Raw genomic sequence first — 55175 nt, 5'->3', positions numbered from 1 at the left:
AAGACAACCTCCACCAGGAAAAGGAATCCACAGTGGAGAACATCTTCTTGGACACACCATGACGGAAGTAGTTCGCCCACCCCCGAACCATCGTGTCCACCTCCGCGATCTTGCGTTCGGTGGCCGTGTTCCGGGTGGGTCTGTTCGTTGCCCGCCGCACCCCGTCCTTGATCGCCTGAACGGATTTCTTAGACGGGATGGTGTAGACGTACCGACGTCGGGTCCCTCTCTTCACCCTGCGGCGAATATGAAACCCGAGGAAATCGAACCCCTGGTCGATATGGACAACCCCGGTTTTCTCCTCGGCCAAGCGCAGCCCTAACGGGGTCAGTACCTGGCTCACCTCTTCTTTCAAGACCTCGGCCCGGTCACGGCTCCCTTGCACCATGATGACGAAGTCATCAGCGTAACGAACCAGTTTCCAGTTACCGATTCCCTTCTGGCGACGAACACGTCTACGGTATGCACTGGTTTCCCATTGCGCTGCGATGTATTCGTCCAGTGCTGACAACGCGATGTTGGCCAGCAACGGTGACAGGATTCCGCCTTGCGGCGTCCCGGTGATGGTCTCCTCTCGATTCCCGGACTGTGTCATCACGCCGGATTTCAAGAACGATTTCACCAGCGCGTTGGTCCGCTTGTCCTTGACCCGTCCTCTCACCCTATCCATCAAAGAGGTGTGATCGATCTCGTCGAAGCACGCTTTGATGTCGGCTTCCAGAACCCAGTGGTGGTTCTTCACCGGTGAGGCGAGGCTGTGGATCTCGGCGATCGCGTCCTGAGCGCGCCGGTTGGGCCGAAAACCATAGGAGCAGGGAAGGAAGTCCGCCTCGAAGACCGGTTCCAGCACCGCTTTCAGTGATGCCTGAACCACTCTGTCGATCACGGTGGGGATCCCCAGCTTGCGCAGCTTCCCGCCCGCTTTGGGGATCGCCACCCGACGTACTTCACTGGGTCGGAATTCCCCGCTTTTGAGCAGGTCGCGCACCTGTTGGAGGAACGCATCCCTTCCGATACGGGATCGGACCATGTGCACGGTGACCCCGTCGACTCCTGCTGTCCTGGCACCTTTGTTCCGGGCGGTGCGTTCGAACGCATCGACCAGGAACGCCGGATCATAGACCAGGTTGAATACGTCATCGAACCTGCGTGAAGAATCCTCCTTCGCCCATTGATGGAGTTTGGTCTGCATCTTCCGTACCCGAAAGTAGGCGGTATCGGAATCCGGCCATACGATCGAAGCTCCGGTGTTCACCGGTGCGTCTTCGGATCTTGCATTCACCTGTGTTCTCCTTGGAATCGCTGCCGCCCTTCGCCATGTGACCGGCTTTCCCGGTCTCGGACTACTACGGCGTCTCCGCCCCACTGGCCTTCTTCGGTGAGCATCGCACCTATCCTTTCCTTTCTCGATGGCATCGAGAAGGGAAGGGAGTGAGGACCGGTGGTTCCCACGTTCGCTGTTCTCCGATCGACGGGCGAGGTACCCGGCTTTACCCCCGCAGTATCGCCCTGGTTACGCCGTAGACCTTCACCAGGGCCTCCCTGCCAGATCTCACATACCGGCTCGGGAGTTTTCCACCACGAGAGAGAACTATGGTCCTCTCCGTTGGTGGATGCGCACTGCTTTCCAGCCCGGATCCACCGGGTTAGAGCTGGCGAAAAATTAGGGGGTTTTATGGCACCGGTTCCTTTCGTATACCGTCCCATCTCGCTAACCGCGGCATGACCCATCCGGTAGTACTGGGCCATCCAGGCATTGTCAGGGCTGCTTCCCGTCCTTGGCGGCGATCTCCGCTTCAGACTGCCCCTTGCTTCACCTTCTCGCTACGACGAGAAGGCGGCGGAGTTGCTTTCACCTCCACTCGGATATGTGTTTGAACAGCGCCTCGTGGCGCACGTGAGCCGTTTTCATCTTGAAGGTGCAGTTCACAGCCCCTTACTGGTCTCTCCAGGCCTCTTCTGAACAGCAAGAAGCCCCTGGTAGAGGAGCTAACGACCAAGAAAACCAGCACCAGAGGCTTCTTGCTGTCCTACCCTGCCACGCTGGCGTTGTCACGCCGCACCCTCAACCTCGCCACCCGCACCATCCGTGCCCACCGCAAGCAGACCCACTCCCGGTGGTGACGCCTGACCCCGGCGCAACAAGCCCTGCTCGTGCTGGTCCATCTGTACAAAGGCGAACCGTTCATCCACCTCGCAGCCGGATTCGGCCCGGTGCTGGGCACGACCCCAGCTTGGGCCCTACCGGTCGGCGACCGTGTCACCGTGCTGACCCACGGCAGCGCCGGGTGGGCGTCGCTGCACCGCCCGGTCACCGAGCCCTTCCCCAGGTGTCCTCGACCGCTATCACCCTCCCCCGACGTGGTCGGCGAACACGCTGACGGGTTGGTGGTGCTACCCGGGTTGGACTTCGACGTGGGGAGGGCAGTGACGTAGGTACGCCCTAGCTGTATTGACCTGACAAGACACCGGCGCCGAGGTGGCGTTGACCGTGTACGAGCACGGCGCCCCCGGACAACACCAGATCGCCCGCACTCTGCTGCGCTGGGCCGGGGGTTCACCGGGCTGAGTTCGGTTCCACCACGGCTTGGGCCACCGCGTTCGGCGGGGGAGCGGATCCGTCGCGGATGTCGCTCACCTCGAGCATCAGGTCGCCCTGGTCCCAGACCAGCACGGCCAGGCCCCGGTTGCGGTGGGCTCGATGTGGCCGGTGCGCCCACTGGGGTGTGGTCTCCACCAGCAGATGCGCCAGCTCCGCTGCTGTGCCGGGCCACCACTGCCGGATGCTCCCGCCCAGGTCGCGCAGGTAACGGGCACCGTCAACCGTGAACCCGCCCAGTAGCCCGTGCTGCCCCTCGTCGCCCTGATGTAGGCGGGCGTGGCACCAGGTGTAGGCCCGCCAGGGCTGTGGCACGCCCACCGTGGTGGCCAGGCCCTGCTCCCAGGCTGCGCTCTGGGCGTGGGCCAGCTCGGCCAGGGCGGCGGTGGCCTGCGGGGTGAACCCGTCCACGAGCCGCTGTAGGGGCTGGTCGGCGTGCGGGTTGATCGGCCCGGCCCAGAAGGTGCCGGTGCGGATCGTGTCCGCCAGGGGAGCGAGCACCCCCGTCAGCCACGCCTCCACAGCATCGGCGGGAGCGGGCGGCAGGGCCAGCGCGAAGTCCCGGGAGAGCGGTTTTCCCGGGCGCGGCGGGGGGACTGGGGCGAGCCCGTGGGCGTGGTGACCGGTCAGGTTCTCAGGAAAGGCGAGCTGGGCGCTGATGCGCTCACGGGCCAGGTCCACACGGACGAGGTGCCCCAGCGTCGGGGGCTCATGTAGCGGGGTCGGGGAGTCGGCGAAGGCGTACCGGACCAGGGCGGTGTCGACGGTGAAGGGCATCGTGGTCTCCATTCGAGGGCGCGGCAAGGCTCTGCCCGGGTGCGGGCTGAGCAGGCGGACCCCTCGAAGGGCCGATGATGAGCGCCAGCGTTGGCGCTGGAGCGGTGCGACAACGCAGTCGGTGCCGCAGGCCTTGAGCTTATCCCCGGCCGGGGACAGAACGGCCGACCAACGCCTGGACCGCCGTCCTCCCAGTGCCTGCGAACTCGAGCGCGGGGCGGTCCTAGGGTGGGTTCCATGGTCTACCCCCTGGCGATCTCCTGCCCCGTGTGCGGCGCAGGTGTGCAACACCTGTGCCTGACCCCCTCCCACGCGGTGCGCCGCATCGCGCACCCGCGCCGGACGCTGGCCGCGGCCGCCGTCGACATCATCACGGCCCTGGCCCCCAGAATCCCGGCCGTTGAGCGGTGGCCGCTGGCCCAACACCTGGTCACCGCCCCCGACCACACCACCACCCCGGTCGAGCCTTCCACCGGCGCGCACCTGGACCTGGAGGCGGCCCGCGCCGAGCTGGAGACCACCGCACAGATGCTGGAGCAGCTGCGCGCCCGCGCGGCCGCGGACCCCGGGGGTGTGAGCGTGCCTGGTCTGGTGGAGCAGGTGGAACAGGCCCGCAGCAGGGCCCAGCACCTGGTCGCGGTCCTCACCGAGGCCTGCCGGGAACAGTGTGTGCGCGAGCTGGTGGGGGCGGGGGCCTCGGCGGCCGAGATCGACCGCGCGCTGCGGGTGCTGCGCGCCGAGCGGGTGGACGCCGCAGTACAGGCCACCACACCGCCGATGCCGGCCGCGGCTGGGGCACCGGTGTGGCGCCTGGACTACCGCACCGATGGCCTGTTCTGGCTACGCCCCCCGGAGGGCGAGGGGCGCGCGGGGGTGGTCCGGGCCCGAGGGCAGGCCCCCACCCTGGCGGCCGCGGTGCGCTCGGCGGCCCTGTTCGCCGGGCCAGGCAACCGGGTGGTGCCGGACCGGCCCGCCGCCGCACGGCCAGTGGCCGAGGCCGCCGAAAAGGAGCCCCTCATCGACCCCGCCCTGGTCGAAAACCTGCTTGATGAGTCCGAGCCCGCCTACACAAAGTTCCTGGCCGCCTGCGACCGCCTGCGCGCCCGCGTGGCCGGCGTCCAGGACCTGGGGGCCTGGTGGGGCGAGCAGGCCGCGGCGCTCCAGGCCTCGCATCCCCAGTGCCGCCTGCCCCTGAGGCTCTCCTCCGAGTTGCCGCCGGGATACCACGATCACGCCGAGACCAGGGTGGAGGCCACCGCGTGGGTGCCCTCCCGCCTGATCGTCGGCACGCACTACCCCGTTTGGGGGCGCCTTGGCGCCCGTCCCGAAGTGCCCGAGCGGGTGCTGAAGGACCTGGCCACGCGGGAGGACCTGGGAGCCTTCACCAAGCGGTTGTTCGCCGAGCCGATGCAGCTGGAGCGCGTCACCGGCTGGGCCGGACCCCTCTACCAGGTCAGCGAGGGCAACCACCGCACCCACCTGTTGCGCGCGGCCGGGGTGCCGTGGGTGGCCGCGCACCTGGCCCAGAGTGCCCCGTCGCCGGTCGTGGACCTGTACCTGTTGGTCAAGGACGACGAGGACCAGCCGGGGCGCGGGGAGGAGGGCCGCTACCCGGCCGAGCGGGCCCGCCACCGCCGGGCCCTGATCGAGGGGCTCATCGCCCGCGGCGTCATCGACGCCCACTGGGACCAGGACCGCCCCGACCTGTTGTGGTGCCGCCGCCTGCCCGCCCCATGGCTGCTGCGCTCGGCCCAGCACGCCAGTGCCGTCAACGCCGCCTACGAGGCCGCCTACCCCGGGGCGCTGGCCCAGCTCGGCATCCCCGAAGGCGTGGGCACCGACCCGGGAGCGTGGCGGACCTGGCTCACCCACCACGAACAGGACCAGCGAACTACTGTTGCGCCCACCGCCTGAGGTCCTGCTGCCGTCGGCGCTCCAGGCCGCCACCAGCTCAGGATGCTCTCGGTCGAACTCGGCCAGGGCCTGGACGGCGTCGGTGACCGCCTGCTCGTGGCGGCCAGATGCGCCCCGGGGTGAGAGATAGGGGTCCAGCTCTCCGGCGTCGTGGGCGCACTCGACGGCCGCCGCTGCGGTATCGCGTGCGGCGCTGACCGCGTCCACCAGCCGGGCCCGGGCCCGCACCGGGTCCGGGGGCAGGCTGGAGCGCACCGCACGCAGCACGGACTCGATCTGCCCGGCCTCAACCGCGCTGAACGCAGCCCTGCCCAGCGAAGCCGTCGCCCCCGCAGGCAGGTTCTTGGGGTGGGAGAGCCCATAGAAGCTTCCCAACTTGTCTCCGTCCAGGTAGGCGACGAGGAACGCCTCATCCTGGCGGCTCAGGTCGCTGTGGCGGACGGTGTGGACGACGTCCACCCGCACGGTGCGCCCGTCCCCGGCGCGTTTGGTCAACGCGGTTCGGACGTGCTGTTCTTCTGCTGGTGCCATGGGCGTTCCCTTTCGGCCGAGGAGTCCGTTGCCGGGCGGCGGGCACACCGGCCCGCCGCCCCTGGTGCGCAGGGTGCGTTGCAATCCTCGGCCCCGGAGGCGGGGCCGCCACGACACCTCCCGGAAGGGGCCCGGGGTGTCCTTCACCGGCGCCGATGCGCCGGTGGTGCTGCTCTGTTCCCGCAGGCACGCCACACGGGGAGGCCAGGGGGCTGGCCGTTGCCCGCGAGTCTAGCCCGCCAGCCCTGCGGGCGAGGGAAGTTTCGTCGGCGGGTTCTTCCCGCCGGGCGGTCGTCATCAGCACCGTTCTGTGGCCATCGACTGCGGTGGCCGCTGACGAGTTGGCCGTGTCGGTGGGCGCGTGCTGCGCGGTGCACCACCCCAGCATGTCCACCGCCGTGGTCATCACCCGCGCCGAGAAACACCGCACCCACCTGTGAGCGGCTACCAGCCGCCGTAGGCCAGGTCGCAGCCCGACACACGCCTGCGACCTGGCCTCAGCCGGTATCGGCGTTCTCGCTCAGGCGAGCAATCAGCTTGTCCAGCACTGAGGCCAGAGCGACCATAGAAGCGGTACTAATTCACCGAGCGCTGCCGTGTCGCCTCAGCGGGTTTCCGCCCCCGAACCTTTCCGCGGACATGCGGGTGTCGTTGACCTCCACGATCGGGCCGTGCGCCGACCGTGTAGTGCGCACGAACCGCAGTATCGGTACGCCGCCGCGCACGGGCAGGGCTTCGCGCTCGGCCGGAACCGCGCCGCTCACGCGGTGATCGTCTTCGCCCACACCGACGGTCCGTGCCCGTCTTCCTCCAAGCACAGGTGGGTGTACCTGCCCAGCTCCCGATTGAGTGGTTATCCACAGGGCCTCTCAGCCGGGCTGTGGTCACACCACCTCGGAGGCTCTCACCGCGTGGAAGTCACCCGCCCACTTCACCATCACATCCCGCCTCGGCGGATGAACATCATCTTCCGCCTGCGGAGTGTAGATCCGGCACAGGTCCTCGGCCAGTCTGAGCGGGCCCGGGCGACAATCCGAAGCGCACAGCGGGGGAGTGGCGTGCCGGACCAGCTGGATGATGGTCGCCTCGTACCCGGGCAGCGACTGGTCTGTGGACATCATGGCCCGAAACCGGTCCCCGGCGGGCTCCTGGTCGCTGAAGGCGGGTTTGCCGTCCTCTTCCCGCCGAGTGCACAAGCAGCGCGTCCACGCCCCGATTGATACTCCGCCGGCTGGCTTGCCAAACACCGGGTTCGGCAGGGAAGCCAAGGCCAGTACCAGCCACACCGCTCGGTGTGTGGGGGACAGGGGGTCGGTGTCGGTGACACGGGCCGCGGCCAAGGCTCCAGGGGTGGGAGTGAACGGGCTGGGGTTGGGCCCGAAGTGGGCTAGGTCGCGAAACCAGGCAGCCCTTTCCTGGGTGGTTTCGGAGTCTGTGCGGGACAGCTCGGAGAGCAACCGGTCCCGGATTTGCGCGGTGATCACACGGCCTCCTTGCGGCGCGTGGGCTGGTGAGCGTGGTAGTCCTGCGCGATGTTCAAGGCTGCCTGGTACCGGACTCGGTCTGAGGGGTTGAGGAGATCCACCAGTAGGGGAGCTGAGTCGGCCAGGTGCACCGGTTGCCGAAGGCGCCAGCAGTGGCGTACAGCTCGGTTGACCACATTCAGGACATCCTCGGCCCGGGGGCGGCGCTCGACCAGTTGGTACACGTACTGTTCCGCCAGAGGGCGGCGGCCCTTCCCTGAGGACTTGGTCTGGGCGGTGTTGGCCAAGGCATGGCCGATAGTCGGCCCCCAGATCGGGTTCTGCCGCCCGGCCAAGGGCCAGGAGGCCAACGCCAGCAGGTGTGCGGCTACCAGGTAGGTGGGGGTGTCGACCTCGCCCGCTATCTGTTCGGCGCTCGCGTGCAGCTGCCCGACCGGGAAGAACTCCTCTTGGGGCAGGGTACGGATCTGGTGCCACCACCCCTGGTTGCGGGTCGAGGAAGTCCACCCCCGCCACAGGGCCTTCCTCAGGGCAATGACCTGTTCCTCCCTCACGCGCTTTCCGCCTTCAGCGTCGTGTGCCATGCCTGGTTGCGGTAGTGCTCGCCGATCCCGAACCGGGTGAAGTCCGTGCGGACCTGTCGGGCGGGGTGAACGGCGGCGTAGGTGTCGCGCACGAGCCGATCAGCTGAGATCAGCAGCGCGCCGCCCCGGGAGCGTGGGGTGAGTCGGCGCGCCTCGATGAGGCGTTTGCGGATGTGGGACAGTACCCGCTCGCGGCGCCCTGTGGCCACGTCTCGCCGGAACGACTCCAACAGCACCTCGTCATCACGGTCGGTCCCGGACCGGTCGTGCTGGACCCGCATCATGGCGGGTATCAGCGCGAGCCCGTTCTCGGAGACAGCGAACCCCGTCTGGGAGGCGCGCGCGGCCAACAGCATCCACAGCGCGTCAAAACCCGCCGGGTCGGTGTCTTTACCCACCACCTGAGTGAGGGCGCGCAGGGTGGCGGGGGAGGGGTCTAGGCGCACCATGTCCATGTACCACTGAGGATCAGCGGGCAGGTCCAGGGCGGCCTGGAGTCGACCGGGGCCGATCCCGGGAACCTGCGCGATGGGGTGCTCAAGCGTGTGCATCGGCCATCTCCTCTTCCTCTTCGCCTTGGTCAGAGTCGAGCTGTTTGTTGATGTCCATGGAGTACTCCACCGTCCACCGGCGGCAGACCGTTGCGACCTTGTCGGGGTCCCCGGACAGGGCGTTCGCGGTGTCCTCAACCCAGTTCTTCATGCCCAACCGGACAGCTCCCGCGTGCGGGCGGGTGGTCTTAGCGATCTCCACCAGGGTGTTCAGCAACGTCTCACGCCTGCCCTGGCGGGCCGCGGTCACGATCTTCTGCACCCGGTGTTCGTTCGCGGACTGGGCGGCGGCCGCACCGATGCCCACCTTGCCCCGGTAGGCGAACCGGCCCGGCAGGGCGGCCTGCAACGCCAGCACCATCCACACCGCGTCGAACGCCGGACCGTGGTAGACGCCGGGGATCACACGGTGGATGGCCTTGAGGGTGACCGGGCCGGGGAGCCCTGCCTGCCAGTCCCGCCAGATCCGTCCGTCCCCGACCGGGGCCTGAGCCCGCTCCAGTTCCTGGTACAGGATCACGCGCTCTCCCCCTTCTCGTGGGTCTGGTGGTGCTCGACCATCAGGCGGCGCAGTTCGGCGGTGTCGAGGTTGCCGTGTTCGTCGGTGGCCCGCTGGGTCAATTCCCAGGTGAGGCGTTCCTGGTCGGTGGGGGTGTGCTCCACGTGCTCGTGGTCGACGTCGGGGGCGCCGGTGCTGGTCGGGTCGGCCCACACCTCCAGCCGCCACACCCGGCCCGGGGTGGACTCGCCGCCGCGTTCGGTGAGGCTTGTGATGATCCACCCGGCGTCCTCGGCCACCTCCTCCACCGCGAGAAGGTTGGAGGCCTCCCACTCCCGGTCGCTGTGCTCGACCCACCCGCCCGTCTCATCCTTCTTGTAGGAGACCAGCAGCCGGTAGGTGTGCTCCTGGTGCGGTGCGTTGCCCTCCTCGATGTCGTGGGCCTCCCCCAAACGCTCCTGGTCAGCCTCGCCTTGGAGGATGCGCAGCGTGTCCGCGGCGGTGGAGGAGATCATCCGCACCCCCGCCGAGGCAGCCTCGAAGTCGTCGGCCTCGGCACTGGCCACCGCGTGCGACAGGAACATGTCGATCACGGATTCGAGGCTGTGCACGGCGCGCAGCCGGGCCTGTGGGGCGCCGGTGATGTCCTCGACCTCCTCACGGTCCAGGCGTGCGCGGGTTTTCTCGTAGGTTTCGCGGTCGCGGTCGGCTTCGGCGACGAGCTGGCCCACGAACGTCCCGGACTTACCGATGATGCGGCCCACGGCCGCGTTCGCTCCGTGCACCCTGCCGTGCTCCTCGACCAGCTCCAGGACGGCCTGGGCGCGGATGTCGTCCACCTGGTCAGCGGTGGAGGGGGTACGGATCTGCTGGCAGGCGCGGAACCGTTCAGCGGCGGGCAGTTTCATCAGCCCGGCACGGTCCACTCTCACCGTGAGGTACTGCTGTGCGTCGGCCTGATCTGGGGTCATGGGTTGCTCCCTGGGGTCGCTGGTGTGGGATGCTGGCGGGCGGGCGCCCGCCCCGGGTAACGGCCGGGGCGGTTGCCTTTCTACTTCTGGAACCGGGCTGCGGTGAGCGCGCGGAGCGCCTTCTCCCGGCGGGCCGGGGTGTCCTTGATGCCGTGCTCGTCCATGTGCGCGGTGACCTGCTCGGCGCTGATCAGGAAGGCCGCGAGGATACCTTCCAACGCCTCCCGGGCATCCCCTGCGAACGCGGCGGGGGCGGTGGGGTTGGCGAGGGCCAGGGCGCGGGCACCGATTCGGCGCATGAGCCGGTTGGCCTGGCGGTAGTTGAGCGGGCTGACCTGCCACACCTGCACGTTCTCGTCCGCCTTCGTCAGGGGCTGGGTGTGCGCGGACAGGTGGCCGGCGTCCAGGTCCAGGCGGATAGCGGTGTAGCGGTTGCCCGGCTTGGCCGGGGTGTAGGAGGCGTCACCGGACACGATCAGGGATCGGATGCGGTCGGTGAAGATCCGGCGGACGCGGGCCTGGACCTCGTCGTCGCTGGGCTTGCTCCCGTGGGTGGCACGCAGTTCGTCTGCGGCTTCGGATTGGTGTGCCCACCTGCTGGCATCGTCGCCGCCGTACACGTGGTCCAAGAGGCTGTTCAGCGCGTCCATGTACGGCTTGTAGCCGCCGGTGTAGGTGATCTCGTAGCGGTCTCCGGTGTCGTAGAAGTCGGAGGGGACGTGCTCCATGCTCGCGTGGTCGGCGAGCTGGTTGGTGAGGTCCTGGATGGCGTCGATGTAGCGGTTGGCGGCCCAGGCGGGGAGCCCTTCGGGGAGGCCGAGGTAGCGGTCCACGCCCCAGGAGACGCGGAAGGTGCGGCTTTCGTGGGAAGCGGGGCGCTGGGTGGCGGACAGGGTGCCGCTCTCCTGATCCCACAGCAGGGCGTCTTCGGTGTAGCCGGGGGTGACGTGGGTGCTCATCGGGGTCCTTCCGAGGCGTGGTGTTGTTCCGACACCTCAAACTCTAAAGCTCAAACTTAGAGTTGTAAAGTAGAACTTTAGAGTTTGGTTGTGGTTCCCACCGGAAAGATTCCTGACATGCAAAAACCTCGCCTGCAATGCAGGTGAGGGCAGCCCAGACAGCCGCAGTGGTCTCCCGCCTCCCGCGTACCTAACCTCTGTGGTCAGTACACCTAGGCCCGTGCCTGGTCATCCACACCGTGCTGATCAAGTGGTCGCAGGGCTCGGCGCCGGCCACGCCGGTACATCTGCCGGGCGCAGCGAAGATGTCCGCTCCCCGGGAAAGCTCCAGTCCGCAAGAGGAGTCGTCTCCCGCGCGGTCTGAGACAACTGCGGCGGCAAGAGCTGGCCGCGCACCCGCTGGCGAATGGAACTGTCGGCGCTGGTGCGTAGTGTCGTGATCTCCACAGCCCTGTGGCTGTCCACGTTGTACCGCTGGGACCATCCCGGCGGTCTTCGACCATGGGAGCAACGCATGGACTTTGTGGACGACCCTCAGGTGTGGGTGGAACAGGTGCGGCCAACGCTGCCCGCTCACGTCAACATTGAGGCCCTCACCGCCACCAGCGCCTACATGGCGCTGCCACTGGCAGCGGTGGTGTTGTGGACCGACCGCCCCTACGGCGAGTGCCCCCGCTGTCGGCAGCCGGTGGCGCGCACCGGGCCCTGCCCGCTGCACCTGGACGGGGGCAACCCCGACAACCCCCTGGAAACAGTGGACCTCGCCCACAGGTGCGGTGCGTGGCTGGACACCCCCGATGAGGCCATCGACGCTGAGGACCTCACTCCCGCGCGCGTGCGCCGGGCAGCCCAGGGCCTCGCGCACATCTGGCAGGAACAGGTGGAGGAGCGCCGCCAACGGCGCCGGGCGCGACTGCGCAGGGAGATCGCCGAGCTGGCCAGGACGCACCCGCGGTGGGAGGACGAGACTGTCCAGGAGTACCGGGAGCGCCTGGCCGGGGAGGGGTTCACTGAGCCCGGCCCCTACTGGGATCGCGAACAGCACACGTGGGCGGCCTGGGACTGCGATCCCGCCGACGACACCGAGGTCCTGGTCGAGTGCCAAGAACCCGAAGACGGGTGATCAAGGAAAGCCCCCGGTGATGGGGGCTTTCCGCGTTCCTGGTCGGCTCAGCTCGGTCAGATCCAGGCCCTCGGCCCCAAGAGCTGGACCGCCGGATAACAGGTGGATGTGTCAGTGTGGGGCCAGGCAGTTCGGGTCGTTGCACTCCTCCAGTGCCATCGACCGATCCCGGGGCGGACCATCCTGCCACTCAGCACGGATCGCCTGGAGGCGGTCCACATCCGAGGCCAGGTCGGGCAACTGCGCGCGGAGCCGGTCCGCCCACGTCGCGGACAGGGCGCGCCCGTTGGCGTACAGCTCTCCGTTGCGTCCGCCCACGGCCATCAGGACCCCGTGTTCGGACGGTGTCACTATCATCCCGGCCCCCTCTTTGACCAGGCCCTGGGCGACGAGTTCCTCGGTGGCTGCTTGTACCCGGCGCAGGGCCCGCTCGTCCATCGCGGGCACAGGCCCAGCAGACCGGGGCACGGGAAGAGCGGACAGGCCGTCCTGGGGCGCCCCACCCAGCCCCAGATTGTCGATCTGGTTGCGCTCGTAGAACGTGACCACCTCGGCCAGCAGCGGCATCTGGGCGCGTAGCCGCTCGGCCACCGCCGGGGTGAGCCGCTCCCCGTTGGCCAGCACCTGTCCGCTCTTTCCCTCGGCTACCGAGAGCACCCCGCCGTCGGGGGCGAAGTGGTACTTCACGTCTTGTCCGGAAGCCATCAGCCCCAGGTCGATCGCGCGGTCCCACGTCTTGCCCAGGCGCAGCATCTCCTTCTCCGGGAACGCGGGAACCGGCTCGGTGGGCGTGGGCGCGCTCTGGCGCCGTCGTTTGTCCCGGCGTGCCTGTTTGGCCCGTTTAGCGTCGCGCCCCATCACAGCCCCCCACGTCGCATTCCTGCGCAGGAGGCTATCGGTGCAGGTCATCGGCTGTCAGAAGAACCGTGAGATTGCGCGAGTCCGCCGTGTGTTCACCCAAACCTCCACCGGGGGAGGACGCCGTCCCCTACGGTGTCGGCCAATAACAGTGATGTGGGGGAGACGATGGCGGTTGCGCGAACGCGCTCTTTGAGCGACATCTACTTCAACGAACACCAGCGCCCCGACCTGCTGGCCGCGGCCGAGCACCTCGACGGCCTGGAGGGTGACGACAGCGTCCAGCGGGCGGTGGCCGCCGTCCTGGCCCGCCGGCGCCGCGCCCAGCTGGCAAAGCGCGGCATCATGATCGGCGCGTGGAAGTGCCCGTGCTTCCTGCGCGAGGGACGGGGACGTGTGCACAAGAAGCGCCACGGCGAAGATCACCTGATCCGCCGCTGCTACGCCCTGGGCGAGCACCCGCGCGGCTGGTACCGGGGCAAGGAGTTGGTGGCCATCACCTACGAGCCCTACAACGGGCACAGCGCTACCGGTGTGGGCGAGCTGGCCCAGTCGGTGGCTACCGACGAGCTGGCCGTGTCGGTGTGCGCATGCTGTGCGGTGCACTTCCCCGGCATGTCCACAGCCGTGGTCATCACCCGCGCCGAGGAGCAACACAGTCACCTGTGAGGGGCTACCCCGCCGCCGTCGCCGCCGTAGGCTGACCACAGCTCGGTGTCGCAGCCCGGCACACGTCTACGGCCCGGCCTTGGTCGGCATCGATGTTCTCGCTCAGGCGGGTGAACAGCTTGTCCAACGCTGTGGCCAGGGTGACCATGGAATCGGTACTGGTTCACCGAGCACTGGTGGGTCGCTCCAGCGGGTATCTGCCCTCGAACCTCTCCGCGGACCTACGAGTGTCGTTGACCTGTACACCCTGACCACGGCGCTTGAGGAGTTCGCCCTCTGGGCTCGGGCGCCCTCACCCGCGGTCACGCCCAGGGAAGCCACTGCCTGCTCGACCGTCCCGTCGATGTCGTGGTCGCCTCCACATCCGCTGTGGATTTCGCATCTGGCGTCAGCTCCGCTGCGGTCCGCCCTTGCGTGCCCTCACCGGGATGTCCGCCTGCACATCTCCCTTGCGTTTACGCCGCTCGTAGTGAGTGCGGCACAACCCATCTGCGACATGCTTACGCCCACACCCGTCTACACCACACCAACGGGGTTTACGGGACTGAGACACGGACACAGCCTTGGCCGCGCGAGCGTGACGGACCTGCGGCCGCGGGGGCTCCTCGCGCCACACCCGCATGGACTCCTGTCTTGCCGCGTCGATGTCGCGTGCGGCCTCGAACCGGTCCCAGGCGGGGGAGCCCACACGGGCGGTAGCTTTCTCCCCGAGGCGTCCGCGCAAATCCTCGGAAGCGAGCGGTGTGGACCGCCCGAGCCCGTGCCGCTCCCTGTAGGTGGCTGCGGTGAGCCCGTGGACACGCACATGACGCCCGAGGAACGCCCGCTCTTGGCCGCATTCGTGGCAGATCAGGCCGGCGTCATTGCCGGTGGTGAGTTGCCCGTAGATGCTGTAGCCGTCTGCGTCCCCGTACTCCATGGAGAAGATTATGGCTGGGATGCCAGGCCCAGGGGTTGCTGTGGCCGAGGGCGGACACAAATAGACCCCCACCGTGGCAGGGGCCTGCTGGGTTGTGAATCTGGATCTGGGGGTGAACCACCCCTGCGTGCGTGGGGCTCACGCCACCTACCGCCAGGTGCCGCTCGACGCCCGCTTCCGAGGGTGGGTGTAAGAAGACGAGTCGTGGGCGCACGCCCTGACGACCCTGGCCGGGTCCTGCTGGCCCGGCCAGACGGATCTGTGGCACAGGCCGGGCGGAGTTAGGCTGCTGGACATGGACAGCGACGAAGAGTGGGCAGGTCTTCGCGCCACACGCGCGGCCCCGCCCGCTCCTGCGCAGCAGAGCGCCGACCGGAAAGCCACGTACCAGTTCGCGTTGGAACAGGCAGAGCAGCTCTTCCGCCAGGCCCGTCTCGCCTCGCCCGCGACTCGGCCACTAACGCTGTTCTACGGCCTCAGCCAGGCCGGCCGGTCCATCGCCGCCGCAGCGGCCAACGCGCCAGGGGATGAATGGAAGCTCAAGGGACACGGCATCGGGACTACGGCCTCCACTCTGTCGGGGCCGTTGGAGAACGTACAGGTTCACACAGACAAGAACGGCAGCTTCGTTCGACTCTCCGAACTCCTCGAGTCTCCCCTGTGGAGCAAAGCCGATCAGGTTCGTCTGCACGTGCTGTGGGACTCCGTGCCCGAGGCAGGGCGGTGGTCTCTGCGGCCAGATACCTCAACCTGGACACGACCACTTCACGTCGACGTGAGTTCCATCGGTGACGGTGGGTCCAGCCGCCCGACCACCATGGTGCGGCCGTTGCCACCATCGCTGATATCGACCACCGACCATGAGACACTGCACGCGTTCCTGCGCTCCTATCCCGACACTCGTGGCTGTGCCTACAACGTCCTCGGCCAGGACTCTGAGTCCAGGCCCTCCTACCAGCCCAGTCACGATGGCACCGGTTCGCTAGTTCTACAGTGGCCCGAACTGAAGGCCGAGCGCTACCAGAACAGGCGCGATTTCGTGTGCGCACGTACACGCTCCTACCGGGGAGAAGAGTTCTTCTTCCCCACACCGGTGTCTGGCTCTGACCGCGGGATCCACCCGCTCATGGCGTGGTGGGCTGTGCTCTTCACTCTCTCGATCCTGGCCCGCTACCAACCCGTGGAGTGGGCTCGACATATCGACGTGGACAACAGCGAATATGCGGTACCGATCGAAGAACTACTGCGCGCCGCGTTGACGGTGCTGCCTGAGCTGATCGTGGAGATCATTGATGACGTCAGCCGCTGACTACGAGCCATCCCCCGGTGGGTTGGCGCTCCGTGCCCGTGTTCTCGTCTTCCATGACGACCCGCGCATCAAACAGGAGCTCGCCGCCATCCCTGAGTCGGAGCGCCCAGCCTCACCAGATGAGGCGTACTTCCAGGCAGCGCTCGTCGTGGCCCGCCACGACGCCAAGGCCGAAATGGTTCAGCGGGAGCAGCGGGCGAAGGCGCGCCGCCTTAACGCGCCAGAGTGATACCCCCGGTGCTATGCGCACCCTGATCGAAGAAGCACACCGTGCCCCAGCCGAGTGAGTGTGGCCTGGGCCTGCGCGCCCGCACCTTCATCGCTTTCAGTGACTCGCGGATCCGGTCGGTGCTGTGCCACATTCCCACCAGTCAGGTGACAGCCTCACGTGGCACCGCCTACTTCATGGTGTGGGCGGTGACGGCCGTTTCCACTGTCGGAATTTCCTGGTGTGCCGCGAGCTTGCTCGCCTGAACTTTCTACTGACCCATTTATCCTTTAGGCTGAGGGCGTGCCGGAACGTCTGTATGTGCGTGACTCAGGAAGAGAGGACACGGGCTGAGATCGCCCAACCTCCCATGGCGAAATTTCCCCCGACCTTCATCACCTTCAGCGGGATGACTTTCATTCTGATCATCGTCATAATCCTGGGGGCATGCAGTTCTCCGCAACGTGAAAGTGGGGTGCCCACTCCCCGCCCGCACGCCAGTATCTCCCCTCGCAGCATTCCACCCGCCCAAACCTTTGAACCATCGGCCTTGGAGACTGATGAATTCATCCTCACCGTCACCGGCCTGAGGCCTGTCGACCATGGGGTCGCTCGATATGATTACGAAAGCGCGACCGGCGACTCCTATCGCCAGAATTATGCCATGGATTTATCTGTCGAAAACCTCACGGGCGAAGAATATAAACTTCAGCTCATAAATGTCCGCGTAAAGAACCAAGACGGTAAAGTATTTGGGCCACTTGTGTTTGGGGATGGTACTCGCATTGAAAGACGCCAACCCAGATCTCAAACCTTTCTGAGGGTCCCGGAAGGTGAGACTGTTGACTTCACGCTCATATACCGCCTGGGCGTGAACGACAGTGCTGACTATCTGGCCTACGGCACAGGATGAAGGGTCTTACCTGAACCGTTTGACCCACAGGTTCGACGGGGCACGCACGCTGGTCGCGGTGGCGTGCGAGGAGACCTGTGCCCACCGCAGCTGCAACCGGCCCGCGGTGTCTCCGGTGCGCAGAAGCCCGTTCTCGATGATGGAGTTGCCGACGGTGGCGTGGGTGCCGTAGGTGCGCTCGGTGGCCCAGTTCGCGGAGGCGTTCTGCACCGTTGCGCTGCCCGATGTCGGGGTGGTGTTCACGCCCGCGCCGAACACCCACCGGCCGCCCGCCTCCGCCCCGAAGGGATGGACCAGGCGAGCTTGATGTCACCATCGGCGTGGCCGATCGCGTGCAACGCCAGGATGATCCGGTAGATCGCATGGGTCTCCATGTTCACACACAGCTCGTGATCGCTGACCAGCGTGGTGGAAAACCAGGTCTTGGTGCTCCTCCTTGATGAGGAGCTGATCGTCGGACTCGACCAGGTCCGCGCTGCCCACGACCCACCAGCCACGCGCCCCGGAGGGCACCAGCAGCACCCGATCCCCGGCCCGGGGCCGGTAGGAGGACAGGCGCGGGAACCGATTGGAGGTGGGCGCGGGCTCACCGTCGAACTGCACCCTGGCTGGGCCTGGCCCGGTGTGGCCGTAGTCGATCGTGCCGGTGCGCGGCTTCCGGTGCTGAGGCATGCGGGCCAGCACGTGCCCGACGATCGCGGACAGGAACTCCTCAGTGGCGAGCAGGCCCATACGGCCTCAGCCCTCCCTCATCAGGTGCGACCCGCTCCTGCGGCTCCTCAAGCTCCTGGACAGGGGCAGGCGGGGTGCCGACGTTGACCGCGGTCCATCCCCATGTGCGCAGGGAACACTCCGCGAACACTACCCCGCTTCGCTGAAACCCTCCACGGTTCGGGGAAACCCAGCAGATTCCTCTACTCTCTCCGCTCTCGCAGCGAGAACCCGCTTTACCTCAGCCATAGACACCCCGGTCGCCGCCGCCATGTCCCGCAGCGGCGTCCGCCGCACCGCCAACTCCGACACCGCCTCCTCCAACGCCGCCTCATACGCCCTGTGAGCGGCCCGCATCGCCTCCAACCCTGGGGTATCCGCGACGACCTCAACCCCAGAGCACGGAACCCCAGCAAGAGCCAACGCCCCCACCAGATTCTCCTGCAACACCGCCAACGTCCTGCCGTGGGCGTACACCCCGAACTCGGTGAGAGCCACCGTCCAAAACCGTGCGCGCCGCTGCGCCATGCACGTGATCACCTCGCTCATACCTCACCACGCTCCATGTCCTCGATCACCTGCTGAACGATCATGTCCGGCACCGGTGTGGGCAGCACCAACCGTCGCCCCCCGACCTGGTACACCGCGTGCGAGCCGTTGCTGTCGACCTGAATCACGGTGTGCCCCAGCCGGTGTGCGGTGGCACGGATTCGCGACAGCCCGCGAGCCTCGGCGTCCACGCGAGATCGCAGAGCCGCGGTCACCTCCTGCGCCTGGGCCCACTCCTGCACGGTCACCACGGGTTCGTGCACTGGCTCGGGTGACCACACCCATTCGGAGATGGGGTTCCACCGGGAAAACCCGGCCCGGCCGGTGCGTGTGGCCTTGCGGTTGTACACCATGTGCCCGGTCAGCTTCGGGTTAGCGATCAGCCCTTCGACCAGGTTGTGCGTCCACTTCCCCGTGATCGGGTACCGGTCCGGGGCAGCGGACAGGATCGCGATGATGTCCGCGCTCTTGAGGTGCTCCTCACGGCGCAGGCGGCACAACTCCCGGGCCGCATCGAACCGGCGCGGGTCGGGGTGTGGGGCCAGTCTCTTCTTTGGACGATTCTCACCGAACCGGGACGTGTCCCGCACGGGCGCGTGCTCATCCACGACCGTGATGTAGGGGTACGGGGGACGCCCGTGGTTCCACCCGGCGAGGGCGTGCTGGATCTGCCCTCCCATGGACATCTCCACCAGCGCGTGCTTGTACAGTTCCGCGTCGACCTGGCTGTACCGGCGGGTGCGCAACTGACCCGTTCTCGTGCCGCCGGTCGGCTCGTTGGCGTACACCACCTCCACCCCCAGCTTCTCCAGCTCGTGTTCCACGGTGAGGCTGGTCAGCATGGCGCGGGCCACCCGATCGGAGCGCTCAGCGATCACGTGGGTGATGCCGCGGTGCTCGGCCTGGTCCAACAGCTCCTGGAGGCCGCCGGCGCGGGGGACGGGGATCGCGAGGGCCTCGTACATCTCCGACGAGCCCAAGCCGCGTAGCTCCGGGGGCAGCATCCCAGACTCGACGTCGTAGAAGTGCGCGACGAACTCCGCATCGTCCTCCAGTCGTTCCGAGGCGGCCGATACCTGCCGGAGGATGGAAGCTCGCGGGTCCTGCTGGTCCTTGGTGGAGACCCGGCCAGCGAACACCGCCCGCTGAGGGCGGAGGGTGGTGGTTTTCCAGCCGGGGAGGGCGCTGAGGTCGATGGGTGGGCCGAACTGGGTGGCCATGGTGGTGTCTTTCTAGTCGGGGAACACGATGCGGGCCCCTTCGACCTGGCGGGCGGCGCGGACAGCCACCGCACGGTGCCACGCAGCGGGGAAGCGGGCCATGTGTGGGTGTGCGTGGTGGTACTCGGCGTCGTCGCGGTACACGGTCAGGGTCGGATTGGCCTGGGCGTGCAGGGACTTCTCGGCTTCCTGCACGTAGGTGTCGGTAAGTTTGGCGAGTTCTCGGACTTCGTCTGCGACACCCTCAGGGATGGGGTGCTTGCCTTCTTCCCAACGGCGGACGGTCCGGCCCGCCGCTGGGGAGGTCAGGTATGCACCGAGGGCGTTACCGGTGAAGCCGAGGTGTTCGCGGAGGGATTTGAGTTCGGCAGGGGTCACGGTGCTGGCTCCGGTCATGGTGGGTGACATCAACCGGGGCATCATCCCAGGCACCATGACCTCCTGCTGGTGGAGGTTGAGGGCTAGCGTGCGGCTACATCCAGTTTGGCGGCGGGGCCGGTGGGCGGGGCCGGGGCCGGGTCGTGACCTCCACCGCCCCCGCCACCCCCGCCGCCCCCGCCGCTGTGGTCGCACCAGGGGCACCACGGCTGGTAACGCATGTGCGTTTCGATCGCTAGCCACACGACCGCCACCGCCAGGTTGAACACGGCCACTGTGGCCGAAGAGAGGTGGGTGGCAGCGGCCAGGGCTATCACCATGAAGACCACGCCCCCGACCAAGATCTTCCATGGCCGGTGCCAGAGAATCAGGTGCACGAGACGCAGCATCCACTGGCGTTGGGTTGCGGCGGCGCTCGCGTCCAAGGGCATGGCGGCGAAGCAGAGTTCACACAGCCGACCTACGAGATGTCGTGCTCCCAGAAGCATCAGGGCCAGGCTGAAAAGCATGACCAGAGCGGCGAGTTGGTGGTGCACTCCGAGGAGAAGGGGACTGATACACAGCAGTACCAAGCCGATTCGGGATGAGTGGTGGCGCAGGTGGGGCAGGAATCGCATGGGGGTCCTTGCGTGGGGGGCCTGTGTTCGTTCGGGCCTCCCGGTAAATGGGGTGTGTTAGGCGCTGAGGGTGGCTGTGGCGGTGAACCCGGCGGGGGTGCGTTCCCACACGCCGGTGAGCTCCCACTCGTGTTCGGTCAGGGCCTGAACGGCTAGCTCGTGGAGTAGGGGCACGGGGATGACCTCGTTGGACCGGACCGGGAGGTCGACGGCGGTGTCACCGATGGTGAGGGTGTGCCATCCGTTGGGTCCGACACTGAGGGTGGCGTCCTGCTTGACCAGATCCGGGTCGTACCGTTCCAGAATTGGCTCGAGATCGATGCCCGCGATGATTTCGGTGATGTCCAGGGCGCCGTGTTCGTCGGTGGGGTATCCGTCGAAGTCGCAGTCGGCCGTGTAGTAGGGGCCGTAGAAGTCGTTGCCGCACAGGGCCACGTTGGTGGGGAGGGCGGCGTTGATCTCGGAGCGAAACGCGGCAACCATGCTGTCGAAATAGCCGTCGTTTTCGACCCGCTCACGCCATTCAGGGTCAGCTCCTCCGATGTAGCCAGCGAAAGTCGATTCGACGCTGACGTTGCACCGGTCTCCGTGGTTGACCCAGGTTCCGAATTCGGTGGTCACTGTCATGGCCGGTTCCTCCCGGTCTGGCCGAGGGCTCTCGTTCCTGGTCTATTGATACCACTCAAGTGTCCTAAATTAGGACGCGCAATGCGAGAGGGGAGGGTTCGGATTATTTTCTTCAAGATCTTGGAATGTGAAAACCCCGCCCACCTCACGGCAGACGGGGTTGGGTCAAACACTGAGGGCTATCAGGAGAACACAGCCTGCTGGAAAGCGCCACGCAGTTCAGTGACCGGCCCCCGGTCCCGGGTGTAGTAGAGCTTGTTCGTCAAAAGAACACCCCATCTGCCCATACGCGGACAAACCCAGGCCCCTGTGCCGGTGAAACCGTAGTGCACCCAGATGTCCTCTGCCGGCGACGTCCCGGGGGCAGGATGCCAGAACAGACCCCTCAGCGGCTCAAGCCCTCCGGTCTGCACCTGGAGGGACTCATTCACCCACGCTTTGCCGAAAGTCGCCCCGTTCCCCGGGGTGAGCATGTAAGTGAGAAAACGTCCCAGGTCAGGGGCGGTGGAAAAAGCCCCGGCGATCCCGCTTACCCCGCCCAACAAACGGGCTGAGAAGTCGTGCGGGACACCGCGTAGATGCTGGCCGCTCTCCTGGTCCAGCTCGGTGGGCGCGGTACGTTGCACCAGATCCTCAGGGAGAGGGCCAAACCGAGTCTGGAACATGCCCAGGGGAGACCAGGCACGATCGTGGGCGAGGTCGGTTAGCCCCGTGCCGGTGAGCCCTTCGGCGAGGAACCCCAGGATCAGCGCGGCACGGTCGGTGTATTGGACCTGTTCACCGGGGGTGTGGTGAAGCTGCTCGTGCAGGACACCGTGACGGATTTCAGCCGGATCGGTTCCGTAGAGGGTCTTCAGCTGTGCACGCGGCGGAACCCCGGCGGTGTGGGTGAGGAGCTGGTGCACCGTCACCTGACCCAAAGGCGCTTCCGACAGATCGGGGAGCAGGACACCGAGAGGGTCCTCCAGGCGCAGGGCACTATCTTCCCACAGGGTGCCGATTACCGACCAGACAGCGGTGACCTTGGTGAGGGAAGCGATATCAAACAGGGTGTCTGCCACCATGGGGGAAGCAGGGTTGGCCGGGTCGAGCAACCCTGCCTGGCCACCGACCTCGGGCCCCTCTGGGCCACCCACCAGCCAGACCGCCCCCGGCGTCACCTCATCGGTCACGGCCTGGTCGAGCAGTGCATTGATGTGGGCGGCGTCCACGGCCATGGGCTGGTCCTTCCCGGTCACTATGGTTCGCGAATGAACCTACTGGTCCCCGGCGAACTCGTGGGAGAGATCGCGTAGCGCGTTCGCTGCCGCTGACAAGAGAATCCCCTCTGCAGTAGCCAACCTGGTCGCCTCCCCACGCTGGTCCGACTCCACTTCCCTAAGGAAGGCGAGGGGATACCAACCGGTTCCGCACCTGCACCGTGCAGATCGACCCACCGGACGGGGCGATCGCGCCCTGCCTCAACCGCGCTGAGCCCGGCCTACCGCTCTGCCCGAGGTGGTCCACATCAACCCGCCCCAGCCCACCAACGAAGAGGAGACCGCTCCCGAACTGGGAAAACCCATAGCATAGAACGTCTCACAGAGTTTGACAGCTTCCGGCATGCGGCGGGCCATCGTGGCCCATGAGGCCTCCGCGACCTGCCCCTGGAAGTGGAAATAGCGCGGGGTCTTCAGCTCGGGCAGGGACAGGTCTTCGTGGTCATCGCTGGGATCAGGGCTGGTAGCGGTAGCGGTAGCGGTGGGGGTGTGCTGTGCGGCACTGGTCACGCAAGGGTCCTTCCATATGGGGTGGGCAGGGCTGGGGTGTGGCGTGGTGGCGATGTCGGTGCATGAGGGTCTCCCTGAAGTCGTGGATGGTGGTGGACGCCAGCGATCATGTCCGCTGGCGGTGACCTTCTTCGAGGTGTTTTCGTGTTCTGGGCCGACCAGATCGGTGCCACTACCAGGCGGGCCGGGCCCGCGACCCCAACCGGTGGTGGCCCCGGGCGCTCTCGGCCACCAGCCCGGGCTGGTGGTGCCCGGGAAAATCGGGGGGATAGTCACCCCCCGAAAGCGGCGCCGATACCGCCCCGACGTGTGCGGGGTTGTGGTCGGGGCCCTTCCCGACCCCGACCCCGCGCAGGGTGTGTTCTGACCTGGTGGCCTCCAGCACGGTCGGGGTGGTCAGGGCTCGCTGTGGCGGCCCAGGAGATGGTCCAGGGAGCGAGGTCCGGCCTGTTGCCACATCAGCTCCAGCTGGAGCCGGGCGGCCTGTGCCAACGGGTCGGGCAGCAGGGCGTGGTGGGCACCCTCGGGGTGGCCGGTCGAGGCGTGGCGCAGCACGTACACGAGCCGGTTGGGGTACAAGACCAGCTCGGGCCACTGGTCCACCTGCCAGGACCGCAGAAGGTCGGGGTTGAGCACCCGGATCTGGCCGCCCGCCTGGGCCTTTACTCGGTGGGCGCGGGCCAAAAACTCCAGGTAGGTAGTGGACAGGGCGTCCACGACCCAGATGCGGCGCCAGGGCAGGCCGCGGTTTTGTTCGGCGCGGTGCTGGGCCTGCAGGGCGGGCAGCTCCTCCTTCAGCAGCTGTTGGGCCCGCGCCCGATCTCCTTCCTGCCAGGCCTGCCAGGCGGGGTCCTGGTCGTCCCCGGCATGGGTGTGCAGGTCCAGCCGGTAGATGGGTCCGCTCAGATCGCAGCGTCGGCGGGTGTGGGCGGCGTGCTGGTGGTAGGCGGGGCGATCCAAGGCGGCGCCGTGGATGTGGGCGTGTTCGACCACCCCCTCCAGGGGTGTGAGGGGATGACCGTGCTCGCGCAGGTAGCCGATCAGGTGGGCGCGGTCGTAGCGGCGGTGCCCGCCCGAGGTGCGCTGGGTGCGCACCTGGTCGTCGTCGGCGAGCTGGCTGAGCGGCTGTGGGCCCAGTCCGGTGATGGCGCGGGCCTGGACGGGGGTGAGCCAGTCGCGGGGTTCGGTTTCCCACAGGGCGGCGGCCCTGCGCACCACCATCGCCCAGTCCTGTTCACGGTGGCGCCGGGTCGGCGGATTCATGGAAGGGGCTCCGGTCAGGGGTTCGGGGACTTGGGCGGGCTCGTGTGCGCCGGTCATGCAAAAGCCTCGCTGTGCAGGTAAGCGGGTATGTCAGAGGACGTGATCCATTTGCGATCGGTGGGGCTGGTTCCACCCCAGATGCCGTCGGCGATCTGGGCCTCAAGAGCCCACGCCAGACAGATGTCCCGCACCGGGCAGGAGCGGCACACCTGGCGCGCCTGACGAGCGATCTCTCCCAGGCCCTGGGCGGGGAACCAGGCCTCGGGAGGCAGGGAGGGGTGTGAGCGGCAGTGCCCTTCCTGGTAGAGCTCGCGGGGCGCCGGTGGCGTATCGGCCCACGCACGCGCCAGTTCCCTGGCCAGGGCCATGTATCGGCTCTTGGCCGTGGTCCGAGTGCTGGTGGGCTCGGCGCTGGGTCGTGTCACTGGGGACCGGTCCCTTCGTGTGCTGCCAGCACGCGGGACAGGGGCTGGGCGGCAGCGAACAAGGCCTCGAAGTGGGCCCGGTAGGCGGGCACCATCTCCTGGGGGCCACCAACCTGCCCTCGGGGGTTTCCACGTTCACCGATGCCTCGCCTCCGACGTAGGTGAGGATCGCGAACGCTCCGGTCCAGGGGATGGGGCTGAATGCCGGCAGGACCCGAACCCGCAGGTGGAGAAGCTGAACGCACCCGCGCAAAAACGCGCGTTGTTCACCCACCTCCTGTGCCCCCAGCCAGGGGGTGTGCAGGGCCTGCTCGGTCAGCAGGTAGCGGTGAGGGTGTCCGTGATCGGTGCGCACATGGTGGCCACGGCCCATCCTCATCTGCACCGCCTCTTCCAGAGTGGCGGGGTCGGTGACTCCGCAGGCGGACAGAACGGCGCGCGCGTAGGCGGGGGTCTGTAGCGGGCCTGGGACGATGGCCGGGCTGAAGGCGTCGATGCTGGCCTGGCGCTCGTCAGCGCTGAGGCAGGTCTGACTGTCCAGTAGCTGCTGGGACAACTCTGGCGTGGCCGCACTGCTCATAGGGGTGGTCGTCCTTTCGTGTGGTGTCTGATGTTGCTTCAGTTCGGTAGACACCTGTGAGCTGGGGTTTTACGCGGCCTGAGACAGCGCCGCAAGCCTGTCTTGAGCAACTTCGGTGTGGCGACGTTCATACTCAGCCGGGCTGAGCTGACCATTGGCCGAATGCCGCCGCCAGGGGTTGTAGAACCCCTCGATATAGGAGAACACCTCCCGCTCCGCATCCGCCCTGGTGGCGAAACGGGTGCGGTCGATCAACTCGGTCTCCAACGACGCGAAGAAGCTCTCGGTGACGGCGTTGTCGTAACACGACCCCGTCCGCCCCGTCGAGGGAGCGATCCCTGCCTCTTCGCAGCGGCGACCAAAGGCCAGACTGGTGTATTGCGATCCCTTGTCCGAGTGATGGATCAGCCCCGGACCGGGACGGCGGGCGGTCACCGCCATGGCCAGCGCGTCGCAGACCAGATCGGCGCGCATGTGAGGGGCCATCGCCCAGCCCACGATGCGGCGCGAGAACAGGTCCATCACCACCGCCAGGTACACCCACCCCTGGTCGGTGGGCACGTAGGTGATGTCCGCGCTCCACTTGGTGTTGGGGGCATGGGCGGTGAAGTCACGACCGACCAGATCCGGTGGGGCTGTGGCCATCCGGTCCTGGGAGGTCAGGCTTTTGCGGCCGGTGCGGCGGTGGACCCCGACCAGGCCCTGGCGGCGCATCAGCCGGGTGATGCGGTTGCGTCCAGCGCGGATGCCGTCGAGCTCGGCCAGGTCGGCCTGGAGCCTGGGGGAGCCGTAGGTGCCGCGGGAGCGCTCGTGGTGGCCCTGGATGCGCTCGGACAGGTCAGCGTCGGAGCGTTCCTTGGCCGTGGGGCCGTCCTGGATTCGGTGGTGGTGTTTGTAGTAGCCCTGCCGCGATACGCCGAGCAGCCGGGACATCAGGGAGACGGAGTGGCGTGTCTTTTCTTCGTCGATCAGCCGGAACATCACCGACTGGTCTCCCGGACGAAGAAAGCCGTGGCCTTGCGCAGGATCTCGCGCTCTTCGCGCAGCTGGGCGTTCTCTCGGCGAAGGCGGGCCAGTTCGGCCTTGTCATCGCTGGTGGTGCCCTCTGCCTGGCCGGAGTCGATCTTGGCCTGATTGATCCAGGTGCGGATCGTCTGGGCCGAGGGTTCGAACTCAGCTGCCAGGTCCTCGGGGCTACGGCCGGAGCGGGCCAGCGCGATGATCTGATCGCGGTACTCCGGCGGGTACGCAGGGCGGGTCTTGGGCACTTCAATCTCCTCGTTCAATGACAAAGTATCCGAAAGCGGACACCTGTCCACCGAACCGAAGCAAGATCAGAGCGCCGCGTCGATCACGCTCTGCTGCTGGACCTGGGGTGACATGGTGGCTGTGCTTTCCGTTCAGGAGTGGGCCAGGTGGGCGGGTGCCCAGAACTGGGTGATGGCCTTCACGAGCGCCGACATCGTGGTGGCCTGGTGCACGACATGGGCGGGCAGACCGGCCAGGTCGGGCAGCTGGTGGATGAGCTGGATGTGCAGGTGGGCCAGGGCCAAGGACCCCAACCCCGCCTCGGCCAGCACCGCGTCCCCTTGCGGGAGGGCACTGCCCTGGGGCAGCAGACCCCGCACGAGAGCAGTGACCCGTTCGGTGATGACCGTGCGCGCCCGCTCGGTCTCCAGCGCACTCAGCTCGACCACCTGGTTTGCGTTCTGAGGGGCGGCGGAGCTGTGGTGGGTCCAGGCCCGCAACGGCAGGGGTGCGGCCGTGGGGGTTGAGGGTGTGGGCCAGCTGGGGTTCAACCCGAAGGTGTACAGCTGCCCCAGCGCCATCAGCAGGTTCTCGCGCGGGGCGGCGGGCCCGTCGGTGCACACCAAAGGCGGGTCGACTTCATAGCGGCGCTGGGCCTGGGCCAGGGTGGAGGCCAGGGCGCTGGCCAGCACCGAGCGGGCACCGACCTCCACCACCACGACGGGCCGCTCCTGCTCGGCCAGAGCCCGCACGGTCTTGTGCAGCAGTACCGGGGAGCGCAGCTGGCGCCCCCAGTAGGCGGCGTCCCACTCCGGGCCCTGGGCCCGGGCGGCCGTGGCGGTGGACCACAGCGCGGTGGTGGCCGGGCGCGGCCGGATGGTCTTGACCAGGTCCGGCAACTGCTCGGCCTGGTCGGCCACCAGCGGGCCGTGGGCGGGCGGGGCGTCGCTGATGCGGCGCGTCCACACCCCGCTCTTGGCGAGCTGGTCGGCGAGGAGGTCCAGTTCGCCGATGGGTCCGGACAGGACGGTGGCGTTGGCGGCGTTGATCGAGGCCACCGCCACCGTGGGCAAGGAACGCACCAGCTCCTGGGCGCGTGCCGGGTCCAGGGAGGTGGCCAGCAGTTCACCCTTGGGGGCGGTCTGTTCCAGCAGGCGGCTGCGCTGGGCGACCACCAGGGCGGCCTCGTGCAGGGTCAGTACTCCGGCGGTGTGGGCGGCGGCGAGCTCGCCCAGGGAGTGGCCCACCACCACGTCCGGGCGCACACCCCACGAGGCGAGCAGGGCGGTGGCGGCGACCTGCCACGCCCACTGGGCCGGTTGCACCCGCGCCAGTCCGGCCGCCTCACCCTGGTCGCTCTCGAGGAACGCCGCGAGGCGGGCCCGCTCCAGAGCCTGGGTGAAGACCGGCTCGGCCTCCAGACCGTGGTGGCCGGACAAGGTGGCGGGGTGGGCGCCGTGGCCGGGGTAGACGAACACCACCAGCGGCTTGTGGGCGGGGCGGCGCGGCCCGGCCAACGACAGGTGGGTGCGGCCCTGGGCCGCCGCGTCCCAGGCCTGAGCGGCCTGGGGGGCGCTGTCAGCGAGCACCACCGCGCGCGCCCCGTGGTGGTGGTCGCGCCGGTGGGCGGCGGTCGCGGCCACCTGGCGTACTGAACCGGCCTGGCCCATGGCCGCCGACCACAGGCCTGCGCTCTGGGCCAGGGCGGCGGTGCTGCTGGCCGAGAGCGGGATCAGGTGGGGGGCCTGGTCCTCATCGGAGTGTGCGCTGGGCGGGTTGGGGGCGGGTGGGGCCTGTTGGAGGATCAGGTGGGCGTTGGTGCCGCCGAACCCGAACGCCGACACCCCGGCGGTGGGGGTGTGCTCGCGCTGGGGCCAGGGGCGGGCGGTGGTGGGCACCTGCAACCCCATCCGCTGCAGCGCCGGTAGCGGGTGGGTGTGGTGGATGGTGGGCGGGATCACCCCGTGTTCCAGGGACAGGACGACTTTGATCAGCGCGATCAGGCCCGCCCCGCCTTCGAGGTGGCCCACGTTGGGTTTGACCCCGCCCACCAGCAGCGGCTCGCCTTCGGGGCGGGCCCGCCCCAGCACCCGGCCCAGGGCGCGGGACTCGGCGGCATCCCCAGCCGCGGTGCCGGTGGCGTGACCCTCGACGTAGTCCACCTGGTCCGGTGCCAGCCCGGCCTGGGCATAGGTGCGGGTGAGCAGGTCGATCTGCCCGGCCACGTTGGGGGTGCCGATGGGGGCTCCGGCGCCGTCGCAGTTGGTCAGGCTGGCTGCCACCAGGGCGCGCGGACGTGTGCCGGTGGTGGGGCAGTCGGCGGTGCGCTGCAAGATCAGGGCCCCGCCGCCCTCGCCGCGCACGAACCCGCTGCCGCCCTGGTCGAAGGGGTGCACGCACCCGTCGTCGGAGAGCACCCGCGAGGCGGCGAACATGCGGGTGTGGGTGTCCAACCTCAACGTGTTGGCCGAGGCGACCACGGCCAGGTCCACCTCACCGGTGAGCAGGGCCTGGTGGGCGCGGTGCGCCGCCACCAGGGACGCGGAGCAGGCGGTGTCCAACGCCTCGGAGGGGCCCCTCCAGTCGATGAGCCGGTGGCGGGAGAGGCGGTTGGCGAGCATGGAGGGCAGGGCGCCGGCGGTGTCGACCATGGTGCCGCCCTGGCCGGGGCCTAGGCGCAGCAGGGCCTGGTCCAGGCAGGAGGAGCCCACCCACAGCCCCACCCGCTTGCCCCGCCAGTCGGTCAGGGCCATCCCGGCGTCCTGGAAGGCTTCGTCGACCAGCTCCAGCAGCATCTGCTGCTGGGGGTCCATCGCCGCGACCTCGGTGGGTGAGAACCCGAAGTGGGCGGCATCAAAGCCCTGCTCGGTCTCGGTGAGGATGGCCGCGGGCAAGATGTCGGCGCGCGGGTGGGCGTCGGTGTGGTCGGTGACCAGGTCCCGGCCAGTGACCAGGGCGTCCCAGAACGCTTGCGGTGAGCGGATGTGGCCGGGCAGGCGGCAGGACAGACCCACCACAGCAACCGAGGAGTCAGGGGTGGTCATCGCTTCACCGCCACCCACGTGCCGGTGCAGCCCTGCACGTTGATGTCAGCGTCGGGGAAGTGGGTGCGCAGCTCGCGTACGAGGTCGTCGGAGGTGTCGCCGGTGTTGGCGAAGACGTTCTTGCGGCCGTTGTACAGGTTCAGGAGCAGCCGGGCGAAGCGGTTGACGCGCACTCCGCTGCCGCCGGACAGGACGGTGGCGCCGAAGAACACCCCGCCCTCTTTCAGCACCCGGCGGGCTTCGGCGAAGAAGGCAGCCTTGTCGGCGATGGAGGTCCCGCGCAGGCAGTGCATGACCATCATGCAGTCGATGCTGTCCAGGCTGGCCTCGTCCAGGTCCTTCCACCGGGCCAGCACGTCCTGCAGGTGGGCGTGGGGGGTGAGGGTGCGCCCGCCCACGACGCGGGCGGCCATGGTCAGGCAGGAGGCGTTGAGGTCCATCAGGTGCAGCACCTGCACCCGCGGCGGCAGGAAACGCAGGAAGCGGCCGTTGCCGGGGCCGATGGTCAGGTGCGCGGCTCCGGGCCAGGTGCGGTAGGCGCGGCGGATCCACCGGTTGGAGATGCCCCAGGCCAGCCGGTGGCTGATCCAGTGCACCCACAGGGTGTAGATGGCCTGCATGACCAGGCGGTTGTAGATGCTGCGGTTGGCTTCGTTGGGGCGGGGCGGGGCGGTTTCAGGCATGGGGGTACCTCGCATCGGCGGCCGGGCCGCCATAGGGGTGCGGGGAGAAAGGGGTTAGGGGGTCAGGAGCCAGTCCAGGGTGGAGGGGTCGTCCCAGCCGACCACCATGCGGTCGGCCTGGTCCTGGTCGGTGAAGTTGTGGGCGAAGCGCTCGGTCATGTACGGGGGCAGCTTCCCGGACCAGAAGTCGGTGACCAGGTTGTTGAACACGCTCGTGTGCTGGCCGTGCTGGTCCCAGTAGTCCTGGTAGGCGCCCTCCAAGAACGCGGCATCAGCCAGCGGCTTGCCCTGTTCGAGGCGAGCCAGGATGTGGTCGGCCACCACGCGCGCCACCCGGGTGGAGGCGTTGGCGCCCTGGCCCGAGGTGGGGTCGACCGTGAGCACCACATCCCCGATCCCCAGTACCGGGGTGCCGTTGAGCTGGGTGAGCGGGCGGCGCACCCGCGGGGTGATGGGCCGCAGCAGCCGGGACTGCTCCAAACAGGGCGCCTGGGCGGCCCAGGCGGCCAGCTCGGGGGTGTGCTCGGCCAGGGTGCGGTGGGCGTGCGCCCAGCCCGCACTCAGGTTCTCCGCGCGCCGGGAGAACGTGACGCCTTCGGTGGTGGGGTCCATCGGCCCACCGGCGCGGGCGTAGACCTGCACGGCGGTGGCCGGAACCAGCTCCGGCGCGGGCGCCTCCTGACCCGGCAGGGCCGGTTCCCAGTGGGCGGCCAGCACCGGGTAGGCGAAGATCTCCCCGTGCGGGGTAGTGGTCACCTGCACGTCAGGGCCCTGGGGGGCGCCCTCGAAGTGGGCCTGGACGATCACCCGGGTGGTGGGAGAGACGGACACCTGTGAAAACAACGAACCCAGTTGGGTGTCGCTGTCGCCGGTGGCCACGATCACCAGGTCATACATGCCGCTCTTCGCGAACCAGGCGAGGGTTTGCGCCTGCACGGTTTGCACGTGGATGAACGCCCCGCCCGGGTTGGTGTCCTGGCGTTCGACCTGCTGCAACCAGGCCGCGGTCTTGGCGCCGTGGTCGATCGCGGTCCCCACACGCCGCTGCTGGCCCACGAAGGACTGACGGGTCCCATCCCCTGGGGAGACCGCGAAGGAGATGTCACGAAAGACTGGTGAGAGCCCCGACCAAAAGTCCAGGTGAGCGTTCTGTTCCAGCTCGTACACGGTGGGAAAGCTCATCTGCGTCAGCCGCGGGGCGCGCAGGAGTTCCTCGGTGGTGTGAATGGTGTACAGGTCCACGTGCAGGTCAGCGTCGGAACGGACCAAGTGCGTGGCCAACCCCAGGCCGGCGTGCCCGGCCCCGGCGATCATGATGCGGCTCATCCCCACCCCTCCAGACGGGTCAGGTGGTGGCACACATCGCGCAGCACCGAGGTAACCGAGTACGGGTCGTGGGCGTCGATCATCACCACCGGCACACGCTCGGGCACCGACAACGCCTCGCGCACCTGGGGTGCGTCCAGTTCGTTCTCACTGGCCAGGTGCACCGCGACCACGACCGGGACCCCGGTTTGCTCACCGAGCCAGGCCGCGATGTCACGGCCCTGGTCCAGGTCGGTGTCGCGCACCAGCAGCACGAGGGCTTCGGCGTTGCGTGTCAGGTCCGGCCACAGGGAGATGAGCGGGGGCAGGCCGCACACACCGGTCATAGCCAGGTTGAGCGTGTCGGTGCTGCGCTGCAGGGCGTAGAGCACCTCGGCGCCCTGGCTCGTACTGGGGTGGATCGCCCCCACATGGCCCAACAGCGCGCGCAGCTCCGGCTCCCCCGACATGGGCGCCGTCACCAGCAGTTTGGCGGTCACCGCCTGCGGGGGGTGTCCCTGCAGGGCCTGCAGGATCTGTTCCAGCGCCCCAGCACCGCCCGAAGCCGCCACGGGGGAGCAGGGCACGAGTCGGCGGTCGTCGATCAGGTGGGTGATGGCGACCATGGTCAAGGCGACCGGGAAACCCGCCTGGTCGGCGAGCTCGACCACCGACAGCGGCTCCAAGGACTGCCAGGCCAGCGCCAGGATTCGGGACTGGGGGTCGCTGGCTCCCAGATCGGGAGCGGGGGCGTGGAAGGCCGGAGCGACCAGGGTGAACTCGCTGATCCGCAGCCGGGGGGCGCGGGCGGTGGCCCGGAGCGGGTTGGTACGGGGGGTGAAGTGCGCGGTGATCATGCTGCCCGCTCTCCCCTGAGGTGCAGGGCCGCCCCCACCGTGGTGGGGACCTCCTGGGGCAGGCGGGAGCCGAGGGAGTCGACGAAGGTCTGGGCGGCGAAGGCGACCTTCTTGATGTCGGCATCCGCGCTCAACAACAGACCGATACCGCACCCGGGCGTGGCGGGGAGGATGAGGACACGACCCGCCTGGTCCTTGTGCAGGATGTGGTCGCACGCGCCGCGGTCGACGACCCTGGCCCACCGGTCGGCCATGGACCACAGGCCCCCCAGCAGGGCGGACCACTGTTCGGCGTGCTGCATCGACAACCCCGACGAGTAGGCGTGCACGAGACTGTCGTGGGTGAAGACCACGACGTGGTCGGCGCCGGGGGTGGTGTGTACGAAGTCCGACAAAAGGTCGGGCACCGTTCGGGGTGGTGAAGGGGTGTGTTCGGCCATGCCCCTCACTATGGGAGCGAAGCTGTGATCACTCCATTCCACACAGGAATATTCCTAGTATTCCTCGTATTCCCCGTGTTCGAATATCAGATTCGATTTTCGATACGTGTGCTTTTGCCTGCGCATAGTTTCACTGCGAAGTGGTGGTGAGGGCGGTAACGACCTCTTGCAGCGCCGCCAGGTGGGTCAGGTCGGCGAGCACCCGGTCAGCGCCGGCCTGGTGTAGCTGCTGGGCTGGTGTGGTGCCCGAGGCCACACCGATCACCCGCGCCCCGCCTTCCACCCCGGTGGTGACGTCTTCGAGCGAATCCCCGATGATCACCGTGTTCGTGCGGTCGAAGGTCGCACCCCAGGCGGCCTGGGCGCGCTGTTGGGCGCGGGCCACCAGGTGGGGGCGGTGGGGGTCGTCGCTGGAGTAGCCGCCCAGCGCGGAGTCGATGCAGGGAGCCAGCCCGAAGGCCTCCAGCTTGATCTGGGCGCTGCGTTGCAGGTTGCCGGTGACCACGCTGGGCACCCACCCGGGGTGGGCGTGCACGGCCTCCACGGCTTGTGCGGCCCCCGGGAGGAGGTGCCCGTGTTCGAGCATGTGCGATCGGTACTCATCGAGCCGGTCGGGAAGTTCCTCCAGGGCCTGCTTGACCAAGGCGTCCAGATCCGCGTCAGGGGCACCGTTGCGTTGCAGCAGCTCGCGCACGGCCAGGGGCACGGTGCGGCCGGTTCCTTTGGCCGGCAGGTGCTGGGCCGGATGGCCGAGAAGGTCGTGGGCGAGTTCGCGGTAGATGAGTCGGTCGGTGTTGCCGACATAGAGCAGGGTGCGGTCGATGTCCCACAGCACCAGGACAGGTGAGCTCACGGGGCAGGCTCCAAAAGGGGGCGGGCACGGTCGAAGACCTCGGCCACATCGGTGAGGTCGCGGTGGGGGGACAGCTGGGCGAGCAGGTCCCGCACCTGCTTGGTGGTGCGGCCCGAGTTCAGGTCCGTGATCTGGTCCAAAACCCGGTGGGCGCGCACGCTGGCCTCTTCGGGCTCACCCATTCCGATCAGGGTCTTGGCTGCCCTGACCTGGGCGCTGGCCTGGTTGCGTCGGTGTGCGGGGCTGTACCCCAGCAGGGCCCGGTCGATCTGTGCCAGGGCCTGCTCGGGGTGTCCGGTTTCCAACAGCACGGTCCCGCTCTGGCAGGCCACCTCGCCCTCGTCGATCCAGTACAGCCACCGGGGATCCTCCTCCCGGGGCCCCTGGGCGAAAGCGCGCTGGGCCTGTTCCACGGCGGTGCGGGCGCGCAGCTCATCGCCTGAGGCTGAGTGTCCGCGGGCTTGGCGGATCCACAGCAAACACTCCACCCGCGGGCTGGCCAGCCCTTGGACACGGTGCAGTGCGGTGGAGGCCATGAGCGCCGCCTCTTGGCCCTGGCCCTGGCTGTAGGCGTGCACGGCCAGGTAGGAGATGATGCCGGCGCCCAGCAGCGGGTCCTGGGCGGCATGGGCCAGCCGTAGCCCGGCCGTGAGCAGTTGTTGCGCGTCCGCATCGCCGGCGTCCACCGCCATCCATCCGGCCAGGCCGGTCAGGTCGGCGGTGATGCTCATCAGCTGACGCCGCTGCGCGGGGGTGACTGCGGCCTCGTCCAGGAGGCGGCGCAAGAACTCCAGCTGGGGGCGCACACTCGCGCGCAGCGCGGCGCTGGCCCCGCCTTGGGCATCAGCCATGCGGATGGCATCGACCAGCTCGGCCATCTGCTCGCACAGCGCATCGGAGACGGGGGGATCGGCCACCGATCCGGTAGAGGGGGTATCGGCCAGGGCCCACCCCATCACCAGGGCCGAGCCCGCGGTGGCCATGGCCGAGCGTCGTGTGGGTTGGTGTGCGAGTGCGGTGTCCAGACAGGCCAAGGCGCCAGGCTCCCCCCAGGTGGGATTTTCTCCCGTCAAGGGTTCCCTGGGGGCGGGCGCTGACACCTGGGAGGGGAGCGACTCTTCCTGAAACCGTGCCAGAGCATGTTCGAGGGTGCGACGGTCCTGCACCCGCAGCGCACCGGAGTTGATCTTGGAGATGGTGCCCTGGCGCAACCCGCCCAACACCGCACCGACCTGGGTTTGCCGCAGCTCGGTGTGGGTCAACAGGAACCGCACGATGGGGGTCAGATCCCGTGCCCGCACCCAAGTACGGAACTGAGGATCGGCCACGATCCAGGCGGGAACACACCGGCACATTCTCCAGGCCAGATCACAGTTACCGCAGACCACGCTTGTCCCTTCCCACCTTCTACTGACGGGCCCGTTCCAAAGCCTCGCGGTACTCCACTGTCCAGTCCGCTGCACGCTGGTCCGCGGGCAGGCCCGCCAGGCCTGAGGAGATCAGATCGACCGCGACATCGGCCTCCCCCAACCCGTGATGGGCCAACCCCAGGTTCAGCCGGTGAAACTGCTCGTTGAGCCAGTAGGCCGTGGGCGGGGGCGGCAAGGTAGCGGCATGCTCGGCCAAAGTCGCGGCCTCATCCAGCAAACGGCGGGCGTCCTCCCGTTGCCCCAGCAGGGCCTGGCCGTGGGCGGCCTGAATCGCGTCCCCCACACGCTGGGCCGGGTGCGCCCCGGGCGTGTGATAGGCGCGCAAGAACCCGGACAAGAACGCCGGGACATCCCCGCGGCGCCGGTCGGTATAGGCCACGAAGTTGTACGCCTGGGCCAGCAACGTCCCCTCGTTCAGCTCCTGGGCCAGGACCGCAGCGCGCTCGAGCACCTGCACTGCCTGGTGGAGCCGCCCGGTGGAGGCCAGCAGCCACCCCTCGAACTGGATCCATTCAGCGGCCACCACCCGCAGACCCTCCGCGTGCGGGCCGCGGGCCCGGTCAGCGGCCACGTCCATGATCTGCGCATGTGAGCGGGCCGAGGGCAACACGATCTCAGCGCCCACGTGGTCGTCCAGCCGCCGCTGGGCAGCCAACATCGTGCCCAGGACCGCAACGGCGGCAGCATCGACGCATTCGGGTTGCTCCAGCAGGCGCTGCACCGGCCCAAGCCCAGGGCTGGGAGCGGTCTCAGTGCGTGGTCGGGGCGGCGGAGCACCCATACCGGTCAACGCCTGCTGGGCGCGATCAGCGCGGGTCAAGGGGGCGCCGGCGAGGATGCGGCTGATGGTGCTGGAGGCCAGCCCCGTCATGCGGGCCACACCCTCCTGGGACAGCCCGGCGAGCTGGTCGCAGGCCAGACGGATCACGGCGGCCGCATCCTGGTCTTGGACCGCGCGCAGCACTGGTTCGGACTGCCAGAAGCTCGGGGGGACACAGGCACACCCACCCCGTTGGGCACTGATGCGTGCACGCCCGCAGTGACCGCACAGCACGAGGGACACACCCACCTTCGATGTCAGGAATCCTCAGCATAGAACGCCATGTCGCTGCCACTATGCCCTGAATTCGTTACCCCCAGACCCCGATGATGGGTTTGTGCAGGTGAAGCTGCCCATGTCGAGTGAGGGGATTTCATGTTTGGTCGCTGGTAAGACGCTGAAATCCTCAAGGGTTTCGTGAGAAAACGGACTTGCCCCATCGGAACGTAGTCATGGCAGTCGTTGATAGCGCAGGCCAGGGGCACGATCCAGGTCAAGGACAAAGCTGTCTGGCCCATCCCTGGCATCGTCCGGCAGAGTCACCGCGTAGCCGTTGGCGGTGAGCACCGAAGGCTTGGAGGCGGGGATGAGTCGGTCACAGGTACCCCGGCGCCACAGGTACAGCGCGCCTGCCTTACGTGTTAAGCGCACGGTGCCCGGCACTTCCGCGCACGCGTAGGTCCCCACGGGCGTGTGCGGTGCGTATGAGGCCTCGGTTGGCGGCTCTGTTTTGGGCTGTGGGGAGCGGTAGGCGAGGAGGGCATCGTTGAGGAGTTCATGGGCGTCGGTGTCGGGCGTGCGAGCGAACTCGCGCAGTGCCGTGGCAGCGAGGCGGTCAGCGGCGATGCCCGAGTGGTTGGACAGGCAGATCAGCCGCAGACCTGAGTCGAACAGGTGCACGGCAGCGGAGAATCCCTGCTCGTGTCCGTAGTGGAAGACCGCAGCTTGGTCGGAGCAGGTGTCGGCGTACAAGCCGGGACCGTAGGAGAACGGTGGGTGATCGCTGGGCCGGTAGCTGACACTGTCTTGGAAGGGAAGCGTGCGCCCAGATGCGGGTTGCCACTCTCGCCACAGGTGGGTGAGCCACTGGTCGAGATCGGCGGTGGTGCACCACAGGGAGCCAGGGCCGGGCAGGGTGACGGGGCGTTCGTGGTGGAGCCAGCCGCTGGGGGTGGGTTGATAGCTGGCGGCGGCGTTGGGGGTGACTTCGCGCACGTCCGTCTTGAATCGGGCACCGGTCATGCCCAGGGGAGTGAAGACCTGGCGGGTAGCGAGGTCGTGGAGATCGGTGCCGTGCATCTTTTCGAGGGCTTTGGCCAGCAGCAGGTAGCCGGTGTTGCTGTAAAGGAAGTGGTCGGGGTCTGTGGCGCGGTGACGTTGGCGGTAGGCGAGTTCGAGTAGATCGTCGGCGGTGTAGTGGTCGAGGTCGCGAAGTCCCACGAGAGAAAGGAGTGATTCGGCGTCGCGGATGCCGCCGCGGTGCCCGATGAGGTCGCCCAGGGTCACATCGTCGATCTGTAGGCGGGGCAGGAGGTCCTGCACCGGCCGGTCCAGGCTGACCAACCCCTCGCGGGAGGCTCGCACACATAGGTAGGCGATGACCTGCTTGGCGACAGATCCGGTGTTGAAGACGCTGGCGTCCTCGATGGGAGCGCCGAGTTCGAGGTTCGCTGCCCCGGTGTGTGCCTGGGTGGCTGGGGTGCCAGCGGCGTGGAGGCGCAGGATGACGCCGGGGGCATGCGATGGGTCGTCGAGGGCGAGCATGGCGCCGGTGGGGTTCACAGGCTGAGCGCCTCGTTGTGGATGGTGCGAAGGCGCTCGCGCAGTTCCGGATGGGTGATCAACTCCAGGGCGCGGGGGTGGTCACTGGTAGTGGCCGCGAGCAGGGGGCGCTGCTGGTCCAGGTAGGAGGTCAGGAACCTGTGCAGGGCTCCGCTGGTGTGGGGGAGGGCACGGGCGGTGTAGATCATGGTCAGGGGGAAAGCCCAGCAGGCGTGGACGAACCCGAACACGGGCCGCTGTTGGTCTTTCCAGGGGGAGTAGAACGTCACCTCATCGCTGAGCTTGCAGTTGGTGGCGACGAGGGCGTCGTTGAGCCAGTTGTGGCCGGCCTCGTGGACGAGGTCGCGGGCGAGCACGGTCGGTTCGCCGACGTGGTCGCAGAAGACGGTGCCGGGCAGGCGGGTGATGGTCCAACTGTCGAGGGTTTGTCCCAGCTGCTTGTGGCGCAGCAGGCAGAGGGTGACGGCGTGGTTGGCCAGTAGATCGGCGAACCCGAACCGGGCGCCCGCAGCGTAGGCGTCGGCGGCCAGTTCGCGTAGGTCTGGTGGGGCTGGCTGGGTGGTGGGGCCCAGGACGTAGTAGGGGGTCTCGGAGATCGCCGAGCGAGGCAGGTCTTCCAGGTTGGGGGAGATCACCACACGTGGCCCCACGGGGGTGGGGATGGACAGCTGCGCCGCATTCGTGCCCGGATGGGTCCGGTACCAGTCCAGGGCGGTGGCGTCGTGGGAGCGCGCGGCGCTCTCGGCGCCTTCGAGGGCGTGGTGGGCCAGGCAGTAGTCGACTGCGGTGTGGTCCTGGGCGGTGGCGTCGGTCTGCAAGAGCGTGCGGATCTGCTGGGTGCGCCTCTGGTGCAGGGAGGGGATGGGTGTGAGGGAAAAGGTGGTCAGGGGTGTGCGCATGAGTGGTGGCCTCCAGGGGGCCTGGGGCCAGCGCGGTGAGGGCTGGCCCCAGGGGCATTCGCTACCGGGTTGAGATCCCAAAAAGGTGTTAGGCGGCGGTGCCGGGGGTGGGTTCGGGGGCGGAGTGGTCGGTGGTCGGCCAGCCCTCGGCGGAGACACTGGAGGTGTGGGCGGTCGTGCGGACGCTGGCGTCCTCACTCCGCAGGTCATCCACGGCCGTGAGGAAGTCCTCGAACTGGTTGGTCGGGTTGGGGCTCATGGGTGCTCGTCCTTTCAAAGCGGGTGATGGGATTCGTGGATCGGGCAGCGCGGGGGTGCGCGGGCCGGATTCAGCTCTTTCTCCGTCCTGCAGGTAGTGGGGTCAGCGGCCGTGGGGGGCCGCTTCGGTGGCTGCTTGGCGCAGCGCCGTGCCCAGCTCGCTCATCCCGGGCCGGTCTGTAGGGGCTGGGGCCAGAGCCGCAGTGAGCGGTAGGCGCAGCACAGCAGGGGCGGCGGCGAGTCGGGAGTGACCGTGGCGGGGCAGGTCCGCGCACAGGTAGCGGTAGGTCAGGACCGCGAGGCTGAACACATCGGCGGCTGGGGTGGCCCGGTTGTAGAAGGTCGCGTACTCAGGCGGCCAGTGCACCTCGGGGCCGCGGGCCAGGGGCCCGCGTGGGGTGTTCAGAAGGCGGGCGGCGCCCAGATCGGTGATGGATCCGCGGCCCTGGTGGATCAGGATGTTCTCCTGGTAGACGTCGCGGTGCACGATTCCTCGCTCGTGCAGGGCGTGCAGCCCGTCGGCCACGTCGGCCAGGATGCTGAGCCCGCGCGTGCCTGGATCACCGTGGGAACCGGTGAGGAAGGGCTGGAAGTTGCCGTCGGCGCGGTAGGGCATGGTGTACCAGTCGAAGTGGTCGGTGCTGCCCTGCTCCAACAACGGAACTACGTGCTGACTGCCGGAAGCGGTCCAGGTGAGGGTGATCTCGTGGCGGAAATCTTGGCGGGTCAGAGCACGCTCATCCTCGGTCAGTTCGGCATACCAGTAGAAGCCGTAGGCGGCCCGGCGTGCGTCCTCATCGAGCTCGGCCAGGACGTGGTTGCTGCCAAAACCCGCTTTGAGTACGACTGGAGGTGCCTCGCTGCGGCTGACGAGGACTAGGGTGCTGGCGCGAGTGAAGACGAGCAGATCGTGGATGGTCCATCCGCCCTCACGCAGCTGGTCCAGGACCCAGGCGGCGGGGTGCAGGGGGTGCAGACGCACAGCGGACTCCTCACGTACGAGATGGGCACTCAGCACAAGCGCGTAGGCGGTCCAGACAGGCGCTCACCAGCAGGTCCAGGTCGGTTCTGGTGGCGCACGGTTGCCGCAGCACGGCCAGACCCGTCTCCCGCGTCCACGCGGTGGCTGCCTGGTCGAACATCTGCGCTAGCTGAGCGGTCGTGGTCGGGTCCTCGCCGAAGCGGCGGGGGGTGGGGCGTTGGGCCAACCGGGTCTGGCACAGCGAGGGGTCGGTGGTCAGCACCACGGTCAACTGTGGTCGGGGAGCGTGCGCCCGGGCGAGTTCGCGGACGTAGTGGGCGACGGGGCGACGGTGGACCAGGGCGAGCAGGCAGGCTGTGGAAAGCGTGAGCCGGTCAGCGATGACCGATCCACAAGACAAGGTGGGGATGAGGTTGTGCCGGGCGTGCAATTCAAGGTCCCGACGTACCGCGGCTGCCGCTCGGCTGTTGGTGGTGGCCGCACGGCCCGCCCGCAGACCGATGATGGTGCGGGTGGCCTCCAGCGACAACCAGGAGAACTGCCCCACATGCGCGATGAGGTGCCCCTCGGCGGTGGCAGCCGCGAGCACTCGGTCGCGCACCGTACTTTTCCCGGCTCCGGCAATCCCCTCCAAGGCCAGGAGCATGATCACCCCTCCTTCTCGGCGATCAGCCAACTGATGAACTTGGCCGCTCTACCCCGGAGAACCGGTTCGGTGCCGTGGGTGAGCTGGGATCCGTAGAGCAAAGCGGCGCCGGGGGCGGGGCGCACACTCCACCGAGTACGGGGCATGTGGGTGAACCACTCGGCGGAGTGGTCGGCTCCGTCGCGCGCCAGCCACATGCCCTGGGCGTAGCCCTCCAACTCGCGGTCGTGGTCGGGTCGTGGGTGCCAGAGCTGGTTGCTGGAGGTGCTCTCGACATAGAACGCGCCCCCGGCCTCGGCTTCGGTGATCACGACGCTGATACCGGCGATCTGACGCGGCCAGGCCAGCGGATCCGGAGCGATACCGTCCAGATGGCTGGTGATGTGCTGATCCGGGCCGTACTCGACGTAGGTCCAGGGGCGGCAGGTGGTGATCGAGGGCATGACGCGGGACAGGGCCGGGCGAGCCCGGTCGAACGCTTCCTGGAGCAGTTGTTCGGCCTGCGGTGGGATGGTGGTGACCTCCACTCGCCCAGCGGGTTCGTACACGGCCATGGCCTGGTCGGCGGTGTGGCCGGGGATCTCGTGGATGGATTTGGTTCTGTGCTGGCCGAAGTGGTCGTGCACCTCGGTTGTCAGGAAGGTGGTCATCAGCTCGCGGAGCTGGTCTCGCTCCTGATCGGACACGAAGTTCTCGACGCTGCCGACTCCTACGGTTTCGGCGATGTGGATCATGGGCTGGTCCTTTTCGATGCGAGCACGCTTTGGACGTCGTCCAAGCTCGTGCAGTGGTTGAGCCAGGTGGTGACGGGGTGGCGGCTGACGGTGGTCGGGTCGGCCCACAGGGCCAGCAGTTCACCGGTCAGGGGTAGCTCCTCGGTCGGGGGCAGTGCCTGGGGTGCGGTGCGCTTCACACGGCTACAAGGGCTGGAGTGCTGGAGGGCGAAGACTCGTCCGAGTCGGGTGGTCGCGGCGCTCGCGCATGCGTCCACGAGCGCACCTGCCGGTTCGCGCTGTCGGTAGGTGCGGTACTCGGTCTGTGCCCACGAGGCGGCGATCACTGCGGCTGCGGCGGATACGTGGCAGGTGGCGCAGCACGAGGAACAGGACGTCGGGCAACCCTTGGAGGGCGCTGCCAGGGGGGTGGCGATCTCCCACAGCACCTGCCAGGCCGAGCCCGGCAACAGCTCCCCCACCGTGCGGGCGCAGGGGTTCGGGTGCGGGCTGTGGGCACAGCACCCCGGAGCCGGGTCGAGCGGTGCGCCGGGCCTGAGCGCGGGTTCGATGAACAAGGCGTGGAAGTACACGATGCGCCCGAGTAACTGGTGGAGCGTCACGGCGTCCGTAGCCCCGTTCATGTCACCACCGGCTGAGTGGGCAGCTCGGCCTGCGGCAGGGGGCACTCACAGCCCTCGTCCTGTGTGGGCCGTTGGTCGTGGAGTGCGTCCGCCACAACTGCGGTGGCCCGCTCCAGAACCTCAAAGTAGGAAGGCCAACCGGCACCGGGAACAGGCTCCAACACCAGGTCGAGCACCGGACGAGTGGTTTGAGTGCTCTCACACCGCAGTTCCGCTCGACCCACGATCACTCGGAGCTGGGCCGGGAGGGTGCCGGTCACCGCGGCCACCGTCCGGCACAAGGCCGCGGCCGCGTGGGCATACTCGGTTCGATCGCGCGGCAGGATGCCGACTCTGCGCCCAGTGGGCACTAGATCCGCGCCTTCGTAGGGGTGGCCCTGGCAGCTGTCGTAGGTGATCAGACCCCACTCCTTGGTCAGGACGTCGACCAGGGGGAGTACTCCGGGCTCGATCGCTTCCTGCCACTGGGGGTGGTGCGGATCCACGTCCTCGGCCTCGTGCACCCCGGCGAGCCCGACGGTGTTGATGTTGCCGTGCGCGCTGGTACGCAACCGCACGGGCGGGCGCGGTGCCTGGGCGTTGTCCCAGCGGTCGACGAAGGCAGCGATCGCGCGCATACTGTTCGGCGTCCGCGGGCGCCAGCGCACGCTCTGGCACCAGGCACCTGCAGGGTGGGCCGGCTGGGCGAGCAGGGCAGCGATCCCGTCTACCATCCGCATGCGGTAGTCGCAGTAGGCGTCCTCGTCACCGGCCTGGCGCTGGCGCCAGCGGGTCGCCACACACCCACCTCCGCACGAGGACTGGTACGTACAAGAGGCGCACCGGCTCATCAACGCCTTGCCCTGGTTCAGCAGTGGCAGCCGGCGCTGCGCTGCGACGACGTCGGCCTGGTCGGGCTTTTGGCTGAGGTGGGTGAGCTGGGCCTGGGGCCAGGGAAGCTCGTCACAGCTGCCGAGCCGACCGTCAGGGTAGAGCGTGAAGACGTGGTCGCACTTCATGTTGGTGAAGTGGCAGAACCCGGTGTCCAAACCCCGCAGGCGCCGGATCGTGGACACGGCCGGTTCCAGCTTCAGCCGAGAGAAATGCCCGGCGCTGATCCAGCGGACGGTGGCCGCGAGCACGAATTCCGCGTACTCGGACGGGGTGGTCGCCCACGCGGGGCCGCCGGGGTTGTCCACGGCCTGGCGTTGCAGCAACCTGCTCACGGGCACCCGCCTGCCCTGGGCCGTGGTGGGTTGCTGCACGGAGGCATCGAAGCAGGGTACGAAGCTGACCGCGTTGACCGCATCGAAGCTGGCGAGGTGGTCCAGCACGGTCTCGGCACGGCCGAGCACGGCCGGGGTGACCGCGGCGATCACTCCGGCCGTGCGGCCCCGGTCGGCCAGCAGCCGCAGGGCGGCGGCCACACGCGGGTAGACGGCTTCGCCGTCATAGCCCACTCTCCAGGCGTTGCCTTGGGCGTCCCCGTCCAGGGAGATACCGATGTGCAGGTCCGGGTAGACCTCATCGAACAAGTCCAGCCACCGCTCGTTGAGCAGGACCCCGTTGGTCTGCATGGACACGCGGACCACGGTGGGTTGGGCGGCCAGTTCCCGCAAGACCTCCTCAACGTGCTCGCGCCCTGCCGTGAGGGGTTCACCCCCGTGTAGCTCCACAGCGAGTGGGCGCCCCCGAAAGAGCTCGGCGAGTTGGCGCACCTGGGCGGCATCGACCCGGGCTCCCCCAGGGGCTTCCTTGCGCTTTTCGTAGCAGTACAGACAGTCGATGTCGCAGGTCTCACCGCGTAGCTTCAAGATCACCGAAACGGCCGTCTCGGTATCTGCTTCGTCCAAGGCGCTGTAGAGGTGGTCGAACTCATCGGCGGTGTTGCGGTGCATCGGCTGCCTCCTAGGGCTACTACGAGAAGGGGCTAATCGAACAGGCGTCCGAGTAGCGCGCCTTGGCCGGACTGCAAGATGTGGGCCGCTTCGATCGGGATCCAGAAGCACTCGAAGTGCGTGGGCTCCTGCTCGCCGTCGTGGTCCTCCTGGCTCTTCCACCGCTCCGGGGTGGGATCGGCCAAATCCAGGTGAAAAACGTGCCGGTGCTGGAGCTCGAACCGGTACGGGCTGATGTCGTACTCGGTCTCACCGAGCTTGCGCACGATCGTGAAGTTCTTCAGCCCGGTCTCCTCCCCCGCCTCGCGCAGAGCGGCGTCCTCGGGGGTTTCCCCTTGGCGGATGCTGCCTGCCGGAACCTGGATGCCGACCTCTTCGTAGGAGTAGTCGGTGTGCCGAAAAACCAGCAGCTTTCCATCGCGAACGATGTAGCAGAGAACCTTTTCCTTGGTGGTCTTTGGTGACACGCGAGAACCCCGATTCGACAGCTGGATATCTACAAGAGTGCTGTTTCCGGCATCATCATGCACGACCGAATGTCGCTGTGGCAACGGGTCGGCATCACCGGAAAGCCCTGCCGATACTAGCTTTCCGAGCTCGCATGACACAACCGTCCGGTTGTGCATCGAAACTCTAATAGGTGCAGAAAGTGGGGCAAATGGACTGGATCGACTTCTTCAGGCGGGATCAGCTCTTGGGGTGGGCGTATGTAATTCGAAATCACTCTTAGCCACCTCGGTGGAGGTGGAGCATTTGTCCTGTGAAATTTTTGAGTCGCTACCTTTCCGGTTTTCTTGGGCTGAGATAGTCGTGGTCAAAGATGTTCAGCGCTCTGGAGCATCGCCCTCATAGGGTCATCTAAGCGGTGGGGGTGGTTTCGGGTTCTCCAAAGCAACCCACGCGGTGGTGACCCCCGAAGGGCTGGTAGTGATGCCCCAGCTGCTGGAAGGGGTGACCACCAAGCGGGGGTGCTCCCCCTGGACCAGGAAGGAAGCTGTTGTTAGAGGACCCTCGTCGGTGTGCGAACTCACCTGCACGTCGATGGGCACAGGAGCAGTGATGACCACCCGCAACGCCTGAGCAAGACCTTCAGAGGGTTCAGAGGGAGCTTCATCCGGTAGACGCCAACTCCGCTCCCCAGCGGCACCGGGCGTCCCGAGCTCTTGCAGGACCAGGATCGCGCGCCGTCGATCGGGAGAGCGTTTGCCCGACTCCCACATCGAGATGGTGGCCTGGCTGGTGCCGGTCAGGCGCGCCAACGCGCTCTGGGACAAATGCCTGGTCAACAGATGTGAGCGCAGCACGCGGATGATCGCGACGATGTCCAAACGCTCAACGGCGGCCACCATCTGAGGCAACTTCCACATCGCGGCGGGGATGCACACGCATGAGGAGTCCTTGGCCTGGCTGCCGCGGGCACGCCCACAGTTGGTGCACACATCCATCGGTTCTCGGCTCCTCGCTCAGGGCCCCACTGCAAGGGGTGTCTCTGCCCACCAGCTCGCTTCCACGGACCTGGTGGAATGAAGCTCTGTCAGCAGCGCTGACGTCGGCCCCTACTGGACAACACCGAGCAGGAGCGAAGCTGATGGGACCTTCTTGCCTCATGCCCGGGGCGAACGGTTTGACGGTCCCACCTCAGTCGGGGGCATCGAATGCCCGTGCGGAGCCGGGAACAGAGGGTGTGGCGGTGGGGCCGTGGTGGTGCGGTCAGTTCCATGTCTGCACTCCTTTGTGCATCAAAGGCAGGAGGAAGCTGAGACGTGTGCAGTGAGGGCCGACCTGGTGGGAGCCAGGGATGATGGCCTCGCGCAAGGTAGGACAAGCCCTCACGTGGCCGCTCGCCTCGCTCCCCTTGGGCTTCGGCCCTGGGTTCGGCGACACCATGAGCACCGCCGCCCCGGGGGTCGGGGTGTGGGCGGGGTCAGCGGTCAGGGTCAACGCGCTCCCCGCGGGGATCGTCATCTGGGCGTGGACGGGGTCGGGCTGCCAGCGAGTGAGCGTGATCAGGCTCGGATCCCACATCAGCGCCACCGTCGCGCCGGCGCGAACCTGGTAGGAGGGGCCGTAGCAGCTGCTCAGGTCTGCGGCGACTTCAAACGCCGCGCGCTCGCCATCAGCGGCCCATTGCGGGTCGCGGACCACGATGAGGCCGGGCGGGCGGTCAACGCGCTCTGCGATTTCTGACAGCAGCTCCTCCAAGGCCCGCACGTTCGGGACGGGACCGGCGACGACCACCACATCCAGGAACACCGGGGACCACCCCAGCTCCACCGGGCCGCGAGCGGACGTGGCCTCGGCCAGAGCATGGCGCCACACCACGTCGGGCGTGATGTCGAGGACGTCCAACATCACCCGAAGGGCTTGCCCCCAGCCGGGCAGGCCTTGACCGGCTTCCAGGTGCTCCACGAGTGAGGCAGAAGTGTTTGATGCGGCGGCCAGGTCTGTGGTGGACCAGCCGCGTCGTTGTCGTGAGTGGCGCAGGAGCTTGCTGAGGATCATGAGCGGCCCACCTGCTCAAACACACTGGGCTGCCGGAGCGCGCCGATTCCGCCTGCGGTCAGGGCTGCGGCTAGTGCCTGCACCTGTTCGGCGTGCGCGATCAACCCTTGAGTGCGGGCAGTTTCCTCGGCGTGGGTGAGCACACCGAACGCCTGATCGCGGTGACCGGTCTCGGCGTGAGCACGGGCCAGCGACATCGAGGTGCGCACGACCTGGTAGTGATCGCCCTGATCGTCGAACCAGGACACAGCCCCTTCAAGATAGGAGCGGGCCTTGGTGCGGTCACCCACCATGAGCGCGACCTCGCCAAGCCTGCGGTGAACCATCCACACCCCCCGGTCCAGACCGACGTCGGCGAAACCGTCCAAGGCCCGGCCGAGCTGGGCCGAGGCCAAGGTGGCGTCACCGCGGCCCAGAAAGAGCTGCCCCAGCTGGGCGCGGGCCCACGCCAAGCCGACCCTGTCCTGGGTCTGCTTCCACAGTGCTTCGGCGCGCAGGAGACTCTTCTCGGCCTGATCCAGGTCCCCGATCCGCCGGTGGCAGGACCCCAGGCGAGTGAGCATCAGGGCGTGCGGCGCGGAGCCGCACCGAGCCGCGGAGGCCACACCCAGCTCACCGGTGATGCACCACAGCTGCATGTCCAACAGCAGTCTGGCCGTGGTGCCCAGGGCATCGCACAACTGCCAGGTCTGCTCGTGCAGGTCCAGCTCGTGGGCGGTGCGTGCGGCTGCGGCCAGGACCCCGGAGTTGCGTGCCGACCAGGACAGGGCCTCGTCGTAGTTGGGAAAGAGCGCAGCGTCGAGCCCTTCCGGGCAGAGCAGCTGCCGGTGGGGGTCGAGATGGCGGTCAGCGGCGCGGGCCAAGGCCAGATGGTCGGCGACGAAGTTCTCGGCCGCAGCGGTGGCGGCTTCCCGACTCACCACCCACGGGGTACAGCTGCTCATCGCAGAGCTCCATTCGCTGGGGCGCGAGCGGGGTTGCCACGGCCCCGCAGGTCCAGGACTTGTCGTACCAGGGATGCCAACTGCGACCATTCCCCGTCGTGTTCCTGAACAGGAGAAGGGCGCCCGTGGGTGCTTGCGGCCTGGTGCGCGGCCGCCACGAAAACGTCGCGGGGCCTGATTTGCTGTCGCTGTGCCAGGTAGTCAGTACACGGCCGGGAAGGCGTACGGGGAAGGCGCCGATGAATGTATCCGGCTGGCAGACTGGGGCGTTGGGGGAGCGGCGGTGCCGTCAACATCATTCACCACGCCTTTCGCGAAATTCTAGAGAAGGTGTGGCGCCCTGAGGCTGGGTCGGGTTGCCACGCTGATATCAGGAGCCATCTGCTCGTGTGGCCTGGTCTCGGGTCAGGCCCGCGAGAGCGGGCCTGGGGGCGTTGCCGAGCACGGCCAAGCGCCTCTTCTCTCAGGTCCGTTCCTGGTCCAGGTGGAGGTCCTGGCGTGTGGACACCATGGTCACGACCCAGGCGCTCATCGAGCGATCTCCGCCTGCACGCCGCTGCCCACGGCGAGCGGCTTCCAGGACAAGGACAGCATGTCCACCAGGACCAGACCCCGACCGTGCTTCGATTCGAGCGAGGGGTTGCGGATGGTGAGAGTCCGGCCGGGCTTGGGGCCGGCGTCCTTGACCCTGACGCGGACCCGATCCTCGAACACGGCCAGACTGACGGTGAACTTTTCGCCCGGGCGACCACTGAGCGTGTGGGTGACAGCGTTGGTGGTCAGCTCGGAGACGACGAGGGTGAGCGGGTCCGGTTCGGCGACGCCCCACTCCTTGAGGGTGGTCTCCACCCAGGCGCGGGCTTCCCGCACGTTCTGCGGGATACCGAGGAAGATCTGGTCGGCTTTCCGTTCAGCCCTGTTCTGGCGGGGTTTGGGGGCGGTACACTGCATTCGTCTTCACCTCGGTTACGTCGGGGTGGGGGTTACAGCTCCGGTGGCCGCTCTCGACTTCGGCTCCCGGGGCTTTTGCTGTTTCGGGGTCGGCCCGCCTTTGCCTCCCAGCTGGGGCGGGCCGACGTGTTCCCGCCCGGTGCAGGGCGGGGTGTTTGGGGTGGTCACCCCACGAACCGTGACATCCGTGGGGTGACCGTCCAGCTCAGAACCCCCTATCTCCCCAGACGGGAATCGCTGAGCTGGAGCCTCACCGATTCATTCGAGCCGGAGAGACGGCACCTTGGTGCCTGATGGCGACTATGCCAAGTCGCAGGTCAGAGGGCCAGTGATACAACCGATAAGGACCCCAATGTAGTAGTGGGGTTGTAGGGGGTCCCTTTTCGTAGTTAGCTGGGGCCATGAGTGACAAGGTGCTACCCGAATGGAAACCGTTCGGTACGACGCTGCGCCGACACCGCAAGAGAGCTGGGCTTTCTCAGGCAGAGGTTGGTGAGAAGCTGGCCCTGAGCGGGGGGATGATTGGGCACTTGGAAAGAGCGACAAGAGTCCCAATCAGGGCACATGTTCGCGAACTGGACAGGATCTTCGCTACCGATGGTGAACTGGTGCAACAATGGTTGGACATCGTCGAGGAGAAGGACGTCCTGCCGTGGTTCAAGGACGCGCTGGAATCCGAGCGCCGATCCTGGAAGATCTGCGAATACCACCCCATCCTCATACCGGGGTTGCTTCAGATCCCCGCGTACACACGGGTGCTCGTCACTGCTCGACAGGTCCAGAAGTCTCGCGAGGAGATCGAGGAGGTAGTTGAGCTCCGCGCAAGCAGGCTGCCGAACCTGCAACCGCAGCGGCCCATCCTTTGGTTCGTGGTGGACCAGATCGTCGTTGACAGGGTTGTCGGTGATGAGCGGATCATGTACGAGCAGCTGGAGCACATCGTTCAGTTGGCCGAAGACGATACGATCCGGTTTCAGGTGATCCCTGACGAGGTCCGGAAGCACTGTGGTCTGTGCTCACCGTTTAGATTGATGACGATGCGTGACAACCGCAAGCTTGTGCGGATGGAACACACCCTGGGTGGAACCGCTTACGACAAGAGTGATGAGATCGAGGAGATGGCGGAGCTGTTCGGGGCGTTGCAAGCAGAGGCCCTGTCGCCCATCCGGTCCATTCAGCTGATCCAAAACATCATGAAGGGCTTGAAATGAACGAAGAGTGGGTCTGGCACAAGTCATCCCACAGTGACGGACGTGGCGGCGACTGTGTAGAGGTCGCGGAGGGCCCCACGGCGACGCGGTTCCGTGACACCCAGAACCGTCAGCTGGGCTACCTCGAAGCCCCGTCTACGGAGTGGGCTGCCATGGTGGCGGCAGCGCGCCGCCAGTAGTCCGACAGCGCAAACCGGCCCCGCCCAGGTGTATTGGGCGGGGCTGGTCCATGTTCAGCGGGCACAGGCTACCCCGGAGGCGTCACACACCACCAGGACCAAAGACCCGAACGTGTCTACCGCACGCCCCGGTGCTCTGCCCACGCCTCCGCAGCCGCCAACATAAACTTCCTCCACTCCTCTTCGGGCCTCGCCTCGACCACCCAACGCTGAATCCCCACATGCGCCCGCGCGAACGCGTTGATGGCTTCGGGGTCCGCGGCCTTCCACGTCTCACAGCCGTCCACCCACGTTTCAGCCTCGGCGGGGGTGTGCCCAGAGGCGATGAGCTGCACCACCAGGCACGCCGGGGTCAGGAACGCGGCCCCGACAGTCGGCCACTCCCAGTCCACAATCCACGATCGGTCAGCGCCGATGAGGACGTTGTCAGGCTGGATGTCGGTGTACAGGAGCGTGTCGCCGGCCAAGAGTTGGGGGGTGTCGGTGAACCGATCCCACCGGCTTTCCGCCCACCCTGCCGCTTCCGAGGGGAGTTCCACCGCCGCGATCCGGTCGATCAGCCCCACCACCTGGGACAGGTCGTGGTCTTCGCCGGGTGTGTACTCGGCAACCCGGCCCTGGACCACGTCGAACCCGAGCACGAACCATGGCTGCCCCTCGACCTTCCAGCGCAGGGTCGGTGCGATGCCGGTTAGGGCTGGGTTGATCAGGCCCTCCCGGACCACGGAGTCCAAGCGTCCGCCGGGCCGGTTCGGTACCCCTTTGACGAAGAACTCGCCTTCTCCGCTGGTGACCAGCGCGGTGGTGGAGAACCCGCTGCCGCCTTGGACAGGCCGCATGTCGGTGATGGGGCCGGTGTACGGCAGGATGAGGTCCTTGTACGGCAGTTCCATGGTCGTCACCTTCGAGGTGTGCAGCCGCTGTCGGGGACTCCGGGGCAGCACCAGCGGTCCGGTTCGCAAGGGATGGGGTTTGGCGGCGGGTCGTTCTTTCCGGCTGTGATCTCGTTTCGGGCTTGGGTCATGTCGGGGCCGGTCAGGATATCTGCCAGCGGCTCCTGGAGGACGTTGCCCGCGCTCATCCACGTGGAGAACACGCACGGGGACACGGTGCCGTCCGGTCCGATCGAGGCACGACCGTTGCCGCACGCCCCACACAGCCCGGAGCAGTCGGGTTCCTGCCCTTGGGCTCCTCGCCCATAGGGGCGAACGTGGTCAACGCCGATCCATCGCACTCCGAGGGTTTCGAGTTCGGCTCGGGTCTCCTCGACCCCTTCATTGTCTGGGGTGATGATCGAAACCCGCAGCGGCACCCTCAGTTCCAGTGCGCGGACGATGTTCGCCCGGGTGTGGCGGTGCGAAGCAGGGCGGCCGGTCATCAGGTTGTGCCGGGCCGGGGCGGCCGAGTAGTAGGAGGTAGCCAGCGACATGCCGGAGTGCTGGAGCAGCGCCCACCAGGCGGGGGAGACGTGGACGAGGTTGGAGTACACCTCCACGTTCAGCCCGCGCCCGAGAGCGTGCTCGGCGATCGCTGGGGCGTCGGGGTGGAGTGTCGGTTCTCCGCCGATGAGCTGGACGTGGCGGGTTTCGGTGTCGGCGGCCTGGTCCACCACGCGGAACCAGTCGGTTCGGGTCATCTCGCCGTGGTCGCCGTTGGGTCCGGAGTTGTTGTAGCAGTGGGCGCATTCGAGTTGGCACTGGCGGGTGAGGTCGAGCCAGAGCATTCCGGGGCGGGTTCGGGGTGGGGCGTCGGGGGTGATGGTCACGTGTCCTCTTCTCCATCGGGGTTGAGGTGTGTTGCCATCTGGGGAGACGGGGCCGCCATGATCGTAACGGTGTGTGGTTGGGTTGTCGCGGGTTTGGCTGAAAGCGGCCAACCGCAGACCACCCCAGCTAGCCGGGTTGCCATTCACCCCGCTGGCGACGTATTGAACAGGGTTAACCCCAATGCCGTGTAGTTAGGCGAAGCGCGGGTGTGTCAAATCACCTGAAACCAGGACGGAGCTCCTGCTAGAACCGTGTCAACCACGATCACCGTTCAGCAGGAGCTCCGTTGGACACCCAGTGTGCCATCTCCCAACCGTTCACAGTCGCGTCCGGGGCCTTCGCCCCGGGCCACCTCGGCGAACTCACCCGCATCATCCCCTTCGAGATGGTCGACCACGCACTGGACCAGACCCACAGGACACAAAAACGGATCCGGGACCTGCCCTCCCGAGTCGTGGTCTACCTCCTGCTGGCAGCAGCTCTGTTCCCCGATATGGGCTGGTCACAGGTATGGCAGCGCCTCACATCGGGCCTGAAGGGCCTGAGCGTGTCCGCACCCACCGCCAGCGCGCTGGCCCAGGCCCGCACCCGGGTCGGGGCCGCGCCGCTACGTTGGCTACTCGACCTGCTACGCGGCCCGGCAGCGGGCATCGCCACCCCCGGAACGCGGTGGCGGGGCCTGCTGGTCTGTGCGATCGACGGCACCACCATGTCGGTCCCTGACAGTCCAGCCAACCTGAGGCGCTACACCAAGCACGGCTCGCACAACGGCGGCTCCAGCTACCCCTCCCTGCGGCTGCTCGCACTGGTCTCCTGCGGCACCCGCACGCTCATCGACACCTGTTTCGGGCCCACCACCCGCGGCGAGACCACCTACGCCCCGGCACTGTTGCGCAGCCTGGGTGAGGGGATGCTCGTGCTCTTGGACCGCAACTTCGCCGCCCAGGACCTGCTCAAATACATCGCTGCTACCGGCGCTCACGTCTTGGTCAGGGTGAAGATGAGCCGTAGGCTGCCGGTCCTGGCCCGGCTGAGCGATGGCTCCTACCTGTCGCGGATGGGCGCGCTTCGGGTTCGCGTCATCGAATGCCAGATCACCGTCGCCACCACCCAGGGCCGCCGCACGGTCGATTACCGGCTGGCCACCACCTTGACCGGTCACCGGGCCCATCCCGCTGCCGGGCTGGTGCGGCTCTACCACCAGCGTTGGGAGATCGAGACCGCCTACCTTGAGATCAAGTCCACCCTGCTGGGCGGGCGTGTGCTGCGGGCCCGTACCCCGGGCGGGATCGACCAGGAGGTCTACGCGCTGCTGGTCACCTATCAGGTACTGCGTTTGGCGATGGCCGATGCCACTGCGGCCCGCGGCGGTGTCGATCCTGACCGGGCCAGTTTCACTGTTGCGCTCAACACCGCCCGCGACCTGGTCATCCAGGCCGCGGGGGTGATCGCTTCAGCGGTGATCGATCTGGTCGGTGTCATCGGTCGCCGGGTGTTGGCTGATCTGTTGCCCGATCGGCGTATCCGGACCCGACCCCGCGTGGTCAAACGCGCGATCTCCAAGTACAACGCGAAGGGCGTGGTTGACCGGACCAGTTACAAGGCCACCATCAGCATCGACATCCTGGCTGGGCCAGGCCCTTGACACAGCACCCAGAACCTTAACTACACGGCATTGGGGTTAACCCTGGTGCGCCACCCCGATCAAGGTGCCCACGTGGTCTGGTTGCGGAGCTGGCTCGACCCACACCCGGGGACCGACGAACCCGGCCGCTTGCAGTAGCTCCTCCCACTCCTCCGGTGTAGCGGCCCACTGGTGCAGCCACACCCGCCGCCCTCGAAACCCGCCCCCGTACATCCCCTGCGGCCCCGACGAGCCAGGGACCGGCTCAGCATGGGAGAACACCAACCGCCCGCCCGGTGCCAACCTCTCCCGCACCAGCGGCAGAAGCACACGCGGGTCGCTGAACCACACCGCACCCCACACCGAGTAGATCGCGTCCCAGCGCTGCTCGGCTGCTTCCAGGAACGCGATCACGTCGCCCTGGTGGAAGCTGGCCCCCAACGGTCGCCACCGCTCGCGCGACTGTTCCACCTGGACGGGTGAGACATCGACGCCTTCGGCCTTGATCCCGGCTCGGGCCAGGGCAGCGACCTCGACCCTGCGGCCACACCCCAGCTCCAACGCAGAGCCGGGGTCGCCGAGCAGTTCACAGCCCGGCCCGCGCCCGTCCCACTGAGTCCATCCGAACGCCGCTTCCAGGTCGGATTCGGCATTGACACCGCTGGCGTAACGGTCCCAGTACTCGGTCACCGTGGAGGTCGGGTAGGCCATGAGTGGTTCTCGTGGGTTGGGAGTGCAGGGTCCGGCCCACGGTAGCCACGTCACCGGTGCGGCGGCAGGGGAACAGAGTAAGAGGCCGATTGTGCGCACGGGGTCAGAGTGCCGGCGGGTTAAGAACCACGCCATAACCCGGACCACCTCGACGGCTCAACCCTAGCGAGAGCGCTTTCGCTGTTTCGGGTTCAGCACACCAGCCGGGGTATCGACCCACAGGTGTGTCCAGTGTTCGCCCACGGTGACCCCCAACCGGTCCCGATCGGGGGAGCCAAAGCGGGTCCACTCATCCCACGCAGCGGCGATCTCGGCCCACAGGTCCCGGGACCCGTCTTGACGGGTCTCGTATGGGCCACCTTCGGGGGTGTACTCGCCCAGCGCCCAGGACCCGTCCGGTGTGGCCACATAGACGGTCGCTTCCCCAGCCCACTCCGGACGCTCCTCGGCTGCCTCGTAGACCGCGTAGCGCAGGTCCGGCACCAGATGCCCCAAGGCGAGTTGCCACCCGGTGTTGCGGTAGGCGACCACCCTCGGGTTGAACTCGATCAGACCGTCCGTCGCCCCTGGCGCGTCCTCGTCCACCAGCTCACGGACCCGGCGCTGATCCGGCCGCTGGGACCGCAGCACCATGAACGGAGCGTCACCGATGAAGTGCCCGGTCGCGGTCCCGTCCCCGTGAACCCGGAGCTTCAGCAGGACCCCGGGTGTGTTGCCCACCTCGAACGGGGTCACGATGATCCCGTACCTCGCGCTCCGCTCCACCCACGAGAACGGGACTTCACCGCGCGCCGCGACGGTCGACAACACCCTGTCGAACTCGTTCTCGCCAACCTCCGGGGCCCCGGCCGCGTCGGCTGCCACGACCGTCGGGTGGTGGCCGGCCTGCGCGAGATTCTTCACTGCGGTCTCGGCCAGCCCCGGGTCGATCTCGACCGACACCACCGAGTCCTCACCCAGCGCGTGACACAACAAGGCCGTGTTGTAGCCGGTGCCCGTTCCGATCTCCAACACCCGGTGACCCTCCCGGGCGTCGAGGGCCTGGAGCATCCGCAGGACCAGGGACGGTTGGCTGATGCTGGACGTCGGCAACCGTCCCCGCCCGTCCTCGCCCACAGGTTCGCCGTCATCGACCTGGGTGACGAGAGCGAAGTCGCCAGCTACCCATCGGTCCCATCGTGGATCCGTGCGGGTGATGGGGCACTCCCACCCGGGGTGGGCTGGGTCGGGTCCGTAGATCGTCTCGGGGAGGAAGGCGGATCGGTCGGTGGCGAGGACTGCTCGGTGCCACAGAGGGTCGGTCAAGGTGCCAGTGGTGGCCAGGGCTCGGGCCAGCCCGGCCCCGGGTGGGGTGGTAGTCATGTGGGGCGCTGCCCGTCCTGAGAGGGGGAGGGGAAGCCCTCGTTGCCGTGTTCGTTCGGCTTCTCGCCGTCGCTCCCACCGGACCCGCCGGACCCGGAGTCGGTCGGTTTGTCCTTGTCTCCGTGCTTGCCCACGTGTGTGCTCCGTCCGGCTAGGGGGTCAACCCCTGCACAGTAACTCGGAGTGGCTGGGCTGTCGCAGGGTTGGCTGGAACTGGCCAACTCACCCACCCCAGCCGGGTTACCCTTCACCTCGGCCCCCGTGTCCCCAAACACCATCCGACATGCAAAGGCAATTCCATGACCGACACCCAGCAGGAACTGCCGCCCGAGGCCATGGGCAACGAGAAGTGGCACGACACCACCGACGCACTCTGGATGCGCTCCTCCCTATCCAACCCCGATGCCGAAGCGATCGTCGAAGTCGCCGAGTTCGAC

At 67.6% G+C, this 55175-nt stretch carries 60 protein-coding genes and 1 pseudogene (2 of these 61 only partly in view); 11 read left to right on the top strand and 50 right to left on the bottom strand.

The window, feature by feature from the left end; all coding sequences use genetic code 11:
* A protein-coding gene (gene ltrA / locus HNR07_RS12895; RefSeq protein WP_221318691.1) for a group II intron reverse transcriptase/maturase crosses the window boundary here: on the bottom strand, positions 1-1282 show its 5' portion. 188 nt of this gene lie to the left of the window's left edge; the window shows 1282 of its 1470 coding nt (coding positions 1-1282); it begins with the start codon at positions 1280-1282; the stop codon falls past the left edge of the window.
* A gap of 1275 nt (positions 1283-2557) precedes the next feature.
* Positions 2558-3376 (bottom strand): hypothetical protein, encoded by an 819-nt coding sequence (locus HNR07_RS12885; protein ID WP_184365197.1) that lies wholly within the window; start codon positions 3374-3376, stop codon positions 2558-2560.
* 237 nt (positions 3377-3613) lie between these two features.
* On the opposite strand from HNR07_RS12885, the gene HNR07_RS12880 reads away from it, so the two are divergent.
* The gene (locus HNR07_RS12880) at positions 3614-5290 is read left to right on the top strand and encodes a zinc finger domain-containing protein (RefSeq protein ID WP_184365196.1); all 1677 of its coding nucleotides are present in this window, start codon (positions 3614-3616) and stop codon (positions 5288-5290) included.
* Between the two features lie 1112 nt (positions 5291-6402).
* Here HNR07_RS12880 and HNR07_RS12875 read toward each other — a convergent pair.
* From HNR07_RS12875 to HNR07_RS12845, 7 genes are all read right to left on the bottom strand, one after another.
* Complete coding sequence (locus HNR07_RS12875) at positions 6403-6606, bottom strand: UTRA domain-containing protein (RefSeq protein WP_221318796.1); 204 nt, start codon at positions 6604-6606, stop codon at positions 6403-6405.
* A gap of 99 nt (positions 6607-6705) precedes the next feature.
* Positions 6706-7017: a hypothetical protein gene (locus HNR07_RS12870; protein WP_184365194.1), complete on the bottom strand. Its 312-nt coding sequence runs from the start codon at positions 7015-7017 to the stop codon at positions 6706-6708.
* 284 nt (positions 7018-7301) lie between these two features.
* Positions 7302-7859, bottom strand: coding sequence for a hypothetical protein (locus HNR07_RS12865; RefSeq protein ID WP_184365193.1), 558 nt, complete (start codon positions 7857-7859; stop codon positions 7302-7304).
* Positions 7856-8440 (bottom strand): hypothetical protein, encoded by a 585-nt coding sequence (locus tag HNR07_RS12860; RefSeq protein ID WP_184365192.1) that lies wholly within the window; start codon positions 8438-8440, stop codon positions 7856-7858. The genes HNR07_RS12865 and HNR07_RS12860 overlap by 4 nt, the downstream gene beginning before the upstream one ends.
* Complete coding sequence (locus tag HNR07_RS12855; RefSeq protein ID WP_184365191.1) at positions 8427-8960, bottom strand: hypothetical protein; 534 nt, start codon at positions 8958-8960, stop codon at positions 8427-8429. The genes HNR07_RS12860 and HNR07_RS12855 overlap by 14 nt, the downstream gene beginning before the upstream one ends.
* Positions 8957-9910, bottom strand: a complete 954-nt coding sequence (locus HNR07_RS12850; RefSeq protein WP_184365190.1) for a hypothetical protein — start codon at positions 9908-9910, stop codon at positions 8957-8959. Before HNR07_RS12850 ends, HNR07_RS12855 begins: the two co-directional genes overlap by 4 nt.
* Positions 9911-9990: 80 nt before the next feature.
* Positions 9991-10869, bottom strand: coding sequence for a hypothetical protein (locus HNR07_RS12845; RefSeq protein ID WP_184365189.1), 879 nt, complete (start codon positions 10867-10869; stop codon positions 9991-9993).
* Positions 10870-11383: 514 nt separating this feature from the next.
* Between HNR07_RS12845 and HNR07_RS12840 the strand changes: the two genes are divergently transcribed.
* Positions 11384-11992: a hypothetical protein gene (locus HNR07_RS12840; RefSeq protein WP_184365188.1), complete on the top strand. Its 609-nt coding sequence runs from the start codon at positions 11384-11386 to the stop codon at positions 11990-11992.
* A 111-nt stretch (positions 11993-12103) separates the two neighbouring features.
* On the opposite strand, the gene HNR07_RS12835 is transcribed toward HNR07_RS12840, so the two are convergent.
* Entirely contained in the window at positions 12104-12850 is a 747-nt protein-coding gene (locus HNR07_RS12835) for a hypothetical protein (RefSeq protein WP_184365187.1), read from the bottom strand.
* A 168-nt stretch (positions 12851-13018) separates the two neighbouring features.
* Here HNR07_RS12835 and HNR07_RS12830 point away from each other — a divergent pair, with 168 nt between their 5' ends.
* Positions 13019-13519 carry a hypothetical protein gene (locus HNR07_RS12830; RefSeq protein WP_184365186.1) on the top strand — a complete coding sequence of 167 codons (501 nt, stop codon included), beginning with the start codon at positions 13019-13021 and terminating at the stop codon, positions 13517-13519.
* A gap of 388 nt (positions 13520-13907) precedes the next feature.
* On the opposite strand, the gene HNR07_RS36095 is transcribed toward HNR07_RS12830, so the two are convergent.
* Positions 13908-14438, bottom strand: coding sequence for a MucR family transcriptional regulator (locus HNR07_RS36095; protein ID WP_184365185.1), 531 nt, complete (start codon positions 14436-14438; stop codon positions 13908-13910).
* Positions 14439-14733: 295 nt separating this feature from the next.
* On the opposite strand from HNR07_RS36095, the gene HNR07_RS12820 reads away from it, so the two are divergent.
* The 3 genes from HNR07_RS12820 to HNR07_RS12810 all read left to right on the top strand — a co-directional run bounded on the left by HNR07_RS12820 (position 14734) and on the right by HNR07_RS12810 (position 16868).
* On the top strand, positions 14734-15747 hold the full coding sequence (locus HNR07_RS12820; RefSeq protein WP_184365184.1) for a YaaC family protein: 1014 nt from the start codon (positions 14734-14736) through the stop codon (positions 15745-15747).
* The gene (locus tag HNR07_RS12815) at positions 15731-15976 is read left to right on the top strand and encodes a hypothetical protein (RefSeq protein ID WP_184365183.1); all 246 of its coding nucleotides are present in this window, start codon (positions 15731-15733) and stop codon (positions 15974-15976) included. The genes HNR07_RS12820 and HNR07_RS12815 overlap by 17 nt, the downstream gene beginning before the upstream one ends.
* A gap of 304 nt (positions 15977-16280) precedes the next feature.
* The gene (locus HNR07_RS12810; protein ID WP_184365182.1) at positions 16281-16868 is read left to right on the top strand and encodes a hypothetical protein; all 588 of its coding nucleotides are present in this window, start codon (positions 16281-16283) and stop codon (positions 16866-16868) included.
* Positions 16869-16874: 6 nt separating this feature from the next.
* Here the strand turns inward: HNR07_RS12810 and HNR07_RS12805 are convergent, their stop codons facing one another.
* The 31 genes and pseudogenes from HNR07_RS12805 to HNR07_RS36085 form a co-directional block, all read right to left on the bottom strand.
* Positions 16875-17111: a hypothetical protein gene (locus HNR07_RS12805; protein WP_184365181.1), complete on the bottom strand. Its 237-nt coding sequence runs from the start codon at positions 17109-17111 to the stop codon at positions 16875-16877.
* 66 nt (positions 17112-17177) lie between these two features.
* Positions 17178-17600: a hypothetical protein gene (locus HNR07_RS12800; RefSeq protein ID WP_184365180.1), complete on the bottom strand. Its 423-nt coding sequence runs from the start codon at positions 17598-17600 to the stop codon at positions 17178-17180.
* 129 nt (positions 17601-17729) lie between these two features.
* The gene (locus HNR07_RS12795) at positions 17730-18128 is read right to left on the bottom strand and encodes a hypothetical protein (protein ID WP_184365179.1); all 399 of its coding nucleotides are present in this window, start codon (positions 18126-18128) and stop codon (positions 17730-17732) included.
* On the bottom strand, positions 18125-19348 hold the full coding sequence (locus HNR07_RS12790; protein WP_184365178.1) for a recombinase family protein: 1224 nt from the start codon (positions 19346-19348) through the stop codon (positions 18125-18127). The genes HNR07_RS12795 and HNR07_RS12790 overlap by 4 nt, the downstream gene beginning before the upstream one ends.
* A 12-nt stretch (positions 19349-19360) precedes the next feature.
* Positions 19361-19756 (bottom strand): Aca2/YdiL-like domain-containing protein, encoded by a 396-nt coding sequence (locus HNR07_RS12785; protein WP_184365177.1) that lies wholly within the window; start codon positions 19754-19756, stop codon positions 19361-19363.
* Between the two features lie 53 nt (positions 19757-19809).
* A complete protein-coding gene (locus HNR07_RS12780) occupies positions 19810-20343 on the bottom strand; it encodes a hypothetical protein (RefSeq protein WP_184365176.1) in 534 nt (177 codons plus the stop codon).
* A 57-nt stretch (positions 20344-20400) separates the two neighbouring features.
* Positions 20401-20970, bottom strand: a complete 570-nt coding sequence (locus HNR07_RS12775) for a hypothetical protein (RefSeq protein ID WP_184365175.1) — start codon at positions 20968-20970, stop codon at positions 20401-20403.
* 182 nt (positions 20971-21152) lie between these two features.
* Positions 21153-22187, bottom strand: a complete 1035-nt coding sequence (locus HNR07_RS12770; RefSeq protein ID WP_184365174.1) for a serine hydrolase domain-containing protein — start codon at positions 22185-22187, stop codon at positions 21153-21155.
* 243 nt (positions 22188-22430) lie between these two features.
* Positions 22431-22739 (bottom strand): hypothetical protein, encoded by a 309-nt coding sequence (locus HNR07_RS12765; RefSeq protein WP_184365173.1) that lies wholly within the window; start codon positions 22737-22739, stop codon positions 22431-22433.
* Between the two features lie 396 nt (positions 22740-23135).
* On the bottom strand, positions 23136-24059 hold the full coding sequence (locus HNR07_RS12760) for a DUF6879 family protein (protein ID WP_184365172.1): 924 nt from the start codon (positions 24057-24059) through the stop codon (positions 23136-23138).
* Entirely contained in the window at positions 24056-24427 is a 372-nt protein-coding gene (locus HNR07_RS12755; protein WP_312893775.1) for a WhiB family transcriptional regulator, read from the bottom strand. The genes HNR07_RS12760 and HNR07_RS12755 overlap by 4 nt, the downstream gene beginning before the upstream one ends.
* Before the next feature lie 118 nt (positions 24428-24545).
* Positions 24546-25007 (bottom strand): annotated as a pseudogene (locus HNR07_RS36090) (Scr1 family TA system antitoxin-like transcriptional regulator); the annotation flags it as partial.
* Between the two features lie 69 nt (positions 25008-25076).
* A protein-coding gene (locus tag HNR07_RS12750) for an IS3 family transposase (protein WP_184371482.1) occupies positions 25077-26275 on the bottom strand; the annotation gives its coding sequence in 2 pieces (ribosomal slippage) (positions 25077-26032 and positions 26032-26275; 1200 coding nt in all).
* 132 nt (positions 26276-26407) lie between these two features.
* Positions 26408-29299, bottom strand: coding sequence for a beta-ketoacyl synthase N-terminal-like domain-containing protein (locus tag HNR07_RS12745; protein WP_184365171.1), 2892 nt, complete (start codon positions 29297-29299; stop codon positions 26408-26410).
* Positions 29296-29982, bottom strand: coding sequence for a class I SAM-dependent methyltransferase (locus HNR07_RS12740; RefSeq protein WP_184365170.1), 687 nt, complete (start codon positions 29980-29982; stop codon positions 29296-29298). Before HNR07_RS12740 ends, HNR07_RS12745 begins: the two co-directional genes overlap by 4 nt.
* A gap of 54 nt (positions 29983-30036) precedes the next feature.
* Positions 30037-31308: a hypothetical protein gene (locus HNR07_RS12735; RefSeq protein ID WP_184365169.1), complete on the bottom strand. Its 1272-nt coding sequence runs from the start codon at positions 31306-31308 to the stop codon at positions 30037-30039.
* Positions 31305-32144 carry a helix-turn-helix domain-containing protein gene (locus HNR07_RS12730; protein WP_184365168.1) on the bottom strand — a complete coding sequence of 280 codons (840 nt, stop codon included), beginning with the start codon at positions 32142-32144 and terminating at the stop codon, positions 31305-31307. The genes HNR07_RS12735 and HNR07_RS12730 overlap by 4 nt, the downstream gene beginning before the upstream one ends.
* Complete coding sequence (locus tag HNR07_RS12725) at positions 32141-32584, bottom strand: roadblock/LC7 domain-containing protein (protein WP_184365167.1); 444 nt, start codon at positions 32582-32584, stop codon at positions 32141-32143. Before HNR07_RS12725 ends, HNR07_RS12730 begins: the two co-directional genes overlap by 4 nt.
* 130 nt (positions 32585-32714) lie before the next feature.
* Positions 32715-33437 carry an HAD family hydrolase gene (locus HNR07_RS12720; protein ID WP_184365166.1) on the bottom strand — a complete coding sequence of 241 codons (723 nt, stop codon included), beginning with the start codon at positions 33435-33437 and terminating at the stop codon, positions 32715-32717.
* Positions 33434-34765 (bottom strand): tetratricopeptide repeat protein, encoded by a 1332-nt coding sequence (locus HNR07_RS12715; protein WP_184365165.1) that lies wholly within the window; start codon positions 34763-34765, stop codon positions 33434-33436. The genes HNR07_RS12720 and HNR07_RS12715 overlap by 4 nt, the downstream gene beginning before the upstream one ends.
* A gap of 79 nt (positions 34766-34844) precedes the next feature.
* The gene (locus tag HNR07_RS12710) at positions 34845-35795 is read right to left on the bottom strand and encodes a hypothetical protein (RefSeq protein WP_184365164.1); all 951 of its coding nucleotides are present in this window, start codon (positions 35793-35795) and stop codon (positions 34845-34847) included.
* A 342-nt stretch (positions 35796-36137) separates the two neighbouring features.
* Entirely contained in the window at positions 36138-37469 is a 1332-nt protein-coding gene (locus HNR07_RS12705; protein ID WP_184365163.1) for a serine hydrolase domain-containing protein, read from the bottom strand.
* Positions 37466-38368: an aKG-HExxH-type peptide beta-hydroxylase gene (locus HNR07_RS12700; RefSeq protein WP_184365162.1), complete on the bottom strand. Its 903-nt coding sequence runs from the start codon at positions 38366-38368 to the stop codon at positions 37466-37468. Before HNR07_RS12700 ends, HNR07_RS12705 begins: the two co-directional genes overlap by 4 nt.
* 88 nt (positions 38369-38456) lie before the next feature.
* A complete protein-coding gene (locus tag HNR07_RS12695; RefSeq protein ID WP_184365161.1) occupies positions 38457-38627 on the bottom strand; it encodes a hypothetical protein in 171 nt (56 codons plus the stop codon).
* Between the two features lie 102 nt (positions 38628-38729).
* The gene (locus HNR07_RS12690; protein WP_184365160.1) at positions 38730-39608 is read right to left on the bottom strand and encodes a protein kinase domain-containing protein; all 879 of its coding nucleotides are present in this window, start codon (positions 39606-39608) and stop codon (positions 38730-38732) included.
* 10 nt (positions 39609-39618) lie between these two features.
* Positions 39619-40254 (bottom strand): hypothetical protein, encoded by a 636-nt coding sequence (locus tag HNR07_RS12685; protein WP_184365159.1) that lies wholly within the window; start codon positions 40252-40254, stop codon positions 39619-39621.
* Between the two features lie 2 nt (positions 40255-40256).
* On the bottom strand, positions 40257-40988 hold the full coding sequence (locus tag HNR07_RS12680; protein WP_184365158.1) for a hypothetical protein: 732 nt from the start codon (positions 40986-40988) through the stop codon (positions 40257-40259).
* Positions 40985-41611, bottom strand: a complete 627-nt coding sequence (locus tag HNR07_RS12675; protein WP_184365157.1) for a hypothetical protein — start codon at positions 41609-41611, stop codon at positions 40985-40987. Before HNR07_RS12675 ends, HNR07_RS12680 begins: the two co-directional genes overlap by 4 nt.
* Complete coding sequence (locus HNR07_RS12670; RefSeq protein ID WP_184365156.1) at positions 41608-43488, bottom strand: radical SAM/SPASM domain-containing protein; 1881 nt, start codon at positions 43486-43488, stop codon at positions 41608-41610. Before HNR07_RS12670 ends, HNR07_RS12675 begins: the two co-directional genes overlap by 4 nt.
* Before the next feature lie 32 nt (positions 43489-43520).
* The gene (locus tag HNR07_RS35585) at positions 43521-43955 is read right to left on the bottom strand and encodes an NUDIX hydrolase (RefSeq protein ID WP_184365155.1); all 435 of its coding nucleotides are present in this window, start codon (positions 43953-43955) and stop codon (positions 43521-43523) included.
* A 387-nt stretch (positions 43956-44342) separates the two neighbouring features.
* Entirely contained in the window at positions 44343-44747 is a 405-nt protein-coding gene (locus HNR07_RS36085) for a helix-turn-helix domain-containing protein (RefSeq protein WP_363319956.1), read from the bottom strand.
* Between HNR07_RS36085 and HNR07_RS34925 the strand changes: the two genes are divergently transcribed.
* Positions 44692-44841 (top strand): hypothetical protein, encoded by a 150-nt coding sequence (locus tag HNR07_RS34925; protein WP_246420281.1) that lies wholly within the window; start codon positions 44692-44694, stop codon positions 44839-44841. The two genes, HNR07_RS36085 and HNR07_RS34925, sit on opposite strands and share 56 nt — an antisense overlap.
* Positions 44842-45198: 357 nt before the next feature.
* Here HNR07_RS34925 and HNR07_RS12655 read toward each other — a convergent pair whose 3' ends face one another.
* The 3 genes from HNR07_RS12655 to HNR07_RS12645 all read right to left on the bottom strand — a co-directional run bounded on the left by HNR07_RS12655 (position 45199) and on the right by HNR07_RS12645 (position 47885).
* Entirely contained in the window at positions 45199-45990 is a 792-nt protein-coding gene (locus tag HNR07_RS12655) for a helix-turn-helix domain-containing protein (protein WP_184365153.1), read from the bottom strand.
* Positions 45987-46934 (bottom strand): tetratricopeptide repeat protein, encoded by a 948-nt coding sequence (locus tag HNR07_RS12650; RefSeq protein WP_184365152.1) that lies wholly within the window; start codon positions 46932-46934, stop codon positions 45987-45989. Before HNR07_RS12650 ends, HNR07_RS12655 begins: the two co-directional genes overlap by 4 nt.
* 528 nt (positions 46935-47462) lie before the next feature.
* Complete coding sequence (locus HNR07_RS12645; protein ID WP_184365151.1) at positions 47463-47885, bottom strand: ATP-binding protein; 423 nt, start codon at positions 47883-47885, stop codon at positions 47463-47465.
* A 401-nt stretch (positions 47886-48286) separates the two neighbouring features.
* Here HNR07_RS12645 and HNR07_RS12640 point away from each other — a divergent pair, with 401 nt between their 5' ends.
* Together HNR07_RS12640 and HNR07_RS12635 are read left to right on the top strand one after the other, a co-directional pair.
* Entirely contained in the window at positions 48287-49096 is an 810-nt protein-coding gene (locus tag HNR07_RS12640) for a helix-turn-helix domain-containing protein (RefSeq protein ID WP_184365150.1), read from the top strand.
* Positions 49093-49275, top strand: coding sequence for a DUF397 domain-containing protein (locus HNR07_RS12635; RefSeq protein ID WP_184365149.1), 183 nt, complete (start codon positions 49093-49095; stop codon positions 49273-49275). The genes HNR07_RS12640 and HNR07_RS12635 overlap by 4 nt, the downstream gene beginning before the upstream one ends.
* Positions 49276-49391: 116 nt before the next feature.
* On the opposite strand, the gene HNR07_RS12630 is transcribed toward HNR07_RS12635, so the two are convergent.
* A complete protein-coding gene (locus HNR07_RS12630) occupies positions 49392-50168 on the bottom strand; it encodes a protein kinase (RefSeq protein ID WP_221318794.1) in 777 nt (258 codons plus the stop codon).
* Positions 50169-50173: 5 nt separating this feature from the next.
* On the bottom strand, positions 50174-51040 hold the full coding sequence (locus HNR07_RS12625) for a radical SAM/SPASM domain-containing protein (protein WP_312893772.1): 867 nt from the start codon (positions 51038-51040) through the stop codon (positions 50174-50176).
* Between the two features lie 287 nt (positions 51041-51327).
* Between HNR07_RS12625 and HNR07_RS12620 the strand changes: the two genes are divergently transcribed.
* Entirely contained in the window at positions 51328-52686 is a 1359-nt protein-coding gene (locus HNR07_RS12620; RefSeq protein ID WP_184361008.1) for an IS4 family transposase, read from the top strand.
* Between the two features lie 36 nt (positions 52687-52722).
* Here HNR07_RS12620 and HNR07_RS12615 read toward each other — a convergent pair whose 3' ends face one another.
* The 3 genes from HNR07_RS12615 to HNR07_RS12605 all read right to left on the bottom strand — a co-directional run bounded on the left by HNR07_RS12615 (position 52723) and on the right by HNR07_RS12605 (position 54872).
* Positions 52723-53376 carry a class I SAM-dependent DNA methyltransferase gene (locus HNR07_RS12615; RefSeq protein WP_184365148.1) on the bottom strand — a complete coding sequence of 218 codons (654 nt, stop codon included), beginning with the start codon at positions 53374-53376 and terminating at the stop codon, positions 52723-52725.
* A 162-nt stretch (positions 53377-53538) separates the two neighbouring features.
* The gene (locus HNR07_RS12610) at positions 53539-54738 is read right to left on the bottom strand and encodes a methyltransferase domain-containing protein (protein WP_184365147.1); all 1200 of its coding nucleotides are present in this window, start codon (positions 54736-54738) and stop codon (positions 53539-53541) included.
* The gene (locus tag HNR07_RS12605) at positions 54735-54872 is read right to left on the bottom strand and encodes a hypothetical protein (RefSeq protein ID WP_184365146.1); all 138 of its coding nucleotides are present in this window, start codon (positions 54870-54872) and stop codon (positions 54735-54737) included. Before HNR07_RS12605 ends, HNR07_RS12610 begins: the two co-directional genes overlap by 4 nt.
* A gap of 165 nt (positions 54873-55037) precedes the next feature.
* On the opposite strand from HNR07_RS12605, the gene HNR07_RS12600 reads away from it, so the two are divergent.
* Positions 55038-55175: the beginning of a DUF397 domain-containing protein gene (locus HNR07_RS12600; protein WP_184365145.1), read on the top strand. Its footprint extends 243 nt past the window's final position; only the first 138 of its 381 coding nucleotides appear in the window; its start codon is at positions 55038-55040; its stop codon lies off the right edge, out of view.

Origin of the sequence: Nocardiopsis metallicus (assembly GCF_014201115.1) — a bacterium.
Classification (GTDB): Bacteria; Actinomycetota; Actinomycetes; order Streptosporangiales; family Streptosporangiaceae; genus Nocardiopsis; species Nocardiopsis metallicus.
The sequence above is the reverse complement of the archived record's forward strand: the minus strand, read 5'-3'. Positions and strand labels throughout refer to the sequence as shown.

Bases quoted from the DNA above. Each gene is read 5' to 3' on its own strand.
- HNR07_RS12790 (WP_184365178.1), bottom strand. From the start codon at position 19,348: ATGGCCACCCAGTTCGGCCCACCCATCGACCTCAGCGCCCTCCCCGGC.
- HNR07_RS12740 (WP_184365170.1), bottom strand. From the start codon at position 29,982: ATGCCTGAAACCGCCCCGCCCCGCCCCAACGAAGCCAACCGCAGCATC.
- HNR07_RS12610 (WP_184365147.1), bottom strand. From the start codon at position 54,738: ATGACTACCACCCCACCCGGGGCCGGGCTGGCCCGAGCCCTGGCCACC.
- HNR07_RS12645 (WP_184365151.1), bottom strand. From the start codon at position 47,885: ATGCAGTGTACCGCCCCCAAACCCCGCCAGAACAGGGCTGAACGGAAA.
- HNR07_RS12650 (WP_184365152.1), bottom strand. From the start codon at position 46,934: ATGAGCAGCTGTACCCCGTGGGTGGTGAGTCGGGAAGCCGCCACCGCT.
- HNR07_RS12735 (WP_184365169.1), bottom strand. From the start codon at position 31,308: ATGAGCCGCATCATGATCGCCGGGGCCGGGCACGCCGGCCTGGGGTTG.
- HNR07_RS12800 (WP_184365180.1), bottom strand. From the start codon at position 17,600: ATGGGCCTGCTCGCCACTGAGGAGTTCCTGTCCGCGATCGTCGGGCAC.
- HNR07_RS12670 (WP_184365156.1), bottom strand. From the start codon at position 43,488: ATGCACCGCAACACCGCCGATGAGTTCGACCACCTCTACAGCGCCTTG.
- HNR07_RS12640 (WP_184365150.1), top strand. From the start codon at position 48,287: ATGAGTGACAAGGTGCTACCCGAATGGAAACCGTTCGGTACGACGCTG.
- HNR07_RS12885 (WP_184365197.1), bottom strand. From the start codon at position 3,376: ATGCCCTTCACCGTCGACACCGCCCTGGTCCGGTACGCCTTCGCCGAC.
- HNR07_RS12860 (WP_184365192.1), bottom strand. From the start codon at position 8,440: ATGCACACGCTTGAGCACCCCATCGCGCAGGTTCCCGGGATCGGCCCC.
- HNR07_RS12775 (WP_184365175.1), bottom strand. From the start codon at position 20,970: ATGACAGTGACCACCGAATTCGGAACCTGGGTCAACCACGGAGACCGG.
- HNR07_RS12680 (WP_184365158.1), bottom strand. From the start codon at position 40,988: ATGATCCACATCGCCGAAACCGTAGGAGTCGGCAGCGTCGAGAACTTC.
- HNR07_RS12845 (WP_184365189.1), bottom strand. From the start codon at position 10,869: ATGAGCACCCACGTCACCCCCGGCTACACCGAAGACGCCCTGCTGTGG.
- HNR07_RS12760 (WP_184365172.1), bottom strand. From the start codon at position 24,059: ATGACCGGCGCACACGAGCCCGCCCAAGTCCCCGAACCCCTGACCGGA.
- HNR07_RS12700 (WP_184365162.1), bottom strand. From the start codon at position 38,368: ATGCGCACACCCCTGACCACCTTTTCCCTCACACCCATCCCCTCCCTG.
- HNR07_RS12630 (WP_221318794.1), bottom strand. From the start codon at position 50,168: ATGGAACTGCCGTACAAGGACCTCATCCTGCCGTACACCGGCCCCATC.
- HNR07_RS12655 (WP_184365153.1), bottom strand. From the start codon at position 45,990: ATGATCCTCAGCAAGCTCCTGCGCCACTCACGACAACGACGCGGCTGG.
- HNR07_RS12695 (WP_184365161.1), bottom strand. From the start codon at position 38,627: ATGAGCCCCAACCCGACCAACCAGTTCGAGGACTTCCTCACGGCCGTG.
- HNR07_RS12770 (WP_184365174.1), bottom strand. From the start codon at position 22,187: ATGGCCGTGGACGCCGCCCACATCAATGCACTGCTCGACCAGGCCGTG.
- HNR07_RS12835 (WP_184365187.1), bottom strand. From the start codon at position 12,850: ATGGGGCGCGACGCTAAACGGGCCAAACAGGCACGCCGGGACAAACGA.
- HNR07_RS12820 (WP_184365184.1), top strand. From the start codon at position 14,734: ATGGACAGCGACGAAGAGTGGGCAGGTCTTCGCGCCACACGCGCGGCC.
- HNR07_RS12685 (WP_184365159.1), bottom strand. From the start codon at position 40,254: ATGCTCCTGGCCTTGGAGGGGATTGCCGGAGCCGGGAAAAGTACGGTG.
- HNR07_RS12725 (WP_184365167.1), bottom strand. From the start codon at position 32,584: ATGGCCGAACACACCCCTTCACCACCCCGAACGGTGCCCGACCTTTTG.
- HNR07_RS12850 (WP_184365190.1), bottom strand. From the start codon at position 9,910: ATGACCCCAGATCAGGCCGACGCACAGCAGTACCTCACGGTGAGAGTG.
- HNR07_RS12840 (WP_184365188.1), top strand. From the start codon at position 11,384: ATGGACTTTGTGGACGACCCTCAGGTGTGGGTGGAACAGGTGCGGCCA.
- HNR07_RS12795 (WP_184365179.1), bottom strand. From the start codon at position 18,128: ATGAGCGAGGTGATCACGTGCATGGCGCAGCGGCGCGCACGGTTTTGG.
- HNR07_RS12615 (WP_184365148.1), bottom strand. From the start codon at position 53,376: ATGGCCTACCCGACCTCCACGGTGACCGAGTACTGGGACCGTTACGCC.
- HNR07_RS12880 (WP_184365196.1), top strand. From the start codon at position 3,614: ATGGTCTACCCCCTGGCGATCTCCTGCCCCGTGTGCGGCGCAGGTGTG.
- HNR07_RS12635 (WP_184365149.1), top strand. From the start codon at position 49,093: ATGAACGAAGAGTGGGTCTGGCACAAGTCATCCCACAGTGACGGACGT.
- HNR07_RS12675 (WP_184365157.1), bottom strand. From the start codon at position 41,611: ATGAACGGGGCTACGGACGCCGTGACGCTCCACCAGTTACTCGGGCGC.
- HNR07_RS12745 (WP_184365171.1), bottom strand. From the start codon at position 29,299: ATGACCACCCCTGACTCCTCGGTTGCTGTGGTGGGTCTGTCCTGCCGC.
- HNR07_RS12815 (WP_184365183.1), top strand. From the start codon at position 15,731: ATGACGTCAGCCGCTGACTACGAGCCATCCCCCGGTGGGTTGGCGCTC.
- HNR07_RS12830 (WP_184365186.1), top strand. From the start codon at position 13,019: ATGGCGGTTGCGCGAACGCGCTCTTTGAGCGACATCTACTTCAACGAA.
- HNR07_RS12730 (WP_184365168.1), bottom strand. From the start codon at position 32,144: ATGATCACCGCGCACTTCACCCCCCGTACCAACCCGCTCCGGGCCACC.
- HNR07_RS12780 (WP_184365176.1), bottom strand. From the start codon at position 20,343: ATGCGATTCCTGCCCCACCTGCGCCACCACTCATCCCGAATCGGCTTG.
- HNR07_RS12785 (WP_184365177.1), bottom strand. From the start codon at position 19,756: ATGTCACCCACCATGACCGGAGCCAGCACCGTGACCCCTGCCGAACTC.
- HNR07_RS36095 (WP_184365185.1), bottom strand. From the start codon at position 14,438: ATGGAGTACGGGGACGCAGACGGCTACAGCATCTACGGGCAACTCACC.